This window comes from Paenibacillus sp. FSL H7-0350, assembly GCF_038593195.1.
Taxonomy (GTDB): domain Bacteria; phylum Bacillota; class Bacilli; order Paenibacillales; family Paenibacillaceae; genus Paenibacillus_AQ.
In genome coordinates this window covers 922,745-980,415 of sequence record NZ_CP151972.1, presented here as the reverse complement: position 1 = coordinate 980,415, position 57,671 = coordinate 922,745, and the positions used below count along the sequence as shown (strand labels likewise).

Annotated in this window: 50 protein-coding genes, 4 pseudogenes and 1 riboswitch (2 of these 55 running past the window's edge); of the genes and pseudogenes, 13 read left to right on the top strand and 41 right to left on the bottom strand. The window is 48.3% G+C overall.

The genetic code is table 11. The features are described from left to right. From NYE24_RS04520 to NYE24_RS04510, 3 genes and pseudogenes are all read left to right on the top strand, one after another. On the top strand, positions 1–309 hold the 3' portion of the coding sequence (locus NYE24_RS04520) for a MarR family winged helix-turn-helix transcriptional regulator (RefSeq protein ID WP_342478165.1). 141 nt of this gene lie to the left of the window's left edge; the window shows 309 of its 450 coding nt (coding positions 142–450); its start codon lies beyond the left edge, outside the window; it ends in the stop codon at positions 307–309. A 57-nt stretch (positions 310–366) separates the two neighbouring features. Then, a pseudogene (locus NYE24_RS04515) lies at positions 367–1,001 on the top strand (methyltransferase domain-containing protein). A gap of 21 nt (positions 1,002–1,022) precedes the next feature. After that, positions 1,023–1,517 carry an arsinothricin resistance N-acetyltransferase ArsN1 family A gene (locus NYE24_RS04510; protein WP_036696891.1) on the top strand — a complete coding sequence of 165 codons (495 nt, stop codon included), beginning with the start codon at positions 1,023–1,025 and terminating at the stop codon, positions 1,515–1,517. Between the two features lie 133 nt (positions 1,518–1,650). On the opposite strand, the gene NYE24_RS04505 is transcribed toward NYE24_RS04510, so the two are convergent. The 19 genes from NYE24_RS04505 to NYE24_RS04415 all read right to left on the bottom strand — a co-directional run bounded on the left by NYE24_RS04505 (position 1,651) and on the right by NYE24_RS04415 (position 24,969). Beyond that, positions 1,651–2,703 carry a hypothetical protein gene (locus tag NYE24_RS04505; RefSeq protein WP_342478164.1) on the bottom strand — a complete coding sequence of 351 codons (1,053 nt, stop codon included), beginning with the start codon at positions 2,701–2,703 and terminating at the stop codon, positions 1,651–1,653. A 30-nt stretch (positions 2,704–2,733) separates the two neighbouring features. Next, positions 2,734–3,999 (bottom strand): hypothetical protein, encoded by a 1,266-nt coding sequence (locus NYE24_RS04500; RefSeq protein WP_342478163.1) that lies wholly within the window; start codon positions 3,997–3,999, stop codon positions 2,734–2,736. A gap of 2 nt (positions 4,000–4,001) precedes the next feature. Beyond that, positions 4,002–5,288 (bottom strand): ATP-grasp domain-containing protein, encoded by a 1,287-nt coding sequence (locus NYE24_RS04495; protein WP_342478162.1) that lies wholly within the window; start codon positions 5,286–5,288, stop codon positions 4,002–4,004. After that, positions 5,288–6,097: a sugar phosphate isomerase/epimerase family protein gene (locus NYE24_RS04490; RefSeq protein ID WP_342479199.1), complete on the bottom strand. Its 810-nt coding sequence runs from the start codon at positions 6,095–6,097 to the stop codon at positions 5,288–5,290. The genes NYE24_RS04495 and NYE24_RS04490 overlap by 1 nt, the downstream gene beginning before the upstream one ends. A 46-nt stretch (positions 6,098–6,143) precedes the next feature. After that, the gene (locus tag NYE24_RS04485; RefSeq protein WP_342478161.1) at positions 6,144–7,136 is read right to left on the bottom strand and encodes a hypothetical protein; all 993 of its coding nucleotides are present in this window, start codon (positions 7,134–7,136) and stop codon (positions 6,144–6,146) included. 4 nt (positions 7,137–7,140) lie between these two features. After that, a complete protein-coding gene (locus NYE24_RS04480) occupies positions 7,141–8,283 on the bottom strand; it encodes a hypothetical protein (RefSeq protein WP_342478160.1) in 1,143 nt (380 codons plus the stop codon). Further along, positions 8,280–8,537 (bottom strand): phosphopantetheine-binding protein, encoded by a 258-nt coding sequence (locus NYE24_RS04475; protein WP_076162321.1) that lies wholly within the window; start codon positions 8,535–8,537, stop codon positions 8,280–8,282. The genes NYE24_RS04480 and NYE24_RS04475 overlap by 4 nt, the downstream gene beginning before the upstream one ends. Next, on the bottom strand, positions 8,521–10,065 hold the full coding sequence (locus NYE24_RS04470; protein WP_342478159.1) for a class I adenylate-forming enzyme family protein: 1,545 nt from the start codon (positions 10,063–10,065) through the stop codon (positions 8,521–8,523). The genes NYE24_RS04475 and NYE24_RS04470 overlap by 17 nt, the downstream gene beginning before the upstream one ends. Then, complete coding sequence (locus tag NYE24_RS04465) at positions 10,062–11,858, bottom strand: ABC transporter ATP-binding protein (RefSeq protein WP_342478158.1); 1,797 nt, start codon at positions 11,856–11,858, stop codon at positions 10,062–10,064. The genes NYE24_RS04470 and NYE24_RS04465 overlap by 4 nt, the downstream gene beginning before the upstream one ends. Further along, the gene (locus NYE24_RS04460) at positions 11,845–13,218 is read right to left on the bottom strand and encodes a glycosyltransferase family 4 protein (protein ID WP_342478157.1); all 1,374 of its coding nucleotides are present in this window, start codon (positions 13,216–13,218) and stop codon (positions 11,845–11,847) included. Before NYE24_RS04460 ends, NYE24_RS04465 begins: the two co-directional genes overlap by 14 nt. Then, entirely contained in the window at positions 13,169–14,086 is a 918-nt protein-coding gene (locus NYE24_RS04455) for a DUF6005 family protein (RefSeq protein WP_342478156.1), read from the bottom strand. Before NYE24_RS04455 ends, NYE24_RS04460 begins: the two co-directional genes overlap by 50 nt. Before the next feature lie 43 nt (positions 14,087–14,129). Continuing rightward, a complete protein-coding gene (locus NYE24_RS04450; protein ID WP_162174478.1) occupies positions 14,130–14,408 on the bottom strand; it encodes an acyl carrier protein in 279 nt (92 codons plus the stop codon). A gap of 20 nt (positions 14,409–14,428) precedes the next feature. Next, positions 14,429–14,695, bottom strand: a complete 267-nt coding sequence (locus NYE24_RS04445; RefSeq protein WP_076162311.1) for a phosphopantetheine-binding protein — start codon at positions 14,693–14,695, stop codon at positions 14,429–14,431. After that, the gene (locus NYE24_RS04440; protein WP_342478155.1) at positions 14,688–15,836 is read right to left on the bottom strand and encodes an AMP-binding protein; all 1,149 of its coding nucleotides are present in this window, start codon (positions 15,834–15,836) and stop codon (positions 14,688–14,690) included. Before NYE24_RS04440 ends, NYE24_RS04445 begins: the two co-directional genes overlap by 8 nt. Before the next feature lie 268 nt (positions 15,837–16,104). Beyond that, positions 16,105–21,459, bottom strand: a complete 5,355-nt coding sequence (locus tag NYE24_RS04435) for a sugar-binding protein (RefSeq protein WP_342478154.1) — start codon at positions 21,457–21,459, stop codon at positions 16,105–16,107. 390 nt (positions 21,460–21,849) lie between these two features. Continuing rightward, positions 21,850–22,383: a 3'-5' exonuclease gene (locus tag NYE24_RS04430; RefSeq protein ID WP_076162308.1), complete on the bottom strand. Its 534-nt coding sequence runs from the start codon at positions 22,381–22,383 to the stop codon at positions 21,850–21,852. Between the two features lie 411 nt (positions 22,384–22,794). Continuing rightward, a complete protein-coding gene (gene arsC, locus NYE24_RS04425) occupies positions 22,795–23,214 on the bottom strand; it encodes an arsenate reductase (thioredoxin) (RefSeq protein WP_342478153.1) in 420 nt (139 codons plus the stop codon). Between the two features lie 21 nt (positions 23,215–23,235). Beyond that, positions 23,236–24,525, bottom strand: coding sequence for an arsenic transporter (locus tag NYE24_RS04420; protein ID WP_342478152.1), 1,290 nt, complete (start codon positions 24,523–24,525; stop codon positions 23,236–23,238). A 117-nt stretch (positions 24,526–24,642) separates the two neighbouring features. Continuing rightward, positions 24,643–24,969 (bottom strand): metalloregulator ArsR/SmtB family transcription factor, encoded by a 327-nt coding sequence (locus NYE24_RS04415; protein ID WP_036701483.1) that lies wholly within the window; start codon positions 24,967–24,969, stop codon positions 24,643–24,645. Between the two features lie 131 nt (positions 24,970–25,100). On the opposite strand from NYE24_RS04415, the gene NYE24_RS04410 reads away from it, so the two are divergent. The 3 genes and pseudogenes from NYE24_RS04410 to NYE24_RS04400 form a co-directional block, all read left to right on the top strand. After that, positions 25,101–25,550, top strand: coding sequence for a MarR family winged helix-turn-helix transcriptional regulator (locus NYE24_RS04410; protein ID WP_036701481.1), 450 nt, complete (start codon positions 25,101–25,103; stop codon positions 25,548–25,550). Positions 25,551–25,609: 59 nt separating this feature from the next. After that, positions 25,610–26,419: an arsenite methyltransferase gene (locus NYE24_RS04405; RefSeq protein ID WP_036701480.1), complete on the top strand. Its 810-nt coding sequence runs from the start codon at positions 25,610–25,612 to the stop codon at positions 26,417–26,419. Positions 26,420–26,439: 20 nt separating this feature from the next. Next, positions 26,440–26,553 (top strand): annotated as a pseudogene (locus NYE24_RS04400) (GNAT family N-acetyltransferase); the annotation flags it as partial. Between the two features lie 81 nt (positions 26,554–26,634). Here NYE24_RS04400 and NYE24_RS04395 read toward each other — a convergent pair. From NYE24_RS04395 to NYE24_RS04350, 10 genes are all read right to left on the bottom strand, one after another. Further along, positions 26,635–27,993 (bottom strand): TrkH family potassium uptake protein, encoded by a 1,359-nt coding sequence (locus NYE24_RS04395; protein ID WP_342478151.1) that lies wholly within the window; start codon positions 27,991–27,993, stop codon positions 26,635–26,637. 79 nt (positions 27,994–28,072) lie between these two features. Then, positions 28,073–28,885, bottom strand: coding sequence for an alpha/beta hydrolase (locus tag NYE24_RS04390; RefSeq protein WP_342478150.1), 813 nt, complete (start codon positions 28,883–28,885; stop codon positions 28,073–28,075). A gap of 7 nt (positions 28,886–28,892) precedes the next feature. Continuing rightward, a riboswitch (cyclic di-AMP (ydaO/yuaA leader) is annotated at positions 28,893–29,025 on the bottom strand. Next, a complete protein-coding gene (mnhG, locus tag NYE24_RS04385) occupies positions 29,023–29,382 on the bottom strand; it encodes a monovalent cation/H(+) antiporter subunit G (RefSeq protein ID WP_036701476.1) in 360 nt (119 codons plus the stop codon). It overlaps the preceding riboswitch by 3 nt. Next, complete coding sequence (locus NYE24_RS04380) at positions 29,372–29,665, bottom strand: Na(+)/H(+) antiporter subunit F1 (RefSeq protein WP_036701474.1); 294 nt, start codon at positions 29,663–29,665, stop codon at positions 29,372–29,374. Before NYE24_RS04380 ends, mnhG begins: the two co-directional genes overlap by 11 nt. Next, positions 29,665–30,147, bottom strand: coding sequence for a Na+/H+ antiporter subunit E (locus NYE24_RS04375; protein ID WP_342478149.1), 483 nt, complete (start codon positions 30,145–30,147; stop codon positions 29,665–29,667). The genes NYE24_RS04380 and NYE24_RS04375 overlap by 1 nt, the downstream gene beginning before the upstream one ends. Before the next feature lie 5 nt (positions 30,148–30,152). Continuing rightward, positions 30,153–31,628, bottom strand: a complete 1,476-nt coding sequence (locus NYE24_RS04370; protein WP_036701471.1) for a Na+/H+ antiporter subunit D — start codon at positions 31,626–31,628, stop codon at positions 30,153–30,155. Further along, positions 31,625–31,957: a Na(+)/H(+) antiporter subunit C gene (locus NYE24_RS04365; RefSeq protein ID WP_036701470.1), complete on the bottom strand. Its 333-nt coding sequence runs from the start codon at positions 31,955–31,957 to the stop codon at positions 31,625–31,627. The genes NYE24_RS04370 and NYE24_RS04365 overlap by 4 nt, the downstream gene beginning before the upstream one ends. Continuing rightward, the gene (locus NYE24_RS04360) at positions 31,948–34,800 is read right to left on the bottom strand and encodes a Na+/H+ antiporter subunit A (protein WP_342478148.1); all 2,853 of its coding nucleotides are present in this window, start codon (positions 34,798–34,800) and stop codon (positions 31,948–31,950) included. Before NYE24_RS04360 ends, NYE24_RS04365 begins: the two co-directional genes overlap by 10 nt. A gap of 35 nt (positions 34,801–34,835) precedes the next feature. Continuing rightward, positions 34,836–35,468 carry a universal stress protein gene (locus tag NYE24_RS04355; RefSeq protein ID WP_051494070.1) on the bottom strand — a complete coding sequence of 211 codons (633 nt, stop codon included), beginning with the start codon at positions 35,466–35,468 and terminating at the stop codon, positions 34,836–34,838. A gap of 167 nt (positions 35,469–35,635) precedes the next feature. Continuing rightward, the gene (locus tag NYE24_RS04350; RefSeq protein WP_076153746.1) at positions 35,636–36,223 is read right to left on the bottom strand and encodes a TetR/AcrR family transcriptional regulator; all 588 of its coding nucleotides are present in this window, start codon (positions 36,221–36,223) and stop codon (positions 35,636–35,638) included. Positions 36,224–36,361: 138 nt separating this feature from the next. On the opposite strand from NYE24_RS04350, the gene NYE24_RS04345 reads away from it, so the two are divergent. The 3 genes from NYE24_RS04345 (at position 36,362) to NYE24_RS04335 (ending at position 38,935) form a co-directional block, all read left to right on the top strand. Continuing rightward, positions 36,362–37,240, top strand: a complete 879-nt coding sequence (locus NYE24_RS04345; protein ID WP_076153747.1) for an ABC transporter ATP-binding protein — start codon at positions 36,362–36,364, stop codon at positions 37,238–37,240. Between the two features lie 167 nt (positions 37,241–37,407). Next, positions 37,408–38,043, top strand: coding sequence for a hypothetical protein (locus tag NYE24_RS04340; protein ID WP_342478147.1), 636 nt, complete (start codon positions 37,408–37,410; stop codon positions 38,041–38,043). A 28-nt stretch (positions 38,044–38,071) separates the two neighbouring features. Then, a complete protein-coding gene (locus tag NYE24_RS04335; RefSeq protein WP_036701461.1) occupies positions 38,072–38,935 on the top strand; it encodes an alpha/beta hydrolase in 864 nt (287 codons plus the stop codon). 37 nt (positions 38,936–38,972) lie between these two features. Here NYE24_RS04335 and arsC (NYE24_RS04330) read toward each other — a convergent pair. Then, positions 38,973–39,392, bottom strand: a pseudogene (arsC, locus tag NYE24_RS04330) (arsenate reductase (thioredoxin)). Positions 39,393–39,478: 86 nt separating this feature from the next. On the opposite strand from arsC (NYE24_RS04330), the pseudogene NYE24_RS04325 reads away from it, so the two are divergent. Then, positions 39,479–39,589, top strand: a pseudogene (locus NYE24_RS04325) (GNAT family N-acetyltransferase); the annotation flags it as partial. Positions 39,590–39,651: 62 nt separating this feature from the next. Here NYE24_RS04325 and NYE24_RS04320 read toward each other — a convergent pair. After that, entirely contained in the window at positions 39,652–39,885 is a 234-nt protein-coding gene (locus NYE24_RS04320) for a DinB family protein (RefSeq protein ID WP_342478146.1), read from the bottom strand. A gap of 436 nt (positions 39,886–40,321) precedes the next feature. Between NYE24_RS04320 and NYE24_RS04315 the strand changes: the two genes are divergently transcribed. Next, entirely contained in the window at positions 40,322–40,690 is a 369-nt protein-coding gene (locus NYE24_RS04315; protein WP_036701457.1) for a MerR family transcriptional regulator, read from the top strand. 90 nt (positions 40,691–40,780) lie between these two features. Beyond that, positions 40,781–41,623: an oxidoreductase gene (locus NYE24_RS04310; protein ID WP_342478145.1), complete on the top strand. Its 843-nt coding sequence runs from the start codon at positions 40,781–40,783 to the stop codon at positions 41,621–41,623. A gap of 24 nt (positions 41,624–41,647) precedes the next feature. On the opposite strand, the gene NYE24_RS04305 is transcribed toward NYE24_RS04310, so the two are convergent. The 6 genes from NYE24_RS04305 to NYE24_RS04280 form a co-directional block, all read right to left on the bottom strand. Further along, positions 41,648–43,969: a glycoside hydrolase family 3 C-terminal domain-containing protein gene (locus tag NYE24_RS04305; protein WP_342478144.1), complete on the bottom strand. Its 2,322-nt coding sequence runs from the start codon at positions 43,967–43,969 to the stop codon at positions 41,648–41,650. A 93-nt stretch (positions 43,970–44,062) separates the two neighbouring features. After that, a complete protein-coding gene (locus NYE24_RS04300; protein ID WP_063829078.1) occupies positions 44,063–45,538 on the bottom strand; it encodes an MFS transporter in 1,476 nt (491 codons plus the stop codon). A gap of 183 nt (positions 45,539–45,721) precedes the next feature. Next, on the bottom strand, positions 45,722–46,927 hold the full coding sequence (locus NYE24_RS04295) for a helix-turn-helix domain-containing protein (RefSeq protein ID WP_342478143.1): 1,206 nt from the start codon (positions 46,925–46,927) through the stop codon (positions 45,722–45,724). 19 nt (positions 46,928–46,946) lie between these two features. Continuing rightward, positions 46,947–47,951 (bottom strand): aminoglycoside phosphotransferase family protein, encoded by a 1,005-nt coding sequence (locus NYE24_RS04290; RefSeq protein ID WP_342478142.1) that lies wholly within the window; start codon positions 47,949–47,951, stop codon positions 46,947–46,949. 50 nt (positions 47,952–48,001) lie between these two features. Next, positions 48,002–50,197: a family 78 glycoside hydrolase catalytic domain gene (locus tag NYE24_RS04285; protein WP_342478141.1), complete on the bottom strand. Its 2,196-nt coding sequence runs from the start codon at positions 50,195–50,197 to the stop codon at positions 48,002–48,004. Positions 50,198–50,580: 383 nt separating this feature from the next. Beyond that, positions 50,581–52,098, bottom strand: coding sequence for an NAD(P)-dependent oxidoreductase (locus NYE24_RS04280; protein WP_036701445.1), 1,518 nt, complete (start codon positions 52,096–52,098; stop codon positions 50,581–50,583). Positions 52,099–52,225: 127 nt separating this feature from the next. On the opposite strand from NYE24_RS04280, the gene NYE24_RS04275 reads away from it, so the two are divergent. Further along, positions 52,226–52,831: a TetR/AcrR family transcriptional regulator C-terminal domain-containing protein gene (locus NYE24_RS04275; RefSeq protein ID WP_342478140.1), complete on the top strand. Its 606-nt coding sequence runs from the start codon at positions 52,226–52,228 to the stop codon at positions 52,829–52,831. A 17-nt stretch (positions 52,832–52,848) separates the two neighbouring features. On the opposite strand, the gene NYE24_RS04270 is transcribed toward NYE24_RS04275, so the two are convergent. The 4 genes from NYE24_RS04270 to NYE24_RS04255 all read right to left on the bottom strand — a co-directional run. Further along, entirely contained in the window at positions 52,849–54,936 is a 2,088-nt protein-coding gene (locus tag NYE24_RS04270) for an MMPL family transporter (protein ID WP_342478139.1), read from the bottom strand. Between the two features lie 265 nt (positions 54,937–55,201). Further along, a complete protein-coding gene (locus tag NYE24_RS04265) occupies positions 55,202–55,855 on the bottom strand; it encodes a response regulator transcription factor (RefSeq protein WP_342478138.1) in 654 nt (217 codons plus the stop codon). Next, positions 55,852–57,069, bottom strand: a complete 1,218-nt coding sequence (locus tag NYE24_RS04260; protein ID WP_342478137.1) for a sensor histidine kinase — start codon at positions 57,067–57,069, stop codon at positions 55,852–55,854. The genes NYE24_RS04265 and NYE24_RS04260 overlap by 4 nt, the downstream gene beginning before the upstream one ends. A gap of 189 nt (positions 57,070–57,258) precedes the next feature. Beyond that, positions 57,259–57,671 carry the 3' end of a cytochrome P450 gene (locus NYE24_RS04255; protein WP_342479198.1) on the bottom strand. It continues 808 nt past the right edge of the window, so the window shows 413 of its 1,221 coding nt (coding positions 809–1,221); its start codon lies beyond the right edge, outside the window; its stop codon occupies positions 57,259–57,261.

Here is a 57,671-nt window from a genome sequence, read left to right as displayed (position 1 = left end):
TCCATGCAACAAGTCGCCGAAACACTTGGCACTGATATTACAACCTTTAGCAGACAAGTCCAGTCTTTGGTAAAAATGAACTTGGTTAAAAAGACACCTAACCCCACAGATCGGAGAATTTTAACCCTGTCGCTTACAACTGAAGGAAAAATGGTAGCTACAACTATTGATCACCAAATGAATGAATACCTGAACGAAGCCTTTTCGCATATGAGTGAGTTTGAAGTAGAAACATTATTACGGTCCATTAAGCTTTTCAACGAATCTATGGGAAAACTCAGCAATTGCTGTGCACCTGTAAAAGGGTGATTTCTCTTCTTTTTTACTTGTATGTTGCAAATTATATCAACTAAGGAGTGTATAATCATGACCAAGCTTACGAATGATCAGATTCGCCAAAATGTACGGGGATGTTATCAAAAGATTGCTGTAAGAAACGTTGAGACTTCCTCTCCCAGCCGAACTTCTGCTGTCAGCAGTTGCTGTGACTCCCCATCTGATTTCAGTGCCATATCTGCTAAGTTGGGTACTCCAGTGAGGATATGACACCTGAGATGATCAGTCGAGCAAGAGATAATGCCCTTAAAGGTAAGTTTAGTAACACCGAATTCAGATTGGGCGAAATAGAGCATCTTCCTGTTGCAGATAATTCGATCAACGTCATTATCTCCAACTGCGTGATTAATCTCTCCCCTGACAAACAGCAAGTATTCCGTGAGGCTTATCGTGTTCTTCAGCCTGCCGGTCGTCTTGCCATATCTGATATAGTAACTACAGCCGAGCTTCCTCCTGAGATCAAAAATGACCTGGATGAATTATATTCGGGTTGTATCTCAGGCGCCTCTTCCATTGCCGATTTGGAATTTATGCTTCAGGAAAGCGGCTTTACTGAAATCAGCATTGAGCCAAAGGGAGAATCTAAAACATTCATCAAAGATTGGATTCCAGGTGCGAACGTTGACCAATACATCGTCTCTGCTGTAATTAAAGCGAGAAAGTAATCTTAAGGGGATGTTCATGTGATTAGTACATTAACTGTTCGTCAGGCCACACCTGAGGATATTCAAAGCATTCTTCGTATCTACAATCAGGGGATCGAGGACCGGATCGCTACACTTGAAACAGAAACGAAAGACTCTTCATATATGGAATCATGGTTCAACGATCACCAAGGCCGTTTCAGCGTTTGGGTTGCTGAACGCGAAGGTGAAGTCATGGGCTGGGCCTCACTGAACCCATATTCTCACCGGTGCGCTTATAACGGCGTCGCTGACCTTTCTGTATATATTGATCGAAGCTTTCGTGGGCAAGGTGTAGGCAGCTCCCTCCTGGAATCCTTACACAAGGTAGCAAAAGAAAATAGCTTTTATAAAATGGTTCTCTTTACCTTTCCGTTTAATGAGAGTGGTCAAGGATTGTATCGAAAAATGGGCTACCGGCAGGTTGGTGTATTTGAGAAGCAAGGATTGATGGACGGAGCGTTCATTGATGTGATGATTATGGAGAAGCTACTATAAAAATGAAGATTAAAAGGAGAAGTTCCACCCGCAAACGGAGGAACTTCTCCTTTTAATCTATACCTACAATCTCACTTCTTCTCTCCATAAATAACACATCTCTCCAGACTTCGTTCATTTCCCGGCCTTTTTTCTAAGAGTTACTAACCTCAGTTCCCATTTTCATCGTCTGGACCATGTTATATTCTTTCTTCACAATCTCTTCGAGTTTTACGATAGCTTGATCATGAACACGATTAGATACGATCATTTTAATAACTGTCGTTCTATAAATTTCCCATAAATGACTTAGTTCCATGCTTTGTTCTGCTAACTTCTTATAGAGATTTGTATGGGACGATTGATCTTCCAGTAACTTAAAAAGCCTGTTATTCTTCTTATGATTCTGTGCAAAAGAACTGCTTCTCAAGGCAAATATGCTGGTATCGTTCAAATGACCTACAAGTTCTTCGAATTCCTCTACATAATCGGTCAACGCTTGTAGTCCCAGCTGATAATGAAGACCATATTGCTCGAGGAAAACGACTTTATCATCCAATAGATTGCTTCTGAGTTCTGAGATAAACGAGTCCTGTACTGAAAATTCATGGTTAAAATTCCTTATCGATCCTTCATGCACAGAAACCGTTATGAATCTGACTTTTTTGCCGCTTTCCATTAGATATTGGGTAGATTCCTTAATGACTTCAAGTGGAGTTTGATAATCGTGCATTCGCCCTGGAGATAAGCAATCTTCAATTACTGTGTATGCATCCCCACTCGCACATTTTCCATGAATAAAGGTCGGATGGATAAAATGTATTTTTCCGGATTCTCTTCCACTGGAATAAAAAAAGCGGTCCACATCGAGAAAGACATATTTCTTCTTGTCTAAAGCGCCTTGAATCATCTCATCCAGGAAAGGGATATCAGATTGCTCAAGAAGCTGATCCTCAAAGCGAAGATAATGATAGAGCTGTTCCGTGTCATATTGAACCTTCGGCAGCATTAATCCTTGATGCAGCAAGCTTTCAAAATTGTCTTCGGGGAATGTCTGGTTGATGATTTTTTTCCAGTACTGCGTTTTAAAAGTCAGAGGCAGCTTCTCGAACGATGAATGATGACTAATGAGAATCGCCATCAAGTTATTATTAACACAATCAAGCCAAATGTCATTATAAGGCAATATCCGATGGGTAGGTGTCACATGGTCAACTCCCTATGATGAACTCACTTATTAGGTGGACAGCCAGCTCACATCATTTAAGGTACCGTCAGGGCGAAGCATAACTTCCTTCGGAAGAGCATGAGACAGAAAATGAACATTGCCGCAGGTTAAGCCATAGGCCCCCATATGGGGAAAAGCGATCCAATCCCCCGGCTCTAGAGGGGGGAGCATGACGCTGCCTTGCAGCACATCTGTGGGAGTGCACAATTTACCGCAAACATTGTAGGAGACTCGACCCTCTCCTTCACCGGATTGGTATAGCCTGCGCTCCCCCGCCTTCCAAAGCTGAAGCGGCAGAGGCTGCTTGAAGCTTCGTCCCATCAGGCTGGAAAAAGCCCGATGGTGGGTTCCCCCATCGACAATGGCGAAGGCTTTGCCTTTGGAGAGCTTGGTGTACAGCACTCTGACCGCATAAATCCCCATAGTTGCGGCAATTCGCCGCCCTGATTCTACGAATACCATTTTCAATTCCAGATCCCGGTTGCGCTCTAACTCCCCGGCAAGATACGCCCCGAAAGCTTCGACAGGAAACGGCTCATCGCCTTCAAACATGGGAACGCCGAAACCGCCGCCGAGCCCTAAGCATCGAAGCTGCAGGCCGAATTGGTTGCGCACCTGCCGGGTGAGACCGAACATCATCGGAACGCTCTCCCGATAAAAGTCGAGGTGAAAATTCTGCGTGCCCTGGTACGTATGCAATCCGATCAGCTCTAGCCCCTCAAGGTTAATGGCGGTTTGCACCGCTTCATTAATTTCACTGTCGTCGATGCCAAACTGGGAGGCAAGTCCGACCGATGACATACGCGAGCCTTTGGTTCCAGTAGACAAATTGACCCTTAACATAACGGGTGCGGCAATACCCAGCGCAACAGCTTCATCGTGAATGACAAATAGCTCCGGGATGGACTCCGCATTAATCGCGTAGATCCCATGGCGAAGCACATGATGAATCTCGTCCGCGCTTTTGCCCGGTCCGGTAAACACGATGCAGTTCGGATTTACCCCGTTAGAGCGGGCCATCTCATATTCCCCAACCGATGCGACTTCGATCGGCGAACCCCAGCCGTTAATGAGACGGCATACCTCCGGATTGGGATTGACCTTCATGGAATAATATAGCGTCACATCCTTGGGTAAAGCGTCCCGCAGCGAAAAATAATCGGAGGCCAGCTTTCCCTCGTCATATACATAAACGGGTGATCCAAACGGCTTGGCTGCTTCCAGCCAAAAGGGTTGGCCCACTTCCTGCGGATTAGACAGTCGTTGTGAAGCCATAGTCATACGACAGCTCCCCTCCATTCCATGATTGCTTCCTCCAGCCCTTGACGGGCAAGCTTCTCAGCTTCATCGTCCACACCCCAGCTCAGAGTCGAGACCCTGCAAGGCCGGATACGGTCTGCCGATTCCCCGTCATGGTGGAAACCATACACGAATACCCCGCCTTGTTCGGCAGAGATCCTTATCGATGCCACCTTTTCGGCAAATTCTGCAAATTTGGCTCCAGGGTGGAGCTTGAAATCATAGGATTGAGTCTCCATTCTAGGAAACCCGTGTTCGAGCAAGTGCTTGCGAATCTTCAGCAAATACGTGACCATGGTAAGACGGGCGTTGATCTCAATAACCGGTATTAAAGTTCCGTCTTCATCCAGTATGGAGTCTACCCCGAGAAAGCCCTCGTAGCCCCGGGAATGTAAAGATGTACCCAGCTGCTGCAGCTGTTCGGTATAAGCCGCGATCAAGGATTCAGGCAGGTCCGGGTGCAGACGGCTCCCTCTGTACACTCCTGCATCCGTAATCCTCTGCTCGGTCATAGCCAGGATCTCGCAATCTGTTTCCCCCAGCCAGAGTTGTGCCGTCAGATGGCGCTCGACCTGATGCCAGCGTTCCACCGTCACAACCGGTTGCCCGCCTCCCCGCGAGATCTGCCTCTCTAAATATCCAAGCAGCATCTCCAAATCCGGGCCTCGATGGATATGGAATAGCGCTTTACCGGAAGAACCGTAAGCGGTTTTGACAACCAGCCGGGCTCCAGGATGCCGTCCCTCCAACTCGGCGCAAGTATGGCGGATCGCGTCAAGCCCCTCGCATATCCTACCGTCGCTGACTGGAAAGCCGATTTCTTCGCATAATTTACGCGTTGCGATCTTGCTGTTCAGTTCCACGGACAATCGGGCTGGCGGGCCGATCCATCTCCCTCCGTTTTCCTTGAGAAACTGCTCCTCCTGCTCGTCCATCAAGTAAGGAACAGCAATCCGGTTGCGAAACTCACCCGTATATTCAGACCGTGCGCCAATCGCGATTGAGGGTATGGCTATCTTCTCTTCTTCCAAATAAGATAGGAATTCAGGATCCGGAGCCTCTTTCAGGAGAACAAGATCCTCCCGGTCAGCCAAATAAATTTGGTAGAGATCCATTTGCGATACGAGCCGGTCTCCGGACGCATTGTTAATATGGGGTAAGCGAATCTCTTGAGCGGCTTTTCCTTGTTCCCAATTAATATTGGAGTACCAGAGCTTCGGTGCGCGCGTTCCGGTCAGATGCTCCACATAAGGTAGGTTATTCATTATCCCGTCACCTCCACTTTCTCCGGCTTGAGATCGGACTCCAGCCCTTTAAGCCAGCCTAGCTCCGACTTTAAGATTTGAAAGGGTATGGCTCCGAACCATTCCAGAGATACCGGGGCTTGGATAGGGTCCAAGATAAGGCGCTTCATTATGGCTTGGCAGTCCATTTCTCCATCGGCCAAGGGTACGATACCTCTGCGGCTGCCGCTCGGAGAATATATATTGTTCGGAGAGAATACTTCGAGCCATTGCCGGGATTCCACATTCTTCAGATGGATATTGACAATCCATGGCTTCAAGCGTTCGTAGGCGGCAAGGGGATCAGCGCCCGATTCCCAAATGTGCAGAAAGTCCAAATTCAGCTTCAAGGCTGGGTGGCCGGTTTGCCTGAGCAGTTGAAGTGTGGAATCTAAGCCGTCGGCAGCGGTTCCCGGATGAGTCTCAACCACTGTATAGACCCCTTCCCTCTCTGCTACGGCGCACAGGATATTTAGACGTCCGGTGCAAAGCTCCCAGTCCTTCTCATCAAGAGATTGACTGCTCAGGTTTCCGGCGAAAATCCTCAGCTTATCTGTGTGGAACGCTTTGGCCGCCTGGACGGTTTCCTGCCATTCCTTAAGCAGAACGTCCGTTGGGATATTCCCCATGAGAGGGATATAATCGCTCAGCATGTTGATTTCGAGCCCGTAGCTGAACATTTCGTCCAGCATACCTCCCAGCTCCTGTCCCCGTTGGCGAAGCAAAGCCTTGGCATGCACGCCCCACAGTTCTATACCGTTGAAGCCCGTATCACGAGCATAACGGAGCAGCTCCCGGAAGGATACCAGCTCGTGCCGAAAAGAAATCGTGCATAGATTATACCGCAGTCAGATCACCGCCTATTCCATTCATCCAGGCCAGGAATTGAAGCTCCGCATCCTGAATGTCCCGCAGCCTGGCAAGAGCCGAGCGCAGCAACGCTTCGTCCCCGATGTTCTTGCGGTATTTCACCAGCAAGAAATTCAGTGTCGTCCATAACTTCACGATCCCGCTGATCCGGTTCGTCCCTTCTAGCGCCTGCCCCTTGTCCATCACGCCCAGCCGGGCAAAGCTATTCCATATGGAAGATCGGAGCTTGGTTAAGGAAGCAATGGCGATCGAGTTCTGGTTCAACCAGTTCGAGGTTTGTTCCGGGCTTAATGCTAGAGATTCCTGCAAATCCCGGGCAAAGCAGTCCAATGCGGCGGTACCCGAACTGTATTGAGAACGGACATACATTTCGTAGTTTCGCTTGGCTGCATAGGTGAAGATATCATGCTTGCCGGGAGACTCGAACACCTTCCCTTCTTGATCCGGCTGAAGCTCGTAGAAAATGATCTCCTCCTCTTCCGGCTCCGCTGATGCCCGCATAATCTCTTCTCCGGTCAGGAATCCGTTGAAACCGACAATGGGATCGAATACTCTGAAGGCGTTACGCGCTTCATCGAAGCTATCTGCGAGGATATAATGATCGAATCCACTCTCCGCCATGATCAGCATGTTGGGAGGGAAAAAATCCAGATCGGATGGGCGGCATTTCACTACCGCACGGTTCCCTGACTGAACAGACTGCTTCAGCGCCTCAGGTCCAGTTCCCTTGTAAACCAGATGGATGCCGTACAGAAAGGGCAAGCTTTTGTTCAACCGCACATGCTGGCTCGCCGTAATAATGCGCGAAACATAATTGACATTCCAGTAATCCAGCAGAAACAGATCAGGGTTGGCCCCGGACCGGTATAAGTGGGTCAAGATGCAGGAAGCTGCACATTCCATCGCCGCCAGCTTCAACATTTCCGGCTTGGCATCCGGCGTATCCGTATGAGACGTCATCTCTTCATTCTCCTTCTTCATTTGAGGAAATACGGCAAACAAAGGACGGTATTTTGCCGCTGACAGGATCGGCTTCGAGCCTTGAGACGGTTTCTATGGACAATTTCACCGGCTTGCCCGCCGCTCGGTGAAGAAAAGCGGATAGCTTGGCCTGCACGTCCTCGAACTCGCTTGGCGAGGCTTCAGTCGCCAGCCGGACGGAAAAAGAGGTGAATGTATTCTGCACGATCTGAAATTGGCGGACTCCTCTGGCTGCAGCAAGCTCCCAAAAAAACTTGTCCAAATACCGGAAGACGGCGGAATGCACCTGTGCTCCAGGCAGCCGAATCTGGGATGTTCGAACGGGAAGCAGTTGAAGAAGGAGACGGCCGGTTTCAGGGTCCCTGCGAATACTTCCGATATCCCCTGTCCGGTAACGGACATAAGGCAGACTCCTCATGATCAGCGAGGTGACCAACACTTCGCCGAATTCCCCCTCCTCTACATGGAGTCTTGAGGCCGGATCAATAATTTCCACATATACGGCGGACTCATCGATTTCCAATTGGCCGCTCTGGCCTGCGAACGCGATACACCAGAACTCTTCCAAACCGTAATAGTCTACGCATGGAACGCGGAACACCTCCTCGATCCGTTCTTTCTGAGAGCCATGCAGCGTTTCGCCCCAGTTTTGGGTAAACAGGAGGGAAGCCGGCAACGAATATCCCCCGTCACGCATATATTCGGCCAACGCGCAGAGAGCGGAAGCTCTCCCCTGGATAAAATGAGGATCTTCCCTGATTATCAGTTCTGCATAATGTCTAAGGGACCTGGGCTCCGCCAGCAGACGGTTGCTCAGCAGCAGCATCCGGTGCCTGGGCGGCAGCCCCCACTTTTTTCTATGCTTATACAGGGTCAGCGAGAGTGTCCATATCTCCTCCGTAGTTTTCACACAGCGGAACGGCACTCCGGTAGTTCCCGAGGTGAACGATTCGGTCACCCGCCTTGCATCAGGATGTTCGAAAAGGGCGCGGTTGTCTGCGATCAAGTGTTTGTCTGTCATCGGCAGCTGATGGAAATCAACGTCCGTATAAGGGTTATAAAACGGGTACGTCCTGCGCAATTCGTCAGCCAGCTCTTGCAAATGGCCCGGGGTGAACACCTTCATGAAGCCACCTTGCGTTCTACAAAATGCAATACGGCCTGGACGCTTCGGAACGATTCCGGGCGAATATCGTCCACATCCAGCTCAAAGCCGAATGTATCCTCCAGCGCCGACAGAAGCTCCAGTATTTGAATGGAGTCGATTCCCAGATCGTCTACCAAAGCATGATCCAGCTCGACCTCGCTGGTTAGCCTCTTGGCCACAGCGGCTATCGTTTCTCTCACCTTAAAGAATATATCTTCATGCTCTATGGACATGATCTTCCTCCTTCACCATAGATTTCAGGGCTTTGCGATCCAGCTTTCCGCTGGCTGTTCTGGGCAGAGCCGTAACGAAGCGGAAATCCCTGGGACGCAAGGCCGGGGATAACCGCTTAAGGCACCAGGCATGCAGCTCCGGGCTCTTGACAGGCTCTGTGGAAGCTTCGGATACTATCACGGCAATCAGACGATGTCCCCATTGAAGGTCTTCTACGGCCGACACAGCAGCGTCCGCCACCCCAGGCAAGCTTAATAGGACGCTTTCGACCGCTTCCGGGTACACCGTGTGTCCCCCGACAAGGAGAGCGTTATCGGTTCGCCCGGTCAAGTGCAAATATCCATCCTCGTCCAGATACCCGGTATCCCGGGTATGCAGGCCGAGGGGGCCTAGGATCTCGCGGGTGCGATCCGGATCGTCATAATAGCCGATCATCACATTCGGCCCCCGAACGACCACCTCACCACTCTCCCCTGTGGCCGCCTCCCTTCCGTCCTGAACGATGGCCAGCTCGATGCCGTTAATGGGTATCCCGGCGGATTGCGGTTTCGTCCTCAACTGAGCGTAGGGCAAATACGAGACGCGCGGAGAGGCTTCGGTCAGTCCATAGGAAGGCGTCAGCCGCACGTGAGGCAGACGGTCAGCCAAACGAAGCAGCATGACGGCAGGCATCGGGCCGCCGACAATGAGCATCTGCCGGAGCGGCATCAGATCCTCCGCCGCCCATTTGGCGGAATGGATTAGAGGCAGGATCGCAGACGGCACAGTGCATAAGAAGGTCACCTTGTTCGTACGGACGCACTGGATCATCTCGAAGGGATGCACGAAGCCCCCGCTTAGAACAAGATTGGCTCCAGAGGCCATGGCGGCAAACCATTCCCCAACAATGGTCGAGCAATACCCCAGTGACTTCGAGAGCAGAACGATGTCCCCGTCGCACAGAGCCGTGTAGTCCAGGATCGCGTCCACATTGGACAGCATGTTGTGGTCGCTCAGCATGATACCCTTCGGCTCTCCCGTCGAACCGGAGGAGAGGAATATCATACGCGCGGCCTCTGGCGGCGTGTACCGGCGTACCGGCCGCGGAGCGGCGCCGATTCCTGCAACCGGTCCGCTTGCCATACCTTCATACAGGCAGAATGGCAACTCTTCCCCTTGCATGTTCCATTCCTCAAGGGTGGGAAGCTTCTCTTCAGAGACGAACACAGCTTCGGGTTCAAATTTGCGGATGAGGCGAAGCATATCCTGTCCTGGCATGTAGCTGTGGATGGGAAGCGGAATGCCTCCCGCCAAAATGACGGCCCCGATGACAGCCAGACACTCCGGCGTCGGATTCATCCAGACGGCCCCGATAAAATTCGGACGCAGCTGCTCCTGCTTCAGCCGTTCAGCGAGAAGGTCCATGCGGTTTCCGAGTTCCGCATAGCTTGTCCAATCGGACTCGCCGCTTCGTGCCGCGTAAGTGATTCCCCGGTCATGCCTTCGTGCACGTTGAAACAATTCCCTGAGGGTGCCTGTGCCCTTCATGCCAGCACCCCCTCTTTAGGAGAGGCCTGTCCGGCCACAGATGTATCGCGCTCGAAGGTCGAGGCCATAGCATAATACTCAGCCGATTGTTTCATGAGCTCTTCGTGGTCGCCTTCCGCCACCAGACAACCGTTCTCCATCACCAGAATACGGTCCGCGTTCATAATGGTTTGCAGGCGATGGGTCGCTACCAGAACCGTCTTGCCCGCCATGGCGCGGCGTATGGAATCCATGAGTTCAATCTCCGTAAGCTGGTCCAAGGCGGAGGTCGGTTCGTCCAGGATAAGAATATCGGGATTGTGCAAGAGGACACGCGCAATAGCCAGCCTCTGCCGCTGTCCGCCAGATAGCTGGAAGCCTCTATGGTCAATCTTCGTGTTGAGTCCGTCCGGCAGTTGATCCAGCAGAGATCCTAGCCGCGCATTCAGGGCTGCTTGCATGACCATCTCCTCCGTCGCGTCCAGATTCCCGACAGCAATATTTTCCATAAGGGTACCCCGGAACAAGTAAGGCTCCTGGAACACGATGCCAACCTTGCGGCTGATCGCGCTGCGGGTCATCTCCTCCAGATTCTGTCCGCCGATTCGAATTTCACCTTCGAGCACGGGCATCATCCCAATAAGCGCCCGGAAAAGAGTGGATTTCCCGGACCCGCTTCGCCCGACGAAAGCATAAACCTTGCCCGGAGACAGCGACAGTGACAGATCCTTCAAGATTTCCGTTCCACCGTACCCGACGCGCAGATTGCACACTTCGATATCGGACGGCGTTGTTTCAAGCTGAGGCTCCCTTGCAGGCGAAGCCTGCTTCCTCTCGTTTTCCGAATAGGGATCGATCGGGGTCTGGATAAATTGCTCGATTCTGCCCATGGCAACTTCCGCGCCTTGAAGCTCTCTGAAAAAGTTGTTAATCTGCTGTACCGGATTCAGAGCGTTCTGCAGATAGGTTACGGAAGCAACCATCATACCGACGGTCATCATTTGGTGGAGCACCTGATCGCTGCCGATCCAATAGATGGCAGCCAGGATCAGGCTAATCACAAATCCACTGATTTGAAACGACATAACGGCATACAGCGTTTCCCGGGTGCTGGCCTTCACCAGCCCCTTGTACATCGTTTCATTCCGCTTCTGTTCCCATCCCTCCAGTCCTAAAGCCCGGATTTCTTGCGAACTTTCGATCGCTTCATAGAGATAGGTTCCGATCTCTTCATTATGGGTTCGAACGTCGGACGAATAACGCGCCACAGGGTTGCGGAACAGCCCTGGCACCCATAAGAGGAAGGGGATGCTAAGCGTCGCAACGATGCCAAGCCGCCAGTCCATATAGTACAGGATTCCGAGGGATATCAGCATCATAAACAGCTGTGAGGTAATCTCGACCAGGATGTGGTTGAGGAAATTTCCCATCGTAGCGGTATCCATCCCGAGCAAGGCCGAAAATTTCCCGGGGCCTTCCTTCTGAATTTCCGGAATGGGGATCTGCCGGACATGCTTCAACAGCTCGTTCCGGATATCCAGCATATTACAGATGCCCAAATAGCGGAACAGACCTACCCGGATAAACAGGAACACGATGGAGAGAACACCTATTCCCAAGGAAAGGCTAAGCAGCGGGACAATCAGTTTACGGTTTCCGCCAATCAGCACGTGGTCGATCAGATAGGCGAAGATTAAGGGCTGAAGCATGACGAGTCCCAATTGCAGGAACGTACAAACATAAGCGATCAAGGTTAAATTCCATTTGATCTTCACGTAGGGAGCAAGACGTCGGAACAGTTTAAACGTGTGCATGATGGTTCCTCCCGGCAAAATGTTGAATAAGCGGCTTCACCCTGCGCATCCATTCCCCCGTGTCACCCTGCGGCTGCCAATCCAGAACCGACAGCGGCGATTCATTCAAACAGCCTGTCGCTTCCAATAAGCTGCAATGATAGATTTCGTTCAGCGTTCTCATAGAAGATTCCAGCAGGGCGGTCTCCTCCGCCTCACCCGCTATCTGTCCAAGGGGAGCATTCAGGAGCCTCCTGATCTGCGGCATGATGGTGCGATAGTCGTACATTAGAGCGCCAAGCCGCGCTCCTTGCGAGAGGTTGTCGTGAAGCTTCTCATCCAGCAGGACCTCGGTGCAGCTTCGAACCAGCCCGCCCAGATCTATCTTCGGATGTTCACCGGTCCAATCTACCTGGACGAAGGAACCGTCCACGCCGTCAACAAGCAGCTCCCGGAAACCGTCCCAGTTGGTGCAGACCACAGGAAGACCGTGGGCTTTCGCTTCCAGGAGGTTGAAGCCAAACGTCTCCCCCGGATCGGTGGAGAGGTTGACCAGAAGCCTGGATTCTTGGAACAGGCGGTCTTTCTCACTCCCGTGGACGGGACCTGTAAACTCCACGGTTTGCTCCAGTCTATATTCCGCTACGATGGCTTCAAGCCGTTCTTTATATCGGTCCGCTTCCTGCAAAGACCCCGTATATTCTCCGGCAACCGTCAATACAGTGTCCGGGACACGCTGCTTGATTTCCGCCATAGCCTCTAAGAGCACATGAATGTTCTTCACCTCTTCCAGCCGGCCGATGGATAACAGACGTTTACCGGCAAGCGGCCGAACCGGCTCCGCAGCCAGCAAGGTGTCGATGCATAACGGGATCTTATGGGCATGTGCATACCGGGGTGAGAGATTAACCAGCGCCTGTCTGCAGGATTCCGTACTGGCAAGCAGCACATCCTGTTCTGTAATCCAAGGTGCACAGGACAGCCAGTTTGTCAGCCAACGGGCGGATGCGACGGAATGGGCGATAACCATGAAGCGAAGCGGAAGCTTGGAGAAGCTCCGAACCAGCATCAAGTAAGGCATGAAATAAGGAGCGTTCACATAAAGCGTATCGATTCCGTATTCCTCGCATAATCGGGCCAGCCGCTCCGATGCTTGCGGAAGCGAAGACATCGGCTGCTTGGAGAACTGGCGAAGCGAACCCCCGAAGATCTTGGCAAAGCGTACCGGCGGAATGCGGATGAGCTCCGTATATTCAGCCAGATACCCTGTCCACTTGTCATCAATCACCCGTTCGTTCAACCGGGGGGAATGGCCGTCGAAGCAGCCCACACTAGGTCTGCACTCCGCATGCAAATCGAAGTTTCCAGCGATGATAGACATCGATCAATTCCTCCTTCAGCTGTTGCTCCGTCCTGTGCAGCTGCTCCACCTTATCCACCAGCAGTCCGATTTCTCCGGTTCGTCCCGGCATAGACGTACGGATCGCCAGGTATGCGAGCGTACTCCACATTCTTATGAATCCTTCCAGCTGCTCCTGATACAGCTCCGTACCTTGATTAAGCGCTTCCGAAAAATATTGATACAGCAGCCCGTAGCTGTATTTGCGTTTGGCGAGGATGCCGAGCTGGGATACAGCATCCTTCAAGGCCCCGGGCGGATACATATCGGGCGATTCCACCGTCTGCATAATCCTCCGCCTCACCATGCCGGTTAGCGATCGTTCACCCGGATCGGTCTCTATCGTATCCTCGAAGATTCTCGCCACCTCGTGAGCGTCCGGCGCATGGAGCCATTCGGGATGAAGCAGCAGTCCCCCGCCCAGCTCATTGCTCAGAAAAGCATCGTGTACATGGCTCGTGGCCACTAACCCTTCCCATTCAAAATAGCGGTCGTATACCACGAATTGATTGCCCCGCATTCCGTGTAAGATGACAAAATGGGGCTGATGCATGGTTTGAAACGTTCTTTTTTGATAGGGCATATGAAACAGGTCGAGCTGTACCAAAACAGGAAGATCCGGATTACGCCGCAGGACCTCCAGAAACTTCTTCAGGTTGACGAGCTTGTCGGCCCCGTAATCATACCACTCCATGGCCCCTTCCCCGTACAGGCGGGTAAACAGCCGCAAATATTCGGACGGTGTGATGTCCGCTGAGAAATAGGTCAGCTTGCCGTCCTCCGTAACGCTGAATGGCGCGTCCCAAGCACCGATATAGAGCGGACGTTCATCCCATCCGGCTTGCTCCAAGCCATAACCGAGTCCGTTCAGAAAGCAATGGGCTTGTTTCACGTCAAACCTCGGTTTGAACGGCCCGTTTGGCCAATATGCGTTGTGAGATCAAACGCGCGGTAGCGAAGTTCTCCTGCAGAAGCTCGTCGTCCTCGTAAAAAATGTCGTACTGCTGTTCAATCTGCATCATCAGGTTGACCAGCAGCACTGAATCCACGCCTGCATCCTCTAGCGGTGCGTCCCCATTCAATTCCTCCGCCAGCTCCGGTCTGGAGGTCAAATCGGCCACCCGATCAATCACGAATTGTACGATATCCTGTGCATTCACGTTAATCATCATATCCATCCTTTTCTATGATCTTAAGATTTGATGTGCTCCCCCTTAAGGGCGTGGATGAAATCGACTAAAGAACCGACCGTTTGGAAGACGGCAGGATCCATCTCCTCCTCAGGCACAGTTACGTTGAACACTTCCTCGATGTATACCACCAATTGGAGTACCATGATCGAATCTACGTTTAAGTCTTCGTATAGCCGATCTTCCTCTTTAATGACGTCCGGGAGAGAGAGCTCCAATTGTTCGGACATGAGCTGCCTCAATTGAGATACCGTTTGTTCCTTATCCATGAATACCATACTCCTCTTCTACCAATTGTTTTCGCATTACCTTCCCTGTACTCGTCTTCGGAATGTCCTCCGTAAAAGCAATAAAGCCCGGAACTTTATAAGCAGGCAGAAACCGCGCGCACCACCTCTTCACATCCTCCTGAGACAGCGCATCGCCCTTCCGGACGATTCGAGCTTTGACAGCTTCCCCCCAGACGGGATGCGGAGCCTTGTGCACGACAGCTTCCTGAACGCCGCTGAGCCTCCGGATAACATCCTCCACCTCGGAGGGAGCTACTTTCAGTCCTGACACATTAATCAGATCATCCATCCGGCACTGAACATGAAGCCTGCCGCTGAGCCAATATCCCATATCTCCGGTATGAATCCGGCGTCCGCCTGTGGCAATGATTATTTCATCCGGCTGATCCCGGGTTCCGGCTCTTTCCATTGCCATATGCTCCAGCAACATCCCGGCATCCGTAGAACCGGAGGGCCGGTCGCCAAGCGAGATGCAGCCCGCCTCAGAGCACCCGTATTGCTGGATCACCTTCACACCTGCACCCCCAAGCCTGTTCAGCAGTTCTGCAGACATCGGGGAGCCAGAGGATACCATCTTTCTAAGCAGCACCTTCTCTCTCATGAGGCTGAGCAGAATTTGAAAGAGAAAGGGCACTGCATACACCACATGGCGATCATGCTGCTGCATGAGATGCAGGGCGAACTTGGGGTTCTTGTCCGTCACGATAACCGGCTTGACTCCGCGCTTAAGTGCGGAAAGCGTGCCTGTGATTAATCCGAAGGAATGAGACACGGGCACCAGAATGATTGGTTGATCCTCCCCGCTGCAGGGCAGCATCTTGTTGTAGGCCTCGATTTCCATTTGCACATGAGACCAAGACCGTTCAACTAACTTGGGAGCGCCGGTCGTGCCGGAGCTGAATTGAAGCAAGGACGGCTCACCATTCATCCGATCCAGGCGTGAGTGTAGAGGGTGAAAGACGGCGCTGCCTCCTGCATCTGTCAGCAGACCTGTACAGCCTGCGTCTTCAGATTGACGGAGAGCGCTTTCAATCGGGGTATCGCCGTTGATCAGAAGCACCGAGCCCTCACTCCTAATAATCAGCTCCGTGGCGGCCAGAATATTCGCCGGCTCCTTCATGCATACAGCTGTCCGCCGTTCCTTCCAAACAGAGGAACCCAATAATGCGTATATCGCGTTTATTCGACGTTCCAGTTCATGCTGGTCATAATGTTCTTTATTAACAATGAACATGGAGTCTCCTTTCCCGTGATATTTTTTTACTTCTTTAGATATTTTCTCCACATAACGACGCTTTTCCTTCTCTTGTAGTCAGGATTGCTGAAAAGAGACCCTTCCGGCTGGATCTTGCCCAGCCGAAAGGGTCCTCATGTTTCTGTTTACGCTTTTACTTAGCCAGATATTCGATGAACTTTATAAAGATAGTAGCTACTTCAGCGCGGGTGGCGGTGGCTTGGGGGGCAAAGAAGTTGTCCGGCTTGCCTGATACAATTCCGATGCCCTGCTGTGCCTGAACGGCCTTCAACGCCCATGGGCTGATCTGACTCTCGTCTGCGAAGGACTTAGAGTGGCTTGCAGGTATCTCATAGCCTTTGTACTTCATGTAATTGTACAGCATCACCAGCATCTGCTCGCGTGTCATCGGTGAATGGGGTTCAAACAGGTCTGCGTTTATACCGTTGACTATGCCGCTTTCGGCCGCCCACTCGACTGCCGCCGTGTACCACTGCCCATCCGGCACGTCTCTAAAGCGGGAATTCGTGTAGCCGGAGCGGTTAACGTTCTCTAGATTGGCCAGTACCTGCACGTACATCGCACGCGTCATTGAGGTGCCTGGTGAGAACATCGTGGACGTCGTGCCGTTGAAAAGACCGTATGTGTAAGCGGAGTTTACGTAGCTGTAGAACCAGTCGTCCATGTTGACATCCCTGAAAGGATTGCCAGACACCACGAGGAAGCCCAGCGGGGTGTCGTCATCGAACACAAATTCCGTACCCTCATGGATGTTCAGCGACATGCCTTTGTCTAAGCCGGCACTCGCGCCGCCGTGTAGTGTCACTTCGGCGCTCTTGCCCGCCGGAAGGGTCACCTTACCTTTTGAGTCTATAGTCGTACCTTCGGGTACCTTAATCTTCGTCCCGCCCTTGGTCACAATCTCGCCGCCGCCGGGTAGGGTGGTGTTGCCGTTCTTGTCCGTGACCGCGGGCTTATCCTTCGGTGTGTTCACTGTGTAGGTCGGCTTCAACGATCCAGTGACTGTCCCGGTGCTGGTATTGCCTGTATTGCCAGTATTGCCCGTATTGCTGGTGTTGCCCGTACTGCCGGTATTACCCGTATTGCCACCAGAAGGATTGGGTACGCTCGTTTTTCTCTGTGCGAACATCCAATCAAAGACGTCAGTGTAGTCATTGTTCCAAGTCGGCAACTTAGAGGACTGCGCAGTAGGTTTAAGGCTCCACTCCTTGTTGGAACCTACATTGGACAAAGTATCCTTGTACCCTGAAATATTGTTCCACAGAACTGAAGCTTCCATCTCATGGCCGGAAGGAATCCAATTGGTTCCATTAACAGGTGCTTCCGCCTTTGTCCATTGGTCATAAGGCCAAACGAATATTTCATTTCTGTCGATGAACGTGTGCCTGGCGTTTTCCAATAGGGGCATTATATTTGCAATATAAGTTTCCGCCCCTGTTTTTATTGTTGAAGAATCAGTTGTGTTAACGAATGACCAGTATGCAAAGTTTTTAAGAGTTTCGGCTTGTTTCGCGTTGATTGATGGCGGATAAGACATAGGCGCCGCGGCTGCGAGCAAATCGGGATATGCCGTCAAGAAAGTATTCGTATAAGCGGATCCCATAGAGAAGCCTGCCATGTAAATACGGTTGGGGTCAACAAGTCCCTTTCTTACCAGATCATCGATATAAGCCTTTAAGGTAGCGGGTGTTGCCTGAACGTTGTTTTGAGCCCGCAAAGCGATTATATGACTAGCATATTTAGAGTTCTTCTCCATTTTTTTCATAAGCGCGGTGGCTCCGTTGGCGGACCTGATGGGCGCAAAGGTATCCCCGTCCTGTGTACCGCCGCGGGTAGAACCGTGAGCGTAGATGTAAAGGGGAAGCCCTTTTACCGGAACGCCGTTACCGTCCTTATGAATATAGAGTCCATACTGCATCGCTTCCGCTTTGTCAATTTTGGGACCCACTTCAAATTTGTCGATGATTTCATTGACGGTACCTGACTGTGCGAAAGACGACTTAACAATGGCAGCCTTACCATCAAGCTTGATATCGCCACTAGATACAATGTTGTAATTCTGGATGGTGGATTTGGATGCTTCCAAAGTGGACTGTCCGCCGGTTAATGTCCAAAATTCCAATTCTACAACGATGTAGCGGCCTTTAGTAAGTCCAGCTTGATAATCCGGGGAGTTCTGGTTCACCCCCTTATACCCTCTGGGTCTAGGTTCGTCATTGACGTATACTCTATTGACGGTGCGTGTGCCTTGATATGCCAGGTTACCGTTCAGCAGAGTATTCCTCGCCGAGACTGTAAACAGGTTTGAACTAAGGTCGGCACCCACAGCTTCATTTCCCGCACCCAGATCGATGATAACGGCTGTGGTAAATTCACCGGTGGCAAAGTTATCGTTGTATACGATAAAGTTAAGTAACGTTGCGGCCGGATCGGGTTTGAATGTAACATGGATTACCTTGTCATCGGTGTTCACGTTTTTCAAGGTATAGGTATTGTTTGCAATCTCTACAGACGCACCATTTACAGTTACTGTATCCACGACATAACCGCTGATCGGAGTGAATGTAAAGGATTGGCTTCCGCCGTCAGCTACCCGAATCAAGCCGGATGGCGAGATGGTGCCGTTTAATCCTGCCGTGGCGTTAACGGGGTGCCTGGATACCGTGGAGCCCCCAAGCAGCAGCAAGCTATTCTTGAAGCTGTCAGAACTGCCATAACCCGCGTCGGGCTTACCTAAAGCGGATATAACCTCATAACGGTCATTCCCCGCACCAGTTGAGTTATTGATGTACACATCAAACGTAATCGGGGAATTGCTCGTGAATTCAATGGTTCCTCTAGGTATCTTCACTTCTGCGATATACCCGGTGTCCGTTCGTTTAACCGAACCGTCGCGGCCCGCAGCGGTTTGACCTGAGAAAATACCGCTTGCGCCAATACGCCACTGGTTTGAGCCGCTTCTTCCGTCACCGACATAAAATTCCACACTGTCGGTCATGTACTCAGTGCCAGGCGTGTGACCGACGCACACATTCGGATCGGTAACCACAACGCGTGCATACAGAAAGTCTTCGTCCCAAAATACTTTAGCTTTGCCGGTGGCCTTGGGACCTATCTTCTGGTCGGGTGCGCTACTGTTGTTTATGTCAAACTCCACAGCTTGTTCCCACAGTTTGTCGTTTGTGCCCAATACAGGTGAACCGTATCCGGTAACAGGCCGATTGTTTGCTGCGGTCTGCGCGAACATCCAATCAAAGACATCAGTGTAGTCATTGTTCCAAGCCGGCAAGTTAGAGGACTGCGCTGTTGGCGCTATGCTCCAAGTCCCCATCGTTATGTCGTTGTAAAGAACCGCCGCTTCAACTTCGTGGGCCACCGAATCACTCAGGACAGGTGAATGGTTCGGATTCGGTTTCTGATTCGGCTGATCAAATTGATTATAAGGCCATATTAGAGCCTCATTGCTCGCAAAGCGCGAAGCTCTCGCGTTGATCATTTTCGGCATATTGGCGGTTATGAAGTTAGCTAGGTTAGTCTGGTATCCTCCAACGTTATACTCATTGATAAACATCCAATAGGCCAGGTTGGTGTGAACGTAGTTGGCGTTCGCGTTCGGTGAGCCGCTTACCGGAGACATAGGTGCGGCGGACGCGAAGAAGCCGGGATAAGCGTTAACTAAGCTGTTCGTATACTGTCCGCCCCATGAGAAGCCCGCCGCATAAATACGGTTAGGGTCTACTGCACCGCTGCCAACCAGGTCGTCTATAACCTTCTTAACATTGGCTGTGGAGGGAGTACTCGTGCCATTATAGGAAATATTCAGTATATGGCTGGCGTATTTCCCGGGATCTATTTCCATTTTTTTCATCAGAGCGACCGAGCCGTTGGCTGATTTCATCGCCGCTTTTGGGTCAGTCGCAGCGCTTGTGCCGCCGCGTCCCATGCCGTGGGTATAGACATACAACGGCAAGCTCCGCGACACCTCACCGTTTCCATCCTTGTGAAGGTAGAGCGCGCGATTAACTGAATTGCCCGTAGGTGCTGTGAATTGGTCAAGGATCGGATTCGCAACTTTTTCCTGTTCAAAAACCGCGTAGTTAAGCGGCTCCCCTTCTGTCAGTATGATCCCGCCGTTTTGGACGACGCTGTAAACCTGTTTTGTTGAGTTCATGTTGCCATCCAGCGTTATATTGCCGCCGCTCTCAGAATAAAACTCAAACTCAACTACGATGTAACGGCCGCGTTCCAGTCCGTCCTGATAATCCGGTGAACGGCTTACCGTCCCCAGATAGCCGCGTACCTTCGGTTCGTCATTGGCGTATACCCTAGAGATCTTGCGCGTCCCTTCAAAGGTTACCGAGTCGCCGTTCAGGGTCGTGTTCCTAGCCGAGACGGTAAACAAGCCCGGATTAAGCTTGGAGCCTTCCGCCGCCTTCCCTTCGCCTAAGTCAATGATGACAGCCGTCGTGTACTCTCCACGGGCGAAGTTGTCATTCCATACAATAAAGGGAAGCAACTCCGCGGTCGAATCATTTTTGAATGTCACTTGAAGGGTATGGTTAGCGACAACATTTGAAAAGGTATAAGTGCCATCATCGGATAGAGCTGCGTCCTCTCCGTCTACCTTTACGGTATTTACAATTTTGCCGTAATCGGAGGTAACCGTAAAGGTTTTGTCTAAGCCGCTAGCAATTCTCAGAACATTGCCGGGTGCGTTCGGCGTTATCCGGCCGCCCGATTCCGCCGTGGCAGTGATTGAGAATCTGTCGTCCGCTCCACTAGCGTCAATGAGATTCAGGCTGTTTGTAAAAGAAGCAGCATTGTTGTAAGCCGCGTCCGGAGTTCCGAAACAGGAAACGACTTCATAGCGGTCACCGCCCTTTTCCGACGAGTTATTGATATACACTTCAAAGGTAAACGGGCCTGCCTGCAAGTTCAAGGTTCTTTTAGGTATTCTCATCTCCACGATATATCCTGTGTCCGTGATCTCAGTCCATGCAGCTCTTCCGGGAGCGTTTTGCCCTGAAAACACGCCTGTCGCGCTGATGCGCCATTGATTCGCGCCTTGGGTTCCAGCGCCGGCATAAAACTCCAGGCCGTCGTACTGATAATCATTGCCGGGTCCCTGATATAGATTGCTGTCCTCCACGACTACACGGGCATACAGGTAGTCTTGGTCCCAAAGGATCCTGGCTGTGCCTGTGGAATGGGGCCTGGGGTCGCCGGGCACAGTGCTTTTGTTGATGAGATGCTCCATGGTCAGGGCCCACAGCGGGTCGTCTGACCCGAGTTCGGGAGTTCCAAAAATGGCGGTCGGCATTTCATTTGTCTGCAAGCTTGTAAGAGCTGTAGAACTGCTGTCGCCATTAACTGCTTCTGTATACTCGTTGTTGTCAGTGGCGGCGGCAAAGCTGGTAGGCATTAGTGACGCCACCATTAGCAAGCAACAGAGGAACGCGAGCACTCTGCCAAATCGTTTTGACATCATTGAAAATCCTCCTTTTTTTCGATCCGTGCGCTCACGGCTTACCATATCGTATACACCAAGGCTTCAATAGCTTACTTCATCGCAACGGATATAATAGCGCTTTCATTATTTCCTCCTCCGTAAATTTGTTGTTATTTCACCCTATTCCTATGTAGAATTTCGCAATTTATTCAAGTATCAATCTACATGGGCGACATTCAAGATTTGTTTGAGATTGTCATTCAACTAACGTTTTCCGTTAGCGCAATGAAAAAGCAGCCATAGTTTGGCTGCCTCTGCTCAAATGGACTATTACAATTCCCTCAGAATCCCTTCTGGATGGAGTATTATCTGTAATGACCATATTCACTTGAAATGTCGCTCTACCTGCGTATTTTTGATCCGCTTTTATCAAAACTTCAATTGGTCAAAAATTTTAACGAATATTTTCGCAATGTTTTTGGCATCATCGATACCCCTATGGTGAGTACCTTCAAGCGGCAGTTTAAGCATAGTCAAAGCTCTCTCCATGCCTACGCCCCGCTCCTTGCCAATCATCCTCCCGTGCTGATGCTTGAGACTGATATGGTTATCCGTCCATTCACTTGCGATTTGATGGAGTGCACAATCCTTCTGCAACTGGTTTTTATCATAAAACCCCCAGGAGCAGAGGATATGAGGTTCAATACCTATCCACTCTCGAAATTGATAGATTGCCTGCGGAAAATATATTGAAGCATCCACATCCGTCTGAGAAATGGAGGTAAGCCGCTTACAAAAATCAGAAAGCTGTGGGCTTAATGCAGGCTTGACAAAAATTTGGAATTCGCTCACAGTCTTCAGCCTTTCATTGAGTTTTACGGCTCCGATTTCAATAATTTCGTTTTGCCTTTTGCGGTCATTTTCCCAACAAGTAGCTTCCAGATCAAAAATGATATAGTTCATATATACTCCTTTTGTAATTCGAATCGATAGACCCATCGCTCCGGGCTATGCCTAAATTTTCTTCCAATTGCGTTAGACCGCTTGCAGCAACAGCCTGGAAAACCGGTAATTACTGCAGCCTATAGCTCTTACTTTACCAGCTTTAACCAAACAATCAAAAGTCTCCAAGGTCTCCTCAAGTTCAGTTTTGTTATCGTCAACATGAGCTCTGTTTTTTCTTTCTTTCATCCATTCGCCAAGCAAAGACTCGCTTTCTCCGCCAACACAGCCTTCGTTCCATATCGCATAATTATTGGCTGTATCCAGAAAGTTTCCCCCTGTCTCAATTAAAACAAAAAAACCGCGCTGGGCGCGGATCTTATAGGACTGTGTTATTGTCCAGCGACAATAATTATTTTTCTGGATATAAGACTATTCACCCGTTTCAGCAAATTGTTTGATGCGCTCGCCCACTTGATCACGAACCCGCTGGAAGACCGCCCACTTCTCCTCATCAGTTCCTTGAGTCTTCGCCGGATCATCGAATCCCCAGTGCTCCCGTTTCACCTGAGGCGGGGTAACCGGGCATTTATCTGCTGCATCTCCACATAATGTAATAACGAGATCAGAGCTGTTCAGCAGCTGCGGATCAATAATATCTGATGTTTGACCTGAGATATCTATACCTACTTCACTCATCGCCTGAACGGCTTTCGGATTCAAACCATGAGCCTCAATGCCGGCACTGTAAACATTCCAGTCATTGCTCAAATATTTCTTGGCCCATCCTTCCGCCATCTGGCTCCGGCAGGAGTTTCCTGTACACAAAAAGTAAATGGTCTTCTTATCCATAAGTCTCAATCTCCTTCGAGTTTAAAATAGGGTCAATGTTATATATAAACCAAGCAGTGTGATGAACAGCGTAGGGATCGTCAAAATAATGCCTGTTTTAAAGTACGTTCCCCAGGATATCTTTACTCCTTTGGTGGAAAGCACGTGCAGCCACAGTAAGGTAGCCAGTGAACCAATGGGTGTTATCTTCGGACCTAAGTCAGAACCAATAACATTTGCATAAATCAAAGCTTCTTTAATCAGTCCGGAAGTGTTCGTGGCATCAATGGCCAGTGCATCAATCATTACAGTAGGCATGTTGTTCATTATGGAGGAGATCACCGCGGCAATAAAGCCCATCCCCATCGTTGCTGCGAACAGCCCTTGATCGGCAACGGCCTGGATGGCATCAGCTAACACATTCGTAAGACCCGCATTTCTTAGACCATATACGACAACATACATACCGATGGAAAAGAAAACAATCGCCCAAGGTGCTCCCTTCACCACTTCCATTGCAGGTACAGCTGGACTTCTCCTTGCCATAAGCAGGAAAAAGATTGCGATAACCCCGGCTACAACAGACACTGGGATATTCAGGAACTCACTCACGAAGTACCCTGCCAGCAGAACTGCTAATACCCACCAGGATAGCTTGAACATCTTCTTATCTTTGATAGCTTCCGCCGGATTTTTCAGCTGGGAGCTGTCAAAGTTTCTGGAAATGCTTTTGCGGAAGAAGAAATAAAGCACGAGAATACTTGCCCCTAAGGAGAATAAGGTAGGCATTAACATCCGTCCGGCATATTCCATAAAGGTTAGTCCGAAAAAGTCAGCCGATACGATATTCACCAGATTGCTTACAACCAGGGGCAAAGACGTAGTATCTGCTATAAACCCGCTAGCAATGATGAACGGAAAAACCTTTTTCTCATCAAAATTCAGCGCACGGACCATAGCCAGCACAATTGGTGTTAGAATGAGCGCTGCTCCGTCATTAGCAAAAAATGCCGCTACTACAGCACCCAGAATGATGACATAGATAAACATTAGGGTTCCATTCCCGCTAGCAGCTTTGGCCATATGTAAAGCAGCCCATTCGAAGAATCCAATTTTATCGAGGATTAGGGAGATCAAAATGATTGCTACAAAGGCCAGTGTGGCATTCCACACAATCAGCGTAACATCCAGAACATCATTCAAGCTGACGACACCGACAAGTAAGGCGAGTAACGCTCCGCCGCAGGCAGACCAGCCAATGGACAGATGTTTAGGCTGCCAAATGACAAAAATTAATGTGACGATAAATATAAGACTCGCTAAAACTACCAAATGATCTCCCCCATTATATGTCTATATAACACATTGCAGAGCACTCCCTTCAAATGCTTAAGTATAATAACGTACATCATTATATAATTATATGATTATATATTCAATATCAAAATATTACTCGCAGCAGGCAGCACCAGACGGCTTGTTTAAACTGGATAGAATGAAGCTGGTATCCGGTGTAAGCTGAAGAATGGCCGCAACATGAGGCTTATCTTCAATGCTTAAAGAGTAATACACCCACTGACCTTTTTTTTGTTCCTTAACCAATCCGCTGCTTTTCAATTTGCGCAGATGCTGGCTTACGGCTGGTTGGGAGATGTCAAAAAGATCCACGAATTCACATACACACCACTCCCGTTCTTTTAAAAGGGTTAGAATCGTGAGCCGTGTTTTATCTCCAAGGAGTTTTAAATCTTCCGCAAGTTCATTTAGTACATTCATTTAAAAGCTCCTCCCATCTATATAAGGCAATACTTATATTCTAAGACCTTAATGGCCAATTAGCAACCAGATGAAAATAATATTTGCATTTTGCAATCAATTGCGGTATAACCAGTTCAAGAGGTGAACACATGGAAACCCCACGAGAACTATTTCAAATCATGACCCGGCGCTTAGGGCTTCTCAATAAGGACTGCTGCAGTGTAAGGGGATGTAAACTATCCGCGGCCCAAAGCCATCTGCTTTATGAGATCGCCCGGAGCCACAATCCTTCCATGCAGCAAGTTGCCGAAGCACTGGGCACGGATATTACCACCTTCAGCAGACAAGTCCAGTCGTTGGTGAAAATGAATTTGGTAGAAAAGACACCTGAACCCAGCGATCGGAGAATCTATACCCTTTCCCTTACTTCCGAAGGAAAACTGGTGGCTGCAACTATTGATCAACAAATGAATGAATACCTGATTGAAGCCTTCTCGCATATGAGTGAGTTTGAAGTAGAAACATTGCTACGATCCATCAAGCTTTTCAACGATGCTATGGGGAAATCCAGCAATTGCTGCGCACCTGTTAAAGGGTGATTTCCCTTGGCTTTTATTTGTAACTTGCAAGTTATTTTAATGATAAGGAGTGTGTATTCATGAACAAACTTACGAATGACCAAATCCGCCAAAATGTACGGGGACGTTATCAAACCATTGCTGTACAAAAGGCCGAACCTGCCTCCTCCTGCTGCTCCTCTGCTGACAGCTGCTGTGACAGCCCAACTGATTATGATGCCATATCTGCTAAAATGGGATATTCAAGTGAGGATCTGGCCGCAGCTCCTGAAGGCGCAAATTTAGGTCTTGGTTGCGGTAATCCCCAGGCTATTGCTGAGCTGAAGCCTGGTGAACATGTTATGGATCTCGGGAGCGGCGGCGGGTTCGATTGCTTCCTCGCTTCCCGGCAGGTAGGTGAACAAGGCCATGTTATCGGTGTAGATATGACTCCTGAGATGATTAGCCGGGCAAGAGATAATGCCATTAAAGGTAAGTTTAATAATACCGAATTCAGGTTGGGAGAAATTGAACATCTTCCGGCGGCCGACAACTCGGTTAATGTCATAATCTCCAACTGTGTGATTAACCTCTCGCCTGATAAGCAGCAAGTATTCCGTGAAGCCTATCGCGTTCTTATGCCCGGAGGGCGTCTGGCCATCTCTGATATTGTAACTACAGCTGAGCTACCCCCCGAAATCAAAAATGACCTGGGCGAATTATATTCGGGTTGTATCTCCGGGGCCTCTTTCATTTCTGATCTGGAGATGATGCTTCAGGAAAGCGGCTTTACTGAGATCCATATTGAGCCCAAAGACGAATCCAGAACATTTATCAAAGATTGGGTTCCCGGTGCGAACGTTGAGCAATACATCGTCTCTGCTGTGATTAAAGCGAGAAAACAATCTTAAGGAGATGATCTAATGAGAGTGGTCAAGGGTTGTATCGGAAGATGGGCTACCGGCAGGTGGGTCTATTGGAGAAGCAGGGGATTATAGACAAAACGTTTATTGATGTGATGATTATGGAGAAGCTTCTACTATAAAAATGAAGATAAAAAAGGAGAAGTTCTACCCGTAAACGGAAGAACTTCTCCTTTTAATCAGTTCCAACTACTCCCTACTTACTAACCAATCAGCAACTTGTCCTCTGGGTAACGGTACTTCTGTTTAACACTTTTTTGTGCCAAGGCAAAGGCTAAGGTTAAAGGGCCCAGTCTCCCAATATACATTATAACTATGATGATACATTTACCAATCGGTGACAGATCAGGGGTTAAGCCCATGGACATGCCCACGGTTCCAAAGGCTGATGTAGCTTCAAATAAAAGAGCAAGAATATCCGTATGGCGGGTATATTCAGTAATTGTTAATAAAAAGGTTGCTCCAAGAACAAGGCCTAAGGAGATGGTCATTACAGCCAATGATCTGAAAATAAGATCTTGAGGTATCCGTTTTTTTAGCAGCTGCACATCAGCATTCCCCTTGATGGTTGAGAAGATGCTTAATATGAGTACCGCAAAGGTGGTCGTCTTGATCCCCCCGCCTGTCGAGCCTGATGAAGCTCCTATGAACATCAGAAAGATCATAAAGAACTGGGACGCCGGTAACATCGCACCAATATCAATGGAGTTGAACCCCGCTGTGCGGGTAACCACTCCCTGGAAATATCCACCCCAGATTCTTTCCCCCCATGTGAGTGTACCAAATGTTCTGGTATTAAAAAGCTCAAACACAAATATGACCAGAAACCCTGCAAAACAAAGCACTCCTGAAGTGATTAGCACGATTTTTGTGTGAAAAGACAGAGCCTTCCAGCTTCTCTTGCGGTATAGATCCAGAATCACAATAAATCCAATTCCACCAATGATAAATAAAAATGAAATGACAATATTGACTAACGGATCACCGACATACCGGCTCAGACTATCCGACCATAATGAAAAACCTGCGTTATTAAAGGCCGAGATGGAATGGAAAATTCCATAATATAAGGCTTTGGCAACACCCAGGTCATTTGCCCACCGGACGGTCAACAACAATGCCCCAAGAGTTTCGAAGATAAATGAGATCAGCACAATGCTTAGTGATAACCGGACGACCCCTTGTGTTTCAATGGAGTTCGAAGATTGTTGGATGAGTAAACGCTCCTTCAGCCCAATCTTCTTCCCCAGAATTACGGCAATTAGAACACTGAACGTCATGAATCCTAATCCTCCGATTTGAATGAGGAGCAGGATAATGATTTGTCCAAAGTTGGAGAAGTCGGTTCCTGTATCCAGCACCACCAGTCCAGTGACACACACAGCTGAAGTTGAGGTAAACAATGCATTTAGCCATCCCACACTAGTTCCGGTGGATGAAGATACCGGTAAGGACAACATAATTGTCCCCAGAATGATGGTTACAGCAAAACCTAAAAGAATAATTCTTGATGAGGTTAGACTGAGTTTTCGAGTAAACCAAAGGCACCTTTTTTTAAACATATCACTGGCTCCTGTAATGATTCTTTTCGTAAATAAACAGCGCTGCGTCACCTTCAAGGCTGTGTGTCCAGTGAGAGCATCAGCCAGGTAGCTCTTGTTGAAAACACTGTTGGTCCTTTAGATAATCGAGCAAAAGCCGGTTAAATAATTGCGGTTGACATAGGTGACTAGGATACATGGCATTCTCGATGATCGCTAAATGAGCTTTGGGATACTTAGCCGCTGTTTTTTTAACTTGCTCTAACACCCGCTCATTGTGATTACCTGACACGATCAGCACCGGAATTTGCAGCCGCAGCGCAAACCCGTAACCGTCCGAATACTTCAACGCCATGCGTTGCTTAATCCATTCTGTCGTCCGTTTATGCATAAGCTCTTTTCTCAAGATATGGTAAGCCAAGAGCCACCGGTGATAGGTGATACGTAAAGGCTTGATAAACATTTCAGCAGGGAGATAATGAGAAATCCAGGCACAGAACTGCAACGCTTCTTTCAACTTACTTCCACTAGCAGAGTAATCACCTTGAAAATAACTATCCACCCAAATCATGGTAATCACCCGCTCAGGGAACAGATAGGCGAACTTCTGGGCAAGTATAGCTCCAGTGGAGCAGGCTACAATTACAATCTTTTCTACATCCAGTTTATCTAATAATGCCTTTAGATCCTCAACTTGAGTGTCTAAGATCCGGCCAATCTCAACATTCATCTTCCCCGACAGCCCGTTTCCTCTTAGATCATAGACAATTACTTTCGCGCGCTTACTGAAATATTCCGCCTGTGGTTCAAAAAGATGGTGGGAGGTCGAATAATCATGGATAAAAACGATGGGCAGACCGCTACCCGATATCTCATAATACAAGGTTGTTCCGTTGACATCAACAATAGGCACTGCAGGATTCCCCTCTCATGAACGCTTACGGGGTTAGCTGACGGATTCGGACCTGAGTAGCCCTACTCGATATTCTCGAGATTCACCCCGGAACTTTTGGTTCCCCCGTTTCCTTTACAGGAATTCAGCGGCAAATATCATTTCTCAGATTGCTCCTTACTTCTTTCCGTATGGGTAAGCAGATCGTCTTGTATGCTGTTTTTCCACAAGGGAACGCCCGAACGGTAGGCCGCCCGGCCATTTAGATGGCCTGCGACCGGTGAAGTGATGAATACAAAAAGAATCGCCAGCAGCAGCTTGACACTGATCTCTCCATCTTTGAACCAAAAGTAAAGGAAGCCGCCGCCCAATAAACATAACACCCCGAACGTTGCACTTTTGGTGGCCGCATGTGAACGCAGATAGACATCGGGCAGCCGGATCAGACCAAAGGCACTAATGCCGCAAAAAATGGCGCCCAGCACTACTAGAATCGAGCTAAACAACTCACCTGTCATGCAGTTCCCCTCCTTCTTCCACAACAACCCCACGTTCGATATACCTTGCGAGTGCAGTGGTTCCAATAAACGTCAGAATACCGATAACCAGAATTACCTCAAGAAAATTGCGGGTATCCAGCAGCATACTAATGACAGTAATCATAGCCAGTACATGAATGCCTATCGTATCTAGGGCCGCCACCCTATCCGAACGGGTAGGTCCTTTCAGAAGCCGGTACAGGCACGCGAGTATGGCCATTCCCAGAATGGTCAATGCGGTAGTTAATAGTACGGAGACCATCAGCGGGTCACCTCCATGATCACTTGTTCGAAATTCCCCCGGATCTGCTTCACCATTTCCTCAGCATCTTTGATGTCAATAGCATGAATATATAAGGTCTTCCCATCCCTTGACACGTCGAGAGTTAGCGTGCCAGGAGTCAGACATATCAGACAAGACAACAGTGTAACTTCCCAGGCTGAGGTTAAGGCTGTCTCATAGGCGAATATTCCAGGGCGGATCGCCAGCTTCGGACGAAGAATATGATAAATCACCACAAAGTTCGAGATGGTCAATTCGCGGATAAAGATCAGCAGCAGCTTCAATATGGACCATAGACGTTTTAAATAAAATGGCCGGGCCTGGGGCTTGGATCTTCTGAATAACAGCAGCATCCCTATGCCGAGCAGAAACCCGATAAGAAAAGTGGCGCCGGAGCTGCTATTATTGATTGCCATCCACAATAAAGCAACTAACAGATTAAACAAGAATTGTAGAGTCATTATATCTACTCCTTCAGTATGGCTTGAATGTATTCCGCAGGTGAAGCCAGAACCTCTCCGGCCTGTGCTACATAGGCATATAGAGCATCTGCTCCAATACCCATTGCAATGACAAGCACAAGCAGTGCAGCGGCGACAGCAGAAGCTCTCTTCAGGTTCACAGCAGGCAGTTCTCTCTCAGGTTCATTTCCCCAGAAGGCCAGCCTGAACATCTTGATTAAGGAATACAGCACCATAAAGCTTGAGCCGAGACCGATAAGAGACAGTGTCAGCATACCGGCATCCAAAGCTCCGCGGATGATCAGCAGCTTTCCGGCAAAACCGCTCAGCGGCGGAATCCCCACCAGAGCAAGGGTCAATATAAAGAACATCCAGCCCAGGAGCGGGTATTTCTTAATCATGCCTCCCATTCCACTCAAACGATCTGTTCCTGCTGCGGAGATGATTAATCCGCCCAGTATAAACAGGAGCCCTTTAGCCAGCATATCGTGAAGCAGATAGAAGATGACTCCGTTCAGCGAATCCCCGGTACCTGCAGCAAGCCCGAAAGCCACAAATCCGACACTAATAATGACATTATAATTAAGAATCCGAGGGATATCCTTGTAGGCCACTGCCCCTATGCTGCCCAGAATCATGGTTGCCGCAGCCATCCAGGCGATCAAACTATGCGTGAGACTGGTATCATTCACAAACATCAGGGTGAACGTGCGGATAATGGCATATAGTCCTACTTTGGTAAGAAGAGCACCAAATAGTGCCCTGATCGCCGAAGGCGGTGCGCCGTACGATCCCGGGAGCCAATAGAACAGGAACAGCCCCGCTTTTAAGGAGAAGACGATTAAAAAAAGCACAGCAATTACGTTCAATATACCGCCTTGCCCCGCTTCAGCAATACGCTGTGACAAATGCGCCATATTCAGCGTCCCTACTGCCGCATACAGATACGCTACAGCTGCTACAAACAACGTTGACGACACAATATTGATCAGCAGGTATTTCGCTGTCTCCCGTAACTGCAGCTTGGTCCCTCCAAGGGAGATAAGGGCATATGAAGAAATCAGCATCACCTCAAAGAAGACGAACAAGTTGAAAATATCTCCCGTAAGGAAAGAGCCGTATACCCCGACCAGCAAAAAATGAAAGAAAGTATAATAATAATACCGCTCCCTCTGCTCTCCAATGCTGCTGAAGGAATAGAGCAATATGGCGAAGCTTACGATGGAAGCCATCATCACCATTAGTAAAGCGAACATATCTCCAACAAATACAATCCCGTAAGGGGGGACCCACCCTCCCATTTGTAAGGTCATAATGCCATCAGCATGTACACGTGTAACCAGCAAGGCTGTACTAAGGATAGTAAGGATACCGCTAACTACGCTAATCCCCCGCTGAAGGCGTATCTGCTCTTTGAATAGAATCAGAATCACCGCTGTACATAACGGAATCAGAATAGGCAGAACCAGAAGGTTATTCATTCTTTGACCTCCTTGATACTGTCGATTTCATCCGTACCTAAGGCCTGATAAGAGCGGTAAGCAAGCACGAAATAGAAGGCAGTTACGCCGAAGCTGATCACGATAGAGGTCAGGATCAGAGCCTGCGGCAGCGGGTCGACATAAGTCTCCTCATTACCCAGCACAGGAGCTGCCCCCCGCTTGAGTCCGGCCATGGTCAGAAGCAGCAGATGTACACCATGCGTCAGTAAGGAGGTTCCCAGGACAACCCGCAGGAGGATTTTGGACAAAATCAGGTACACCCCTATAGTAAACAGAATGCCTATTGCTATCGCCATTACTAGTTCCATCTTTTATCCCCTCCAATCGTTAAAATAATGTTCATCGCAACTCCTACCACTGCTAAATAGACGCCTAAGTCAAATAGCACAGCTGTTGCCAGTTCGACATCTCCAAGGATAGGAAGATGGAAGTGTCCGAAGGAATGACTCAGAAAAGGGACACCAAAGAGAAATGAGCCTGAAGCTGTAAGAATAGCCAGCATGAGCCCTGCTGCCGTGAGCAGGCGGTAGTTTACAGGAAACACTTTACGAATCTGATCCATGCCAAAAGCGATGGTTATCAGTATAAGCGCTGCGGAAGTCATCAATGCGCCAATGAAGCCTCCCCCCGGATGATTATGACCTGCAAAGAACAGATACAGGGAGAAGATCAGAATGATGATGACAATTCCTTTGGACATCGTCTGCAGAATCACATCATTACTGCGCAGAGGTACAGCCAGCTGCGGATCAATTCGCTTAGGCTCCTCTTCCATTCTCAGATGGACAAGGGCATAAATGCCCAGCGAAGCGATACCAAGCACCATGATCTCAAATAAAGTATCGAATCCGCGGAAGTCTACAAGAATGACGTTAACTACATTTTTTCCGCCTGCCAGAGCGTAGCTTTCTTGTAAGAAGTACTCGGAGATGGACGCGAACGGACTACTGCCCATTGCTGCCAGAGCGACCAGCGTCACTGTTACACCCACACCAAGCGAGATGATCAGGTTAGGCAGCTTGAAGCGCATGTTCTCCTTCTGCTTCTTCAGCTTCGGCAAGTACCGGAAACAGAGCAGGAACAGGATGACGGACACGGTCTCAATAATCATCTGGGTCAGCGCAAGATCAGGTGCCCGGAAAAGGACAAACAGCAGCGTCACCATGTACCCGACACCGCCGGTGAACAGGATGGCATTGACCCGTGATTTGGCAAAAGGAACAGCAAAGGCTGCCAGCAGCATCGTTACAATAACGGCCCATTCATAGAAGGATAAGTCCGCATACTGTTTCATGCCAAAGCTGATCCCGGGTTCCCGGAGGAGAACACTAAGCACAGCCACGATCAAAAAGCTGAAGATATACAGTAAATAATGGCGGTTAGAGCCGGTCATATAGGCATCTGTCAAACGCGCGGACCCCCGTTCCAGTAGACGGAGCGACGCATCATACACCCGGTTAAGCGTATTCCGCCCCCTGGCTTCACGGTCCAGCACCCGCAGCCGGGTATAGCTTTTGAACAGGAGAATTCCGGCTGCTACAACACCAAGTGTCATGAAGATCTCGGGTGTCCAGCCATGCCAGAAATGAATAGAAGTCTCAAAGCTCTCCCCCGGAGAGAGCATCCCCGTGTGTATGGAGGCCATTGCCGGCTCAATCAGCGTGACCGAGACCAGATCCGGGAAAAAGGCAAACACCAGTGTAAAAGAAATCAGAATGACGGGTGCCAGCAAGAGTCCTAGTGGAGCTTCATGCGGCGTTTTGTCCAGTTTGTCTGAATGCTTCTTGCCGCCGAAGGTCTTAAATACAAGAATCATACTGTATACAAAAGTAAATACACTCGCAATCCAGGCAATGACAGGAAAGAGCTGCAGCCAGAATCCAGAATTCAGAATATCGAACTCGCGGATATTCAGTACCGCAGTGAAGAACATCTCTTTGCTGAGAAATCCGCTGAATGGAGGCAGCCCGGCCATGGAGAACGCCCCCATTAGTGCGACCGAGAAGGTAATCGGCATAAGCGACATCAGTCCGCCAAGCTTGCGGAGATCGCGGGTGCCGGTCTCATGGTCGATGATGCCTACCACCATGAACAGGCTGCCTTTGAACACAGCATGATTGATGAGGTGGAACAGCGCGGCTGTAGTAGCCATCGTATAAAAAATCGCGTCTTGTCTTCCGCCGGCAAAGCCGGCTGCTGATCCCAGACCAAAGAGTGACATGATGAGGCCCAATTGGCTGATCGTAGAATAGGCCAGTAAGGCTTTGAGATCTGTTTGCCGGATCGCTTTGAACGACCCATAGATCAAAGTAAGCAGGCCGGTTACAGACACCAGCCAGAACCACTCCGATTGCCCCGCAAAGACAGGAGTAAGCCTGGCCACCAGATAAATCCCTGCCTTGACCATGGTAGCGGAGTGAAGATAGGCGCTGACCGGAGTCGGAGCTTCCATGGCGTCCGGCAGCCAGATATGGAACGGAAACTGAGCCGATTTCGTAAAGGCACCCAGCAGAATCAGCAGCATAGCCGGGATAAACATAGCGTGATCCGTGATGGTTCCTGCCAATGCAATAATCTCCCGGATACTATAAGTACCGGTCATCACATACAGCAGATTAAATCCGGCAAACATGGCAAGTCCGCCGAACACGGTGATCAGCATAGATTTGAGTGCCCCATAACCGGATCTTTCCCGCCCGTACCAGAAAGCAATAAGCAGGAATGAGGATATACTGGTAAGTTCCCAGAACCCGTATAGTACGATCAGATTATCGGACAGCACTACCCCCAGCATGGCGCCCATGAAGATGAGCAGGTACATATAGAACCGCCGGATTCCCTCCGTCTGTTTGTCGAGATAAAAAATGGAGTATAGCACAACGAGTGCCCCCATTCCCGAAATCAGCAGGACAAAGATCAGACTTAGCCCATCCAGGATCAAGGTGATATTTACTCCAAAAGACGGCATCCAGGCGAAGGTGTCTACTATAGAATCTCCTGCACGGATCACAGGAATCCTCGTCAGCAAATACAGGAATAGCGCCGCTGGCAGGGGCAGGACGAGCCATCCCAGATGGAAGCGCGCAGTTTGTCTGGTCAGCAGTAACAGCGCGGATAGTAGAAACGGAAGAAGAATTATGATATGCAGCACGGCTCAGTACCCCTTTCTATCTATAGTTATAGTGCTCACTTCGGCTTGACCCATTCATTCTGTACAATTCTTAAATATTGTGCCTCGCCATTGGTAACCATTTTAAAGAGACCTGTATTAAAATCCGTATCCAATTCCCGGAAGAAGGTGCCCTTTATCGCCTCGCTGCCAGTATTCTCCTCCATTAAAATATAGCGGTCGCCTTTTTTGGCCAGATAGGCAGTAAATCCCCGTTCATGTGTCTGCTCCAGAAGCTCGGGATACCTTTGAACGGCAACGATATGAAGATCAATGGTGCCGACCAGCTCCATCAGATCATTGATGAAATTGCCGCGTGTAATTTCCTGCCACAGGGTTTGGCTGGATTGCCCCAGCACAATCTGTGTCACTTGGTATTCTTGAGCAGTTTCCACGATGACCTGAGCTGTCTTTTTCCCGTTGCACTTACGGTTCAGAAATTGCCCTCCGGCATCCTGGGTCTGCTGCTCCCAAGCGGAGAGGTACAACTGCTTCTCGTGATTATATTCACCATCTCCGCTGGCATCAACAGTAAGAACAGTAAGCGGAGCCTGAAGCTTTCTGGCCAGCTCGCCGCCTCTCTGAATCAACCGTTGTCCATGGGGCCCGTAATGCACACACACCATAATACTCTCCAGCTTCATTTCCATTTCAAATCCTCCGTAAGTTAATTTTTTCCAGGTAAAAACACAAAAAGAGCCCACTGTTGGCAGGCTCCTCCGGGTACTTCAGTATACAATTGGCTTTATTATATAGTTCTCAAGAGAGAAAGTAAAGAATATTGACGGCGTATATTGTCCTCTCCATCCGGAGAACACTACTCTTTCTTGCCCAATACCCCATACAGAAATAGATTTCCTAACTCTTTTCTTAAGTCAACAGTTAAGTTCTCAGCAATGGACGGATTGCCTAGCATAGTGATAATTCCGTTCATAAAAATCATAATAGCTTCTGCAGATACGCCCCCAGTTACTTTCCCCTCAGCTTTCCCCTGTTCAATTAATTTCATGATTTCTGGGATGGCAACAGTATTGGCATACTGCTCAACATATGCTTTGAATGCCGGATCTGTAAAGATAAAGTTCTTCATCCCTTCGCTGGTTATGGATTCCTGATTGTTCACCGATACCTCATACATCTTATTCATCTTTTCTTCAAAGGGCAGGTCTGAGTTCATCATTTGGATGAAATCTTTACCCTCTTCCTCCATTTGATGGTAAAAAACTTCTTTGGCCAGCTCCTCTTTATTGCCAAAAAAATTATAGATGGATCCCGGAGAGACACCTGCATGCTGTGCAATCTCGCGCACGCCTATCTCTTTAAAGTTTCTCGTCATGACCATATCCGTTAACGATTCTAAAATTTGCTTTTTCTTCTGTTGTCTTCGTTTTTCAAAGCCATTCATGATATATTCCACCTAATTCCGGTATTTATGAAACAGTATACCCTTATGTTATATATTTATTGACTTCATAGCAAGATGAGAATATTATGTAACTGAAATCATTTTTGTTATATAACTTTGACGGGAGGCGTCAAGCTTTTGATTATAATCGAAGCATTAACCAAGCTCTATTCCAATGGCAAAGGAGTACGGGAGATTAGCTTTGAGGTGAAGGAAGGCGAGGTTTTCGGTTTTCTGGGACCTAATGGAGCCGGAAAAACAACAACGCTCCGCCAGTTGATGGGTTTCGTTCACCCAACGAGCGGGAGGGCAACGATCAAGGGCCTTGACTGCAGTAGAGACGCTGCACAGATCCAAAAGACTCTGGGGTATGTACCCGGGGAAATTGCGTTCTACGATTACATGACCGGACTTCAATTTCTGACCTTTATTGATGAGTTAAGGGGACGTAAAGATCATATACGCCGCAGTCAATTAATTGACAGATTCGAGCTGGAGCCTGGCGGGAAAATCCGTAAAATGTCCAAAGGAATGAAGCAAAAAGTAGGATTAATTGCGGCCTTTATGCATGATCCTGAGGTTATCATTCTGGATGAGCCGACAAGCGGACTGGACCCGCTTATGCAGAAACGTTTTATAGAATTGATTATTGAGGAACGCGGCCGGGGGAAAACTGTCCTGATGTCCTCTCACCTATTTGATGAGATCGATCAGACCTGTGAACGGGCAGCTATTATACGCGAGGGAGAACTTGTTGCCGTTGAGAGCATCCGCTTACTAAAAGCAGCGTTGCCGCAAAGCTTTGTTGTTACCATGGTGGATAAGGAAGGTATGGCTATTCTCCAAAACAGTACTCTGAATTATATACAAAGAGCTCCCCTTATCGTTGAGATCTTTATCAAAGAGGATTATGACCCTATGCTGCGCCTACTGGCTCAATGTAAAGTGGCTCATATGGTGTCAACTCCCCAGACGCTTGAACAGATTTTCATGGACTTTTATGGAAAGGGGCGCTGATTGTGATGTCTTGGGCTCTATTTAAAGCAAATATACGAGTTAACCGTTTTCTGTGGCTTCTGATTGTCGCCGTGTATTCTTTTTATTCCGTTGTATTATTAAGTATGTTCAACCCGGATAGCGCAGATGAATTGAAGGATATGCTAAATATGCTTCCTTCCGGGCTAATGAACGCCATGGGAATGAATTTCGGGTCAACCCTGCTCACGTTTCTGTCAGGGACGTTATACAGTATCCTTCTGTATCTATTCCCTATGATCTTGTCCATTGTTGTTAACCACCGGCTTATAGCCGTACATGTAGATAAAGGCAGTATGGCCTACCTGCTCTCAACTTCAAACTCAAGAATTCGGATCGCCGTGACTCAGGCCGTATTTAGTCTGACCTCTGTAACTGCAATCTTCAGCTGGATCACTATCCTGACGCTGATCACCTCTTCTGTCATGTTTCCCGGACTAATGGACACCAAGCAATTTATACTATTGAATCTTTACGCACTCCTGATGTATTACACGATTAATGGAATCTGTTTCCTGGCCTCCTGCCTGGCGAACGAAGCCAGATACAGCCTCGGACTGGGGGCCGGCCTCCCGATCACGTTTGTATTGCTGCAAATGCTCGGTGATTCCGGGGCAAGGCTGGAATGGCTCGGATATTTCTCATTATTCGCCTTGTTCGACCCGGAACGATTATTCGCCGGTGATAGTTTTGCATATATAGGGATGGCTGTATTTGCGGGACTGGCGGCTGTGCTGTATACTGTGGGAATTATTTGGTTTAATAAAAAAGACTTGCCTATTTAACTTATTTGGCAAGCTGGGGGAGTGGAATATGCCAAGAATTGCCCAAACATTCAAGCTGGAAACAGGAGCGGATATTGAGTATACAGTTGTCGGAAGAGGTGAACCTGTGTTCATTCTTCATGGCGGACATTCCAACTGCCAGGAGGATTTTGGCTATAAAATTCTCCTGGAGAACGGGTATTCCATTATTACACCATCGCGGCCCGGATATGGCCGGACAAGCAACGAGCTTGGAAGCTCATTAGATGCTGCCTGTAAAGCATATGAGCAATTACTGGATCATTTGAATCTTACTAAAGTGCATATTATCGCTGTATCTGCCGGAGGCCCCTCTGGCTTAACTTTTGCTGCCCGCTATCCCCATCGGGTTCACAGCCTTACGCTTCAGTCTGCTGTATCTAAGGCATGGCATAGCCATGAGGATACAACCTATAAAGCAGCCAAACGATTGTTTCATCCAAGAACAGAAAAGTATACTTGGAAACTCCTCTCCGTCTTCAGCCGCAGCTTTCCGAATTTTATCCTGAAGCAGATGGTGCCTTCCTTCAGTAGCCTTCCGGTCAGCCAAGTCATGCAACAATTCACTCAAGAAGATGTGAAACAATTTGCTGCCATGAATCAGCGCCAGCGCTCAGGGCATGGATTTATGCTAGATCTTGAGCAGCTAGCTTGGTTTGAACCTTCCGGTCTACCTGCAATATTATGTCCTACTCTGATTATACATAGTAAATATGACCAGGCCGTTTTACCTGCGCACGCTTATGCAGCCTTTGAACTCATTCCGCAAGCCGAGCTTTGTCTTTTTGAATCATGGGGACATTTGATCTGGCTCGGCAAGGATGCTGATACTATGAACAGGAAACTGATTGATTTTTTAAATATAACAGCCTAAACATTTTTCAAGACGTTCTTGCTCTCCTCCATCGTGACTATTCACCCGTTTCAGCAAATTGTTTGATGCGCTCGCCCACTTGATCACGAACCTGCTGGAAAACCTTCCACTTCTCCTCATCTGTTCCTTTAGCTTTCGCCGGATCATCAAATCCCCAATGCTCACGTTTCACTTGAGGAAGGGGAATGGGGCATTTATCTGCTGCATCTCCACATAATGTAATGACAAGATCAGAGCTATTCAGCAGCTGCGGATCAATAATATCTGACGTTTGACCTGAGATATCTATACCTGCTTCACTCATCGCCAGAACGGCTTTCGGATTCAAACCATGAGCCTCAATGCCGGCACTATACACATTCCATTCATTGCTCAGTTATTTTTTGGCCCATCCTTCCGCCATCTGGCTCCGGCAGGAGTTTCCTGTACACAAAAAATAAATCGTTTTCTTATCCATGAGCCGCATTCTCTTTTGAGTTTAAAATAGGGTCAATGTTATATTGGGTTTAATCTAAGGCATAATTATATAATTATCGTGGGCGTGGTCAAGGATTGTATCAGAAGATGGGCTGTCGGCAGGTTAGTGTATTTGAGAAGCAAGGATTGATGGACGGAGCGTTTATTGATGTGATGATTATGGAGAGGCTGCTATAATCTCCAAAATACGAAAAGGCCCAAGTGACTGTATCTGTTGTCAAATTGGGCTAATATGATCATTAAAGTTTAGCAAGGTTCATTTTCGGCGGGATATACCCGAGTTGCCTGCCTATTTTGACAATTTGTCCTCTATGATGAAATTCGTGGGTGATAGTGTGCGTAAATAACCAAAGTTCGGTTAACTCTACACTGTCACTCTGCCAGGATGCTAAATGGGTAGGATCCCCTTTGGTTTTAAAGTCATATAGAAATTCATAAACCAGTTCATCTATGTTCTTAAACATTTCACGCATTTTCTGTACTTTATCTATGGACTTCGGATTCACTTTGGGAAGTGATTTACCAAGGGCACGGCTCCCCTAACCATACCCGATAACAATCGGCTACATGAGCGTGCAGACTGCAAATAGAAGCTCCGCCAAAGCTTTCTACTTCTTTCACATAATCTGTGGGGGACATCGTTTCGCAATAACGAAATAATGATTCCCTTGTGCGTTGTATCATTTCATACTGGCTTTTGAATACATCCATCTTCTCGCTCTCCTTTAGCCTTTGAGAACCTCATTGATAATCATTTTAAACAAGGACTTTAGATATCTATAATAACTATTATGTTTCATAATGTCAAGGCTCATACGTAAAGTAAAGATATATTAAGTTCGCATTTGCTTCATGAAAAAGGTATAATTCACTTCAAGTTAGCTTTAAGTATGAAAGGAGCAATTTGGCATGTACAGTATTAGTGAAATTGAGAAGATCACAGGTTTACGCCCCTCCACTCTGCGCTATTATGAACAAGAAGGCATCTTGCCGCAGGTTGAACGGAATGCTTTAGGTCGGAGAGAATATTCGGATGAAGTCTTAGAGTGGCTTGAACTGGTAATCGCTCTCAAAGATACGGGAATGTCGATTGAAGATATTAAGGCTTATACAGAGCTGATCCGGCAAGGCGATCCTTCTCTGGAGGCCAGAAAACAATTTTTGCTTACGCATAAAGCTAAAGTGGAACGCAGTGTGGCCCAGACTCAATTTCATCTGGAGAAGATTATCCGCAAGATAGCGATCTACGATATTTTGATGTATAAGAAGATGGAATAGTCTATGAATATTCATATTGCAAAATCAGTATTGACTTCAAGTTAACTTTAAGATGTATAGTGAAGTTATACCCTTGAAGGAGTGATTACATTGTCTGAAGCAAAAGTATGGCTTATTACAGGATGTTCAACAGGATTTGGGCGGCATATCGCGCAGCAAGCGATTGAAGCCGGCTATAAAGTTGTGGTGACCGCACGGAATGTTGAGCAGGTAACCGGGCTTACCGCCGGACATGAGGATCAGGTGATTGCTCTCCCGCTGGACGTCACTAATCCAGAGCAGATCCGTAATGTGGTTGACCGCACGATGGAGAGGTTTAACCGTATAGATGTGCTTGTGAACAATGCAGGTATCGGTTATTTCAGCTCCGTTGAGGAAAGCGTAGAGGAAGAGACGCGTAAGATGTTCGAGGTTAACTTCTGGGGACTCATGCATGTAACCAATGCTGTTCTTCCTCATATGAGATCACAAAAGAGTGGTCACATTATAAACTTCTCATCCATTGGCGGTCTGACTTCATTTCCGACTCTTGGCTATTACCATGCTACAAAATACGCTGTGGAGGGCATATCCGAGAGTCTTGCCCAAGAATTGCAGCCTTTTAACATTCATGTGACTTTGATAGAGCCAAGCAGCTTCCGCACCGATTGGGGCGGCCGCTCTTCTGTCAAAACAGAGACAAGCATCCCTGAGCTGAAAGAATCTGCCGTCGGACAAATGCTGCAAGGAATCGGGCTCGGTGCCGGTCAAGAAGCCGGAGATCCTGCAAAGGCTGCTGAAGCAGTGATTAAAGTTGTGGAATCAGCGGAACCACCTCTTCGTTTGTTGCTTGGACAACAAGCCTATCAAGCAGCAACCTATAAATTTAACAATATGCTTGCCAGCATAGAACAATGGAAAGAAATAACGATAAACGCAGATTATAAACAATAAATGTATAGGTTGGCAGCTACTTTATTATTTAATAAAGTAGCTGCGAAGACCCTTGATCCAGTGTCCGTTGGCCACATCCACCAGCAGCTGAATTCGCTTGAACGTTAAGAACCCGGGACTGAGCAGCGCCATGGTCCGGATCGGATTATCACTGGCCGATGCCATCAGCATTTTGAAATGCACGTTGCTATAGTCGGGTTTCCCGTCTGCCGTAGTTGATTTGGCAATGACCCGTTCAATCGCCTTATAGAATTGCTTGAAGATAAAACTATGGTCCTTCATCTCAAAGACAGAGCATTCCACCGTAAACTTGCCTTTACCCCGCATGATAAACGGCTTGAAATCCCCATACACAGATTTGAAATCATTCACGGAAGGAATCCCTTCCAGCGTATAGTACCATTCATTCACTGCGCTTTTCTTCGGGGTAATCCCTTCAAGATGCACGGACGATTCCAGTCTGATATCGGCTGAGGAACTGCCGAGCAGTATTTTGTACTCTCCTTGTTCAATTTGCCAATCCCGGGAGTCGGGGTCATAAAAGGCAAAGCTGCGCTTATCCAACCGGAGAGTCACGCTCTGCCGTTCGCCGCTGGCGAGAAATACCTTGGCAAATCCTTTTAATTCTTTGAGTGGCCCGTAAGCTCCTTGTGTTTGCCTGGATACATACAACTGAACAACTTCCGCGCCGTCTGCTTGGCCATTATTCGTTATCTCAAGCCGAACCACAAATTCATTGTCCTTCAGACGTTCTACCTGGAGCTGGTCATAAACAAATGTGGTATAGCTTAGGCCAAAGCCGAAGGGAAAAGCCACATTCTTGTTAGCCTTGTCAAAATAGCGGTAACCGGCAAACATGCTTTCCCGGTACGGAACCTGTTTAGGATCTACACCATAATAGGAAGCATTCACCACATCGCTTAGCCGGAGCGGAAAGGTCTCTGTCAATTTCCCCGAAGGGTTGACCGTCCCATACAGAAGGTCTGCCGCAGCAAGCCCACCCGCCTGTCCGGACAACTGCATATGGAGGCAGGCTTTTACCTTTTCCATCCACGGTGTTTCTACTGCCGAACCTCCGACCATGATGGCGATCAGATTACTGGTTGTCTCCGCCAATCTGCCAAAAAGTCTGATCTGATTATTAGGAATAGACAGCGTGGTGCGGTCGAAGCCTTCGCTTTCATAAATCTCGGTCAGGCCAATGACCACGATGACTGTTGCATCCTGTTCGACTCCCGCAACGGCCGCCTCCAATAGCTCCTCATTCTCGGCATCCTCAAGCTCATACCCTGCGTAGAAGCTGAAGTCTGCACCATACTGCTCCAAGCCGTCCAGAAGGCTATGGATCTGAGTGGGATTAACCAATGAGGAGCCTGTACCCTGATACCGCGGCTGTTCGGCCAGTTTCCCGATGACAGTCAGTCGCTGCCCCTTGCTTAGCGGCAGGAAGTTATTCTCATTCTTCAGCAGGACACCGCCGCCTTGTGCGGCTTTGCGGGCAAGCTCATGATGCTGATTATACATATTCTGTGCATCTTTCTGCTTCTCCGCGCGATTAGTAGCTTGCTGTATTAGCTGCAGTAGACGCAGCACTGACTGATCAATATCAGCTTCGCTTAATTGACCGGAGAGCACAGCCTGATGGACAAGTTCATCGAAGGCTCCCTTGCTTCCCGGCATTTCCAAATCCAGGCCTGCTTTGAAACCTTCAATTCTGTTATTCATCGCACCCCAGTCGGTGATTACCGCACCTGTGAAGCCCCATTCCCCCCGTAATAGATCTGTCAGCAATTCCCGGTGATCACTGGCGTAGGTGCCATTAAGTTTATTGTAGGAACACATCACTGTAGCAGGCTGTGCTTCCTTAACCGCAATCTCAAAGGCCGGAAAATAAAATTCGCGGAGGGCCCGTTCATCAATCAAGGAATCGCTGCTCATTCGTTTGGCTTCCTGGCTATTGCCCGCGAAATGCTTGACAGACACCCCGGTCCCGGTGCTCTGGACACCCTGGATCCAGCTTGCGGCAAGCTTGCCCGACAGGTAGGGATCTTCACTGAAATACTCGAAATTCCGTCCGCTCAGCGGGCTGCGCTTCATATTCACACCCGGACCCAGAATTACATGTACATCCTCCTGAATAGCCTCCTGGCCGAGCGCTTCGCCGATCTCCATAAGCAACGCTTCATCCCAAGTTGCACCAAGCAGACTCGCCGTGGGGAAGCAGGTCGTTTGGACACTGGCGTTAAGTCCCAGATGGTCTGCTTCTCCCTCCTGTTTGCGGATGCCATGCGGGCCGTCACTCAGGAACAGTGCTGGGATCTCATATTGCGGAAATGCCTTGGTCATCCAGAAGGAGGCTCCTGAACACAAAGCTATTTTTTCTTCCAGACTCATTAATTGGATTATCGTATGGTGATTCATATAGCTCCTGCTTTCTTGTTAATGTAATGGTTGTGATGAATGGCGATCACGAATTTGTTGCTGCTTATGACCCAGGTTCTTCTCCACACTCAGGAATGCCAGCAGACCAATTAGTATCACACTGGTTATGGTCTCCAGACCTACGAAGGAGAAGGTGATTACCTGCTGAACAGCATCGTTTTGAGTGGAAATCAGGTCTCCTGCAGCATTGTAGTAAGGTGCGGCGTAGCCGGCCTTCGACAGCAGCCCGTTAAACATTCCGGTGCAGAGGCCCACCATCGTAACGGAAATTGTCGTGTAAATCGACATCGCAGTCCCGTCGCAGCGGAAGCCGTTCTTCCACTCCATATGGTCGAGTGTGTCAGCGAAAAGCGCCATGAAGATATATGCACTGGGCAATAGCCCCATGTTCTTGATGAACTGGCCGGTCAGTACCACGGGCATGCTGGCCGGGAATAGCCAACATAGTCCGCTGCCGATAGTGACCAGCATGAAGCCGATTGCGGTGATGTTCCGCTTGCCGAATTTTTTGGCAAGCGGCCAGACAATCACAATGCCAATCCCCAGCGGGATGCCACCGATCAGGGAAATCAGGGTCTGGGTTATACCGTCGTTATAGCTCCCAAGCACATAATTGCAATAATAGATTAGACTCAGGTTTTTTAGACAGACTGCAAAGGTATAAATTAGGAAGTACAGCAGAATAACCAGCATGTAGCGGTCAGATACAACCGCTTTCAATTGGGTGCTGAACGGAAGATTACCCCCGCCTTCCTGCTCTTCCCTTTCTGCGCTCTCGGCGGTGACTCTTTCCCTAGTGAAGAAATACTCCAGTAAGGTTAGCGGCAGCACCAGGATCGAGACGATGCACATCACGAGGATCCAGCGGCTCTTGTCCACCCCGATAACTGGCAGGATGAGCATCGGGAAGATCAGGGCCACAATGATTCCGCTCATCATGATCACCGAAATCTGGCTGAACACGGACAGCTTACCCCGCTGTGCGCTATCTCTTGTCGACAGCGGGACCATCAGATTGTGGCCCACATTATAGGAGGTGAAGGCAATCGAGTAATACAGGTTATAGGAGATAATAATCCAGATCACCTGAATCTTCGTATCTGCTTGAGGCACCAGGAACAGCAGCATTCCGGCAATCATCATCAGCGGAGCGGACAGAAGGAGCCATGGCCGGGCCTTGCCCTGTTTCGTCCGGGTCCGGTCAATGACATAGCCCATAACAATGTTGGCCACTGCGTCCAGAATCTTCGACAGCATCGGGAACAAGACCAGGAAGGCGCCGCCGGCAACGGAGGTTAAGCCTAGAACATCGGTATAATACACATTAAGATAAGAGGCCAGTACCGCATTTAGCAGGAGTGCTCCGGTAGGACCGATTAAATAACCGAACCAACGCTCCTTGGCTGTGGTTTCAGACTGGGTAATCCGTGAGTTCAGCCACCGGGACTGGAAGAACGCTTTCATATGATTCATTATGCTACTCCATTCTTTCTGTGATTTATCCTCAGTTTAGAGTAGTCGTATACCAATGTATTGTAGAAACGTGACCTTAATTTCGTTTTTCTGAACATGCTTAAAAAAGTCCCGCATTCCATTATGAACGCAGGACTTTGTGCTTGGACTTTGGGGGAACTGACTTTATCTAGCTGTTCGAGCTCATTCTTGATGATGCATAGCATTCCGATACTTGAGAGGAGTCAGCCCGGTTTCACTTTTGAACAAATTCTGAAAATAGCTCTGAGAAGAGAAGCAAAGATAGCTGCTGATCTCACTGAGCGGCTTGCCCGAAAAGGCCAGCAGACACTTGGATTCCTCGATTTTCTCACGGTTGATATAGTCGTTCAGGCTGACCCCCAGGTCGCGCTTAAAGATCCGGGAGAGATAGGAGACGCTGACACCTAGCTCGCGTGCCAGCTCCCGAACCAGAATGGCTGTGTTCATTCTTTTGCGAATCAGACGGATACAGCTCTCTGTTAATGAAGAGACATCTGCCGGATACTTATTCTCCTCCACTCTTTTGGCACAATCCAGCACCATCTGCTGCCTAAGAAGAGACAGCAGATCTAAGCGCGTCAGGCTTTCTGCCTGCTGAATGTACAGATCGCTGAGATGGTAGGCCATCTCCACATCCAGTCCGCCCTCGATAGCCGCCCGGGTTACAAGTGTTGCCGTGGAAATGAAAATATTCTTCTCCTGACGCAGCGCATCCTTCGACATTGTTCCTGCCCTAGCACGTACAGTATTCTCGAATAAGTCATTCAGCTTATCTGTAGAACCGCTTCGGACATAATATATGATCTGGCGCTCCAGATTGTAGGTGTCATGGACCGGAGGCTCTCCGTCAGCCTCATACAGCATCTCTGATAAATTAGAGCGAATGTCCGGTTCGAAGCGCTGGAACTTGTTGCCGGAGAGCAGCAGCGATTCGGCAGCGAGCCTTTTCTGGTTCAGTGCGAAATGAAGGAAGCAGAGCGCGCTCAAGAAATTCTCAAAGGTAATCACCGGGATACAGTTGATAAATGCAGTAAATTCTTCTGAATACTGCCGTGCAATCGCAGAGTTGATCATCGTTCGGGATAAGTGGCCCGCCGAGGGCTTCATGTGGAATCCGGGGCCAACGACGAACACCCCTCCTCCGTTCTCCTCCGATATTACACCGTAGAACATAATTTCGTCCGTCACACGGTAGTAAACTGCTTGCTGTTTTGGCAGGAGCTGCTGCTGCATCGGTACGGCAGGATCAATGAACGAAGGAACATCAGGCAGCATCCGTATAAGCGAATTACCAGTGTAGTAGCGAATCGGCAGACCGGTAAGATTATAGAAGGAATCCATTACAAAATGCACATTCTTCGAGAGCATGCCTTCTCCTCGTGTATGGTCACAGTTCCAGACTTTTAAGACAGTCATTCACCACTTTCTGGGAATAATAATACTGAAGCTTGCCGTATATGAATCCATATCTGTACGTCTCCACCGACATAATCAGAAAAATATACAATTTGTATAATTCAATTCGTCTTAAATCTTCGGAATCAAGCACTTTATTATCGTTTAGTCTGCCGGTATAGCTCTTCCAGAACCCCTGTTCCTCTCTAACATCTTTGAACAAAAGAAATGCGGGCGGAAAATCAGCGTACGGGTCCCCCCAAAAGGAGCGCTCAAAATCAATTATGGCTTCGATCTCATAGTCATTGCCGTTCGGAACCAGCATAATATTCCCCGGCCAAAGATCGAAGCTGACAAGACTAGGCGAAGTAACAGCTTCGAGCAAATGCTCCTGCTTACTAACTACCCTCTCAATGCGTTCATAAGGCAGTTTTACCTTCAGCCTCTCTCCGTCCGCAAGGATAGATTTCAGCATGTGACGATAGGCTTCCTTCCAGGAGGAGAACTGACATTCCGGTTTGTCCGTGAAATAGCCGAAGTAATTCCCTCTAATCTGGTGCAGCTGCGCAAAATAATCGCCTAACCTACTTTTTATGTTCTCCTTCTGAGTCTGGCTGAGCCTTTTTCTAAGACTGTGCATACTTTGACCCTTTAGCGCACTCATAAAGAAGTAATCGCTGGGGAGTAAGCTTCTGCTGAAATCAGAGCAAATTACACGTGGAGCCGGTATGGACGTTTCAGCGGATATTTTATGATATACTTCAACTTCCGTTTGCATGAGATGATGTTCATAAGAGAGCAGCACGGATTCAGGCGGCGATGATACTTTTAGAACAAACGGTTCCAGTCCAACCGTTCTTTCGATAAGATAGGCTGCGTTAAACATCCCGCCTTTTAACTCCTGAATAGAGCGCAGCTGACCTCCATCTTTAAAATTCACTTCAACCAGTTTAGCGATTTGCGTTTCAGACAATCTGAATTTTGTTGTACTCTTCATCGTCCCTCCACTTTTCCGCTGGTTGGCGTCAGTTCGCCTCTCCGGTGAAGTCAGATAGCTTCACAGTTGAACGTATAATATCCGCTTTCAAGCTTGTATTGCTCTCCATTCGGCATACTAAGGGTACATAGGGACGATACCGGCACTTCAATATGGATAGTAAACCTGTTATCCTGTATGCTCCACTCAGAAGATGCCCGTCCATAAGGGGTCTTAATACTGCCCTTGGCTGACGAAATTCCGCCTCCGAGGACGGGGGCAACCTTGAAGGTCCTATACCCTCCGCTGGTTGGCTCCATTCCAACCATTCGTCTGTATAACCAATCTCCCACTGCTCCATTAGCATAATGATTGAAGGAGACCATCCCTCCGCTGGATTCTTCATCCTTTTTGTTTCCGCTCAGATCACCTATATTTACTGTTCCATCCGGGCGTAGTGCATCCCAGCGTTCCCAGATGGTTGTTCCTCCAGCTTTCACTTCATACAGCCAGGACGGGCAGCCTTCCTGAAGCAGCAGCTCATATGCTTTATCGGGGTACCCATTATCCGATAGAGCGAATAATAGATAAGGGGTTCCTGTAAAACCAGTGGTCAGCTTATTGCCTGCCTCCCGGACAAGCCGGACAAGATTGTCCGCCATAACAGCCGTCTCTGTACCTTCTGTCATATTGAAATGAAGCGGAAGCACGTAGGCGGTCTGAAACTCTTTCTTTAGGTTGCCCCGGCTATCCGTAAAGACTTGGCGGTAAGCTTCATTAATCCTGGATCTTAGCTTCCGGTAATATGCTGCATCCTCTTCATAGCCAAGCAAGTCGGCGATCTGTGCGGCTAATCCGCAGGAGTTGGAGAAATAAGCTGTCCCCACCCACTTGCCCTTCTTAAGCCACTGCCTGGCCGTCTCGTCTGGTGCACACCAGTCTCCAAAGTGGAACGGAAAACGCCAGACGTGACGGCTGCTAGGTGTGAAGGAAAGAAATTCGGACCACCACTTCGCTGCTTTTAAAAATTTCTTAATCGTTGGATATTGCCGCTCCAAAAGCCGTTTGTCGCCACGGGCAAGGTATTCTGCCCAAGGTACAAGAATGCAGCTGTCGCCCCAAGCAGATGTAGCCATCCTTGGCCAATGGTCCCCTGCGCGGGGAATAACCATAGGAAGACCTCCACCTGGTGCTTGCTCCGCCCGCATATCTGCCAGCCATTTGTCCAGGAACCGGCTTAGATCAAAATTGTAGCAGGCAGTCCTGGCAAAAACGGCAAGATCACCGGTCCATCCCTGACGCTCATCACGCTGCGGGCAGTCTGTAGGAATATCAACAAAGTTAGATTTGCCGCCCCAGCGAATATTGCTGTGTAATTGATTAATTAGTTCATTGGAGCATTCAAATTCACCTATCTCTTCAAAATCGGAATGAAGCACCAGCGCAGATAATTGCAAGTCTTCCGCACTGATTCCCCGGACACCAACATAACGGAATCCCATATAGGTTAGACGTGGAGAGTAGGTTTGCGGACCCTCTTTACAGATATAGGTCGCTGTCGCTTTTGCAGTACGCAGCGATTTAACGAACAGCTCCCCCTCAACAAGTACCTCTGCATGACGAAAGATTATCTCCTGATTCTTTTTGCCAGACAGCTTGGCAGAGATGACTCCGGCAAAATTCTGACCGAAATCATAGATCACTTCACCGCCGGGTGAATGAGTACATGAAATCGGTTTCATCTCTTCCTGAGCACGGACCGGATCTCCGTACTGTGCCAATAATAGCGGACTATTACGTGGAGCTGTCAAGGTTGCCTGTTTCCAAGCGATTTGTCCCAAATCCACAGTAGCATCATAAGTCTCCCCGTCATACCATTCGGCCATCCGGTAATTACCCTCTTCGGAGACTTGCCAGGATTCATCAGTTACCACGATCTCATACGATCCGTCCGTATATTCGAGATGCAATTCGCACAGAAAGGCTTGCCGGTCTGCACTGATCTTGTTCTTACGGACGTAATTGAAGGAGCCGGCTGCCCAGCCCCCGGCTACGACAGCGATTAACATATTCTCAGACCCGATTAAGCCGCTAACGTCATACGTCTGATATTGTATTTGATGATCATAAGAGGTGAAGCCTGGAGCAAAATAGTCCGTCCCCACCTTGTCGCCATTCAACATCAGTTCGTAGACGCCGAGTGCCGTAGCATTAATCCAGGCACGGCGAACGGATTGCTTCGTTGTGAACGCACGCTTGAATGTCATTGGAACAGGTGACACTTTTTTGGGGAAATCATAACCTCCATCTGTAATCCACTTTCCCCGCCAAAGCATTCCCAAGCGTCCAGTTTCAAAAGAGGTTTCGGCAACAGCAATTTGTCCGCTTGAACCTGTTGCAGTGACATGGACATTATAGGTTGAGAAGGGTTCTAGTTCTCCGCTGTATAAATTATTGATTTGATCTGTGGTTTCATATTCCCAGTCCCCAATAGTTATCACTGCACTTAATAAGCTTTCGCTTTTCACATCGGAATCGAGCGCAAATGAAATATTAGGACTTCTGTCGGTAATACAGCCTTGTTCCATATTTTCTATCTTTAAATTTGTTATTCTAAGCACAATTGTGTTCCTCCCTGCGGTTTTCCTCCTTATTGTAATTCAGAAACAATTTTTGTATATTCCCGTCCATCCTCTTTGCCTTGAATAGGGTTCCACACTTGGGCGAAGAACGGTTCGCGTTTGGCACGTTCTTTGTAATTCCAGGTTTCGCGCTCACATTGCGGGCAGAAATGTCCTCCCTCCAAAATCAGCTTGGGGCTGGCATTAAAGGTATGGCCGAATGCACATTTGAAATCAAGCTTATCCGTCCAGTTCCCCGTCTCCATCTCTGCAGACAGGCATTCGCCACCGCGGAAGGCTGCCGCCCCTTTCATATCCTCAATATTTAACTCTGAGGCTGGCTTATTCTCATCGTAACCGTGGTCAAGCTTGATTACTTTATTCCAATCGGAGAATTTCTTCATTTCGGACAGCTTCTCCGGAATCGCCTCCCAGTTTGCCTTGCTTCCCCAATAAGCATCGATTTTCTCAAGATCATTATCCTCTATAAAACGTAGCGTTCCGCGTTCTTTCACAGCCTGCTTTTTCATTGTACGTTTAATCATAGCCCCCATGAATTTCTGCCCTCCCGGGAGCTTCGTGATGACCTTCGCTACGGGGACGAGTGCGCCAAGATTATCGAGGTAGCTCTGATAGAAGTATTCCATCGTATCCCGGCGGAAGTGGAAATAATCCTCCAGCTTGTCGGAATCCAAATAGTATTGTCCATGGAAATTCCGGGTGGCATACCATTTCGGATTGATGACATGATCCAGATTGGTAATGCCAAGCTTGCCGTACAGCACCTGGTACATCTCGAGTGTGCTCACTCTGCAGCTTTCGCCACCGCCAATGTTGTAAATATGCTGCCAGAATGCCTGATCAAGCTCACCGTCAATATCCTGGATGCACAGGTTACGCATTAATCGTCCTGAATCCCGGTCCGACACATACTCAAGCACATTCTCCAGACAGTTATGGAACATAATCGGGTCCTGAATCTTGCTCATCGCAGGTCCCATAATACCGGTCTGGCGGAGACTCACCCAATAGCTGAGCCCGGATTCAATCACCATACGCTCGGCAGCAATTTTAGAAACAGCATAATAATCGTACACACTTGGCTTCAGAGGATCGCCCACACGGCCCCAATGGATCGGCGGCATACGGTCACCTGTCTCAGCAATTGTACCAATGTTTACAAAGCGTGTTATCCCTGCCCGGCCGCTTTTCTTAATGGCGTCAACAATGTTTTGGGCTGAACCATAGTTAATCTGCATGGCCCGTTCGGGAAACTCATCAGCCGCAGGAGAAACAAAAGCAGCGATATGAAGAATAATGTCGGCATCCTTCACACATTCTTCCACCAGGCTGCGATCCAACAAATTACCATAGACTATTTTCACACTGTTCAGCCCTTCATATTGCTGAAGCTTCTCACGGCTGTTCGGATTGTCTAAATCGAAGAGCAGCAGCTCGCATTTCGCCAGATCGTTCATAAGCAGCTTTAAGGTCTCTCCACCCATATTGCCTGCTGCGCCTGTAATCATGATCCGTTTTTTCTTCATTATTGTTCACCTGCATCATTAGTTTATTGACAAGTCATTCGTCTACCTTCATACTACAGACACGGTGTCTATTTAACAACCATCAGTTGTTTTATGCTTTGATGTAATTTAGACATTTGAGATCACAGTGTCTATTTTTATAGAAATTTTATGGCTTGGAGATGATTTGACCATGAATCAACGGGAACGGTTAACCAAAATATTGTTGAAGCAGAGCTTGATCCGCTTGCTCAAAGAGAAGAATATAAGCCAAATCAGCGTTAAGGAATTGTGCACCTCAGCAGGAATCAACCGCTCCACGTTCTACTTACATTATGCCAATGCTTACGACCTGCTTGAACAAGTTGAACAGGAGATTATTAATAACACAAGTGCCTATCTGGATAAAATTGAAGCTGGAGACAGCGGTACTACCTATATCCTGGCATTTCTGGAGTACATTAAAAAGGATGAGGAGCTATTCACTGTCATGCTCCTCACCTCCAATGAAAACGTGTTATTTCCCAAACGCCTGCTGAATGAAATTCTCAAGAATATTGATAGCCAGCTTCAACTCAACGTACCTGAACGGTTGAAACGGTATACTTATTCCTACCTGGTCAATGGAAGCCTGGCGATCATTCAAGAATGGATACAAGAAGGATTTATCCTCTCCAGTCATGAACTGGCTGAGCTCATCTTCACTTTGGCTGACCAATCCTTAATGGCGATTATACCGGCAGAAGAGAACTGAGTTTCTTATTGATTGCTCTAAGCAGCATTACGCTCCAGCTCTTTCATTACTGATTCACCTTCAATGTCAAGGTTGGGCAAGATCCGGTCCAGCCATTTCGGCAGATACCATGCGGATTTACCCATTAGGGTCATAACAGCCGGAACGATGAGCAGTCTTACTACAAAGGCATCGAAGAGAATACCAAAGGCAAGTGCGAAGCCCATAGACTTGATAATCGGATCTTCGGCCAGCATGAAGCCGGTAAATACGGAGATCATAATCAGACCCGCTGCTGTTACTACACCGCCACTGTGCCCCATTCCCGCCAGCACGGCTTGTTTGGCATCCCCTGTATGTTTGAATTCTTCACGCATCCGGCTAACGAGGAAAACCTCATAATCCATCGCAAGGCCGAACAGAATGCCTACAACGATGATGGGAAGAAAGTTTAGAACCGGACCTGCACCATAGAAGCCAAAGACGCTGCCCAGATGACCATCCTGAACGACAAAGACTACAAATCCAAATGTTGCTGCAAGAGATAGAATAAAACCCAGCACCGCCTTCACTGGCACCAGCAGCGAACGGAATACGACCATCAGGAGTAGAAACGCCAGTCCGACGATGATGAGACAGAATTTAGGCAGCGCATCACTCAGATTCTGCGAAATCTCAAGATTAACGGCTGTGCCGCCTGTGACCATAAATTCCACATGGTTCTTCTCTAGAATATCAGGAGCCTGATCTCTGATTGCATCTATAAGCTTAGTCGTTTCCATATCATGCGGCCCCGTCGCCGGGATAATATTGATCAGTGCAACTTCTCCGGACGGTCCGGGAATAGCCGGTGATACCGTGCCTATATTGGGAATAGTCTCCAGTTCCTTTAACCCGCTTGATACATTGGTCATGAAATCTCCTTCACCTTCGGCAACGGCCAGAACAATGAGCGGACTGTGATAGCCTTCGCCGTACCCTTCCGAGAGCAGGTCATAAGCCCGGCGCTCCGTTTTTTCCGTTGATTTCAGCCCGTCGTCGGAACTCCCCAACTGCAGATGTGAGAACGGTAAGGCAATTACACCCAGCAAGATCATTCCTAGAATAACTATCGTCCAAGGCTTACTTGTTACAAAATGCCCCAGACGGTTACTTTTTGCGTTCATCCGTTTACGAGGCTTCAGCCACTTGTTTCCGCTTGAAGCAGTGACCTTGCTCCCCACCGCGCTGAGCACAGCAGGAACCAGGATGATCGAGGTCAGCATGGCTAACAATACACAGAATGCACCAGCCAGCCCCATAGCTGTCAGAAACGGAATGTTCACGACGGCCAGACCGGCCAGTCCGATGATCACCGTTATGGCTGCGAAGACTACGGAGCTGCCTGCTGTAGCATTTGCGATCGCTATTGATTCCCGGTTGCTATAGCCCGCGGCCAATTGTTGACGGAACCTGGAGACAATAAAGAGCGCGTAGTCTATGCCCACCGCCAGCCCAAGCATAGCGGCGAGCGCCATGGAGGTTGAGGGAATATCCAGCATATTGGAGCCAATTATTACACCAAGCAAGCCAATCCCGAGGCCTACCACTGCAGTTGCAATTGGCAATACTCCGAGCAGGAAGGAACTGAAGGTGATAGACAGAACCAGAAAAGCGATGAGTACACCGATGACTTCTGACGGACCCATGATTTTCATCTGGACGTAAGCAGACCCCGTCAGTTCAGCTTGCCAGTCTGAGAAGTGCAAGTTTTCAGCTACAGCTGTGATATGTTCTCTGGAAGCTTCTGTGACTTCACCAGCAGGTGTTTTGTAGGTGATGTCCATGTAGGCTATCGTCTTGTCCGTATTTAGCGACCGGTTATCATAAGGTCCGGCTACAGACTTCACTTGCGGATCTTCCATAATCTCTTTTTGTGTTTTCTGAATGACGGTCTGAGAGGCTTCTGAGGACAAGGTTTGACCTTGTGGTGCTTTCATGACGAACCGGGTTTGTCCCCCATCTTCCTGTGGTCCGGCGAATTCTTTGTTTAACAGATCAATCGCTGCTTGGGATTTCAGCCCTGGAATAGATGTGTTGTTACTGAACGCTGGCCCCAAGCTTAGCGCAAGTATTGCAAATGCCACTAAAACTGCAAATCCTCCATACATAACAGCTTTCGCATTGCTTGCTGACCAATGACCTAAACGGTATAAATATTTTGCCATTTCGTGTCCTCCCGACATCCTATTGTTGTGTATTCTCTATGTATTTAGTGTATAGGAAAAGCTTAAAGGGCGAATCGTACCAAGGGGAAGGTGTGGACATGTACTTTTGGGAAGTAACAAACAGCAAAAAAAGACACTATCCCGGCATATCCCAGGGTGGGAATAGCTAGATAATGTCGAGTGACTAGATATGAAGAATGCCCTGTTCTATGGCAGTAGCTACGGCCTGGGCACGTGATTCTACTCCAAGCTTACTGTAGATATTGGTCAAATGCGACTTAATTGTCCGCTCCGTAACGCCCATATCAAAGGCAATTTCTTTACTCTTAAATCCCCGGGCCACAAGCTGCAAAATGAGCAGTTCCTTATCCGTAAGGTTAACGGGTTCTGTATCCCTTGCCCCGGCAATTTTTGACCGTTCCTTTGCCGCGAATACTTTAGCTAGGATATCAGCCTGTAACAGGGTACTTCCCCGGATTACCGATTCAATGGTCCGGAATAATTCGTCCCGGCTTGTATCTTTGAGCAAATACCCTTTGGCCCCCAGGGCCAGCGCATTGATCATTAATCCATCCTCATTGTAGGTTGTCAAGATAATGACAGGAATCTCAGAATGTCTCGCTTTTAAGGCTTGTAGCGTCTCCTCCCCGCTCATTACCGGCATATTCAGGTCGAGAAGAACTACATCGGGTGACAGTTCATCGATTAAACGGAGAGCGGCCTGTCCATTTTCTGCCTCTCCTGCAATCTCAAAACGGTCATCTGTCTCCAAAATCATTTTTAATCCTTCTCGGACCACCATGTGATCATCTACAATAAGTATTTTATATGAGTTCATTTCCCTTCCCCTTCATGGATTGGAACTTCAATTTGGATGTGTGTCCCGGTTGGACGACTCTTAATGTCCAAGTTCCCTCCGATTAACCGTACGCGTTCTTGCATGCCCAATATGCCATAGTGTCCCGTTTTTTGTCCGATTAGGTTGGTGTCAAACCCAGCACCATTATCTCTGACCTCCAGGTGGAGGATACCTGGCCTTTCACTTACATTTACCCATACGCTATCCGCTTTAGCGTGCTTGGTTATATTCATCAAGCATTCACTGATGATCTGTAAGCTATGCTCTTTTATCGTTCCCGGCAAAAGAGAGACAATCTCAATTTGACTGTGAATATGGATGCCTGTCGCCAGGGTAAATCTGCGTATTTCATTGCCGACCGACTCCTCAAATTCAATGTTAGCCGCCGACTTCACTCTGAGGTTGTCTATCGCCAGCCGGGCTTCCGCCAATATTCTCCTGGCCTGTCCCATGGATATCTGAAGGAATTCCTGGGATCTGGAGGTATTTCCATTAGTAAGGTGAGCATTAACCGCTTCAAGCTGCATAATAATTCCCGCTACCCCCTGTGCCAGGGTATCATGCAGATCACGCGCAAGACGTTGACGTTCATTGGCGAGTGTCAATTCTTCCACTTTTTTATGAGCCTTTTCAAGATCTCTCAGAAACGTTTGTGTGCGGATTCGGGCATGGACCTGTTGGAAAAATAATGACGCATATGCAACTACTAGAATCAGCATTAATGAAAATAACGGCATTATAAGATAAAGGTCATAATGATTGCCCAAATATAACATGGTGTAAAAGAAGATAACCAAACAGTATAGTGCAACAAGTGAAATTTTTCGTTTTTGATAGTAGATCCCAATGCTTTGACCAATAAGAACAGGAAGCAGGCCAATAAGAATAGCCGGAGAACTATATGGCATTAATAAAGCGCATGTTAAAATCAGCAGTCCTTGAACTAAAAAGAAGATCCATACTTTAGTTTTGGGGATTTTGTACAAATTCCAATGAAGATAAAGATGGACTATATAGCATAAGGTGAAAATAAGAGTATTTACCCAGTTTAACCCGTATACCACTTGAAGGATCACTGAAGCTGCGTAGACTAATGAAACCCAGAGTAAAACAGGAAACCGGGCAACGATGATTTCATCATTTATTTCGTTTTGAAGGTTTTTATCATTCTTAAACATATTCAGGATATTCATACCCTTCCGCTTTCAATTATTGAAGTCATTGTATTCATCCTCCCCTGCTACATACGATTGTACTACAGTCATACAGTTGTTGAATCGTACAAAAGGGAGGTTTACCCTGTACGAAAGGGAACTTTGAGAATGTATACAAACAAAAAACCGCGTTACCACGGTTTTTTGAGATAGGTTCAGTTATTACAATTAGAATGTTACAGGGAATGCCTTGACTCCTCTTATAATCATGCCAGGTCTCCATTCCAGCTGCTCTTCTTCAACTTCCAGCCGGATATCCGGCATTCTTCGGAGCAGTGCACTAACGGCAATTTCTCCTTCGAGCCGGGCGAGAGGAGCACCGAGACAATAGTGAACCCCTTTACCAAAAGCGATATGGTCATTGACTTTCCTGGTAATATCAAAGGTATCCGGCTCTTGAAATTTAAGGCTATCACGATTTGCTGAGAGTAAGGACACGAACAGCATATCTCCTTGGCGAATTTGTTTGCCATCTAGCTCTAAATCTTCGGTTGCCCAGCGGATATTACTTACCTCAGCCGGCCCGTTGAAGCGTAACATTTCCTCAATAGCGGATTGAATGAACTCGGGCTGAGCAAGAA

Bases quoted from the DNA above. Each gene is read 5' to 3' on its own strand.
- NYE24_RS04500 (WP_342478163.1), bottom strand. From the start codon at position 3,999: ATGGCTTCACAACGACTGTCTAATCCGCAGGAAGTGGGCCAACCCTTT.
- NYE24_RS04495 (WP_342478162.1), bottom strand. From the start codon at position 5,288: ATGAATAACCTACCTTATGTGGAGCATCTGACCGGAACGCGCGCACCG.
- NYE24_RS04485 (WP_342478161.1), bottom strand. From the start codon at position 7,136: ATGACGTCTCATACGGATACGCCGGATGCCAAGCCGGAAATGTTGAAG.
- NYE24_RS04480 (WP_342478160.1), bottom strand. From the start codon at position 8,283: ATGAAGGTGTTCACCCCGGGCCATTTGCAAGAGCTGGCTGACGAATTG.
- NYE24_RS04475 (WP_076162321.1), bottom strand. From the start codon at position 8,537: ATGTCCATAGAGCATGAAGATATATTCTTTAAGGTGAGAGAAACGATA.
- NYE24_RS04470 (WP_342478159.1), bottom strand. From the start codon at position 10,065: ATGAAGGGCACAGGCACCCTCAGGGAATTGTTTCAACGTGCACGAAGG.
- NYE24_RS04465 (WP_342478158.1), bottom strand. From the start codon at position 11,858: ATGCACACGTTTAAACTGTTCCGACGTCTTGCTCCCTACGTGAAGATC.
- NYE24_RS04460 (WP_342478157.1), bottom strand. From the start codon at position 13,218: ATGTCTATCATCGCTGGAAACTTCGATTTGCATGCGGAGTGCAGACCT.
- NYE24_RS04450 (WP_162174478.1), bottom strand. From the start codon at position 14,408: ATGATGATTAACGTGAATGCACAGGATATCGTACAATTCGTGATTGAT.
- NYE24_RS04445 (WP_076162311.1), bottom strand. From the start codon at position 14,695: ATGGATAAGGAACAAACGGTATCTCAATTGAGGCAGCTCATGTCCGAA.
- NYE24_RS04440 (WP_342478155.1), bottom strand. From the start codon at position 15,836: ATGAAGGAGCCGGCGAATATTCTGGCCGCCACGGAGCTGATTATTAGG.
- NYE24_RS04435 (WP_342478154.1), bottom strand. From the start codon at position 21,459: ATGATGTCAAAACGATTTGGCAGAGTGCTCGCGTTCCTCTGTTGCTTG.
- NYE24_RS04430 (WP_076162308.1), bottom strand. From the start codon at position 22,383: ATGAACTATATCATTTTTGATCTGGAAGCTACTTGTTGGGAAAATGAC.
- arsC (WP_342478153.1), bottom strand. From the start codon at position 23,214: ATGGATAAGAAGACCATTTACTTTTTGTGTACAGGAAACTCCTGCCGG.
- NYE24_RS04415 (WP_036701483.1), bottom strand. From the start codon at position 24,969: ATGAATGTACTAAATGAACTTGCGGAAGATTTAAAACTCCTTGGAGAT.
- NYE24_RS04410 (WP_036701481.1), top strand. From the start codon at position 25,101: ATGGAAACCCCACGAGAACTATTTCAAATCATGACCCGGCGCTTAGGG.
- NYE24_RS04405 (WP_036701480.1), top strand. From the start codon at position 25,610: ATGAACAAACTTACGAATGACCAAATCCGCCAAAATGTACGGGGACGT.
- NYE24_RS04395 (WP_342478151.1), bottom strand. From the start codon at position 27,993: ATGTTTAAAAAAAGGTGCCTTTGGTTTACTCGAAAACTCAGTCTAACC.
- mnhG (WP_036701476.1), bottom strand. From the start codon at position 29,382: ATGACAGGTGAGTTGTTTAGCTCGATTCTAGTAGTGCTGGGCGCCATT.
- NYE24_RS04380 (WP_036701474.1), bottom strand. From the start codon at position 29,665: ATGGTCTCCGTACTATTAACTACCGCATTGACCATTCTGGGAATGGCC.
- NYE24_RS04375 (WP_342478149.1), bottom strand. From the start codon at position 30,147: ATGACTCTACAATTCTTGTTTAATCTGTTAGTTGCTTTATTGTGGATG.
- NYE24_RS04370 (WP_036701471.1), bottom strand. From the start codon at position 31,628: ATGAATAACCTTCTGGTTCTGCCTATTCTGATTCCGTTATGTACAGCG.
- NYE24_RS04365 (WP_036701470.1), bottom strand. From the start codon at position 31,957: ATGGAACTAGTAATGGCGATAGCAATAGGCATTCTGTTTACTATAGGG.
- NYE24_RS04355 (WP_051494070.1), bottom strand. From the start codon at position 35,468: ATGGAAATGAAGCTGGAGAGTATTATGGTGTGTGTGCATTACGGGCCC.
- NYE24_RS04350 (WP_076153746.1), bottom strand. From the start codon at position 36,223: ATGAATGGCTTTGAAAAACGAAGACAACAGAAGAAAAAGCAAATTTTA.
- NYE24_RS04340 (WP_342478147.1), top strand. From the start codon at position 37,408: ATGAACGCCATGGGAATGAATTTCGGGTCAACCCTGCTCACGTTTCTG.
- NYE24_RS04335 (WP_036701461.1), top strand. From the start codon at position 38,072: ATGCCAAGAATTGCCCAAACATTCAAGCTGGAAACAGGAGCGGATATT.
- NYE24_RS04320 (WP_342478146.1), bottom strand. From the start codon at position 39,885: ATGCGTGAAATGTTTAAGAACATAGATGAACTGGTTTATGAATTTCTA.
- NYE24_RS04315 (WP_036701457.1), top strand. From the start codon at position 40,322: ATGTACAGTATTAGTGAAATTGAGAAGATCACAGGTTTACGCCCCTCC.
- NYE24_RS04305 (WP_342478144.1), bottom strand. From the start codon at position 43,969: ATGACCAAGGCATTTCCGCAATATGAGATCCCAGCACTGTTCCTGAGT.
- NYE24_RS04300 (WP_063829078.1), bottom strand. From the start codon at position 45,538: ATGAATCATATGAAAGCGTTCTTCCAGTCCCGGTGGCTGAACTCACGG.
- NYE24_RS04295 (WP_342478143.1), bottom strand. From the start codon at position 46,927: ATGCTCTCGAAGAATGTGCATTTTGTAATGGATTCCTTCTATAATCTT.
- NYE24_RS04290 (WP_342478142.1), bottom strand. From the start codon at position 47,951: ATGAAGAGTACAACAAAATTCAGATTGTCTGAAACGCAAATCGCTAAA.
- NYE24_RS04285 (WP_342478141.1), bottom strand. From the start codon at position 50,197: ATGACATTCAAGCGTGCGTTCACAACGAAGCAATCCGTTCGCCGTGCC.
- NYE24_RS04280 (WP_036701445.1), bottom strand. From the start codon at position 52,098: ATGAAGAAAAAACGGATCATGATTACAGGCGCAGCAGGCAATATGGGT.
- NYE24_RS04265 (WP_342478138.1), bottom strand. From the start codon at position 55,855: ATGAACTCATATAAAATACTTATTGTAGATGATCACATGGTGGTCCGA.
- NYE24_RS04260 (WP_342478137.1), bottom strand. From the start codon at position 57,069: ATGAATATCCTGAATATGTTTAAGAATGATAAAAACCTTCAAAACGAA.